Origin of the sequence: Amycolatopsis echigonensis (genome assembly GCF_002846615.1) — a bacterium.
GTDB lineage: Bacteria > Actinomycetota > Actinomycetes > Mycobacteriales > Pseudonocardiaceae > Amycolatopsis > Amycolatopsis echigonensis.
Genome location: NZ_PJMY01000003.1, coordinates 798,340 through 853,542 on the forward strand (window position 1 = coordinate 798,340; position 55,203 = coordinate 853,542).

A 55,203-nucleotide genomic window follows, 5' to 3' on the forward strand; every position below is an offset into this window, starting at 1 on the left:
GACGCGCGGCCGAGACCGTCGCGTTCTCGCTGGACGGCATCGACTACGACATCGACCTCGGCACCCGCAACGCGGCCGCGCTCCGGCGGCTGCTGGAGCGGTACGCCAAGGCCGGTCGCCGCACGGGAGGCCGGAAGCTGCGGCCGCGGCTGCTCGCCGGGGCGAAGAAGGCCGAGGCCAAGCCTGCGGCGGAGAAGCCCGCCGCGGCGGCCACGGGCGGGAAAGCCGTTGCTGGCAAGAAGACTTCCGCCGCCGGTGCCGCGAAGGCCACGGTGAAGACTGCCCGGACGAGTGGCGCGACCGGGACGGCGCGGAAGGCTCCGGCCAAGTCCGCGGCAGCCAAGCCGACGAAGGCCGCTGCGACCAAGACCACGGCCAAGTCGACGAAGGCTGCTGTGGTCAAGACACCCGCTGCCAACTCCACGAAGGCTGCTGCGGTCAAGGCACCCGCTGCCAAGACGGCGAAGACCGCGCCCGTCAAGGCAACAGCGAAGGCTGCGCCCGCAACTGCCGCACCGGCGAAGACCGCACCCGTCAAGGCGACCGCGAAAGCCACGCCCGCAACTGCCGCACCCGCGAAGGCCGCAGTCGCGAAGATCGCGGCCCCGGCGAAGACCGCCGCTCCGGCACCGGCCAAGCCGCGTCGCCGTGCTGCCAGCGCCGTGCCGCAGGTGCTGTTCTCCGCTCCCGGCAACTGATCCGTTCCGTGAAGGGCTCCTTGCGGGAAGCTGATTCCCGCAAGGAGCCCTTCACGGCATCTCGGCCAGGGTGCCCGGATGTGCCTGCCGGGCAAGGCGATTACGAGCGCTGGCGTCCTTCGGCGTGCCAGTCCGGGTACTCGTAGCGGCTCCACAGCAAGGCCCGCTGCCGCTCCAGCTCCCCCGCCGTCGGTTCGCGCGGCGGGAGCGGGCCGAGCAGTCCGGCTGCGGCCGCGCGGACGGTGTCTTCCACTTCCGTCAGCGGCAGCCGCACGCCATGGTCGAGCAGGGACGCGACCTTGCTCCGGTGCGAATCCAGCGGTTTGGGGTCCGGCGGCGGACCGGTGAGGTACGCGCCGACGCGGGCGGCGTCGGTGTCGACCAGCAGTGTCGAATGCGCCAGCAGCACGTCTTTGGTCCGGAACACCGCGAAGCCGCACAGTTTCGCGTCGCCGACGAAGATGCCGCGGTCGCCGATTCTGGCTGGGAGACCGAGTTTCTCCACCGCGGCGGACATCACCAGGCCGAGCATTTCGAGCGGACGCGGTGCGGGGCCGGGAAGCACGAGCGTCACGTTGAGATTGCCCGGGTCGTGGAACACCGTGCCGCCTCCGCTGGCTCGTCGCAGCACGGGAACGCCGTCGCGAGCGCATTCGTCCACGCGGACTTCGCGCGCGATGCGCTGACCGCGGCCGACGACGACGCACACCGGGTTCCGCCACAGCCACACCACCGGACCCGGCGGGCCCTCGCGCAGCAGTGCCTCGTCGAACGCCAGGTTTTCGGCTGGGTCGGTGAATTCGGCTCGGACTTCCGACCCGCTCGGCATAGCGTTCCTCCACGATCAGCTGGACCCCGGGATCGTAGAGCAGGCTCAGGACGCGGCCGGTCCGAGCAGGTCCCAGCGGTTGCCCGCGATGTCGCGGAACACGACGACCCGGCCGTACGGCTCGGTCCGCGGTTCGCCGAGGAACTGCACCCCGGCGTCCCGCATCCGCTGGCAACTGGCGTCGAAGTCGTCCACGCGCAGGAAGAACCCGACGCGGCCGGCGTGCTGATCGCCGACCGCACGGGACTGCCGGTCGCCGTCGGCTTGAGCCAGCAGGATGCCGGTTTCGCCGCCCGGCGGGCGGACGACCACCCACCGTTTGGGGCGGCCGTCGTTGGTGAGCGACGGCGAATCCTCGGCCAGGTCGAAGCCCAGCGCGCGAGTGAAGAAGTCGATCGCCTCGTCGTAGTCGTCGACGATGATCGCGGTCAGCTGCAGGAAGGCCATGCCGCTAAGGCTGCCAGTGCGGAACGCCGAGCAGGATCATCCGGAGCCGTTTTTCCGCCGCGACCAAGGTGCGCTCGTCGGCGGCGGTGTCGCCGGGACGGATCTCCAGCAGTTCGGCAACCGTGCCGAGCATCGCGGTGACGATGAGATCGGCCAGCACGTGCAGGTCCTCGGTGGGCCAGGTGCGCAGCGGATCGAAGCGCGCCAGGTCCAGTGCCAGGTCGCTGGAGAACATCCGCATCTCGACCGCGATCGCCCGGGACACCGCGCCGGCTCCGGCGTAGCGCTCGCGCGTGACGAACCGGAAGTGGTCCTCGTGCTCGCGGACGTGCCGGTGCAGCGTGCGCACCGAAGCCCGGATCATGCTGCCGTAACCGCTCTGCTCGGTGCGCGCGCCGCGAAGCATGCCGCGCAGCGTGCGCGTGGTCTCCTCGACCAGCGCGACGCCCAGCTCCTCCATCGACGAGAAATGCCGGTAGAACGCTGTCGGCACGATGCCCGCGCCCTTCGCGACCTCGCGCAGCGAAAGGCTGGCGAAACTCCGGTCGGCGAGCAGGTCGAGCGCCGCGTCGAGCAGCGCTTGACGGGTGCGCTGTTTGCGCTCCTGCCGGCTCACCGGGCCGGCCGGCTCCTCGGCTGCGGACACGTCGAGCAGCGTACTGGCGCTCGTCGCATGGCCCACGTCACATCACCTCGCTTCCGCGTTGACAGGCCCCCCGGTCTTGCCCCCACACTAGTCAGTGTACGACTGTGCACTCAAACTTCTGGAGGGGTGATGACCGCACTGCTCCCGCGCCGCGTGCGCGGGCTCGTCTCGCTCGCCGAGGCGCTGCTCACCCCGCACGGCGCGGACCGGTACCTCGAACTGGTCGACCCGATGCTGGTGCGGCGCGAGATCCGCGGCCGCGTCACCGCCGTGCGGCATCAGACGCCGGACACCGTGACCTTCACCGTGCGGCCGAGCCGCGCGTGGCAGGGCTTCCGCGCCGGGCAGTACGTGCGGATGCAGGTGGAGATCGACGGCGTGCGCCGGACCCGCTGCTACTCGCCGTGCGGCGCGCAGGGCAGCGGCGACCTGGAGTTCACCGTGAAGGCCGACCCGAACGGGCTGGTGTCACGGCATCTGCAGGAGACCACCGTCGGCGCGGTGGTCGGCCTTTCGCCAGCGGACGGCGAATTCACCCTGCCGTCGCCGCGCCCGGACCGGATCGTGCTGATGAGCGGCGGCAGCGGGATCACGCCCGTGCTCGCGATGGCCCGGACGCTCGTCGCCGAGGGACACCCCGGCGAGATCGTGTTCCTGCACTACTCGAACACTCCCGCGGACGCGCTCTACCGGGACGAACTGGCTGAACTCGCCGCCCGGCACCCGGCGTTCCGCGTGGTCCACGCCCACACCCACGCCCGCAGCGGCGGAGATCTGCACGGCCTGTTCTCTCTCGCGCACCTGGAGAAGGCCGCGCCGTGGTTCCGCGAGGCCGAGACGTTCCTCTGCGGCCCGGCTCCGCTGATGGCCGCGGCACGTGAACTCTTCGAGAACGAGGGGTTGAGTGCACAACTGCACACCGAAGAGTTCACGGCAGCGCCGTTGACCTTCGCCGCGGAGGCCGCCGAGGGCCGGGTGCGCTTCGCCCGCAGCGGCCGGGAGTGCGACAACTCCGGCAAGCCGCTGCTCGAACAGGCCGAGGACGCGGGCCTGACGCCGGAGCACGGGTGCCGGATGGGCATCTGCTTCTCCTGCACGCAGCTCAAAACCGCCGGACGCGTCCGCAACGCCCGCACCGGCGAGGTCTCCGGCGAGGAGAACGAAGAAATCCAGCTCTGCGTCAGCGTCCCCGTCGGGGACGTCGAAATCGACGCCTGACCATCGGAGGAAGCATCATGACCGGTCTGCAGGACCGCCTGACCCCCGCACAGGTCGAGGAATTCGGGCGGGAGCTCGACGCGCTGCGCCAGCGGATCGTCGACGACCTCGGCGAGGAAGACCTCGAGTACATCCGCAAGATCATCAAAACCCAGCGCGCGCTGGAGGTGACCGGCCGCGGCCTGCTGTTCGCCGGCTTCCTGCCGCCCGCGTGGCTGGCCGGCGTCGCGGCGCTGTCCGCGGCCAAGATCCTGGACAACATGGAGATCGGCCACAACGTGATGCACGGCCAGTACGACTGGACGCGCATCCCGGAGCTGAGCTCGCAGCGGTTCGAATGGGACACCGTCGCGCCGGCCGAGAACTGGCGGCATTCGCACAACTACATCCACCACACGTACACCAACATCGTCGACAAGGACCGCGACGTCGGCTACGGAATCCTGCGGATGGACCCGGCGCAGAAGTGGCATCCGTACTACCTGGGCAACCCGGTGTACGCGACGCTGCTCGCGCTGCTGTTCCAGTGGGGCGTCATGCTGCACGACCTCGAGGTCGAACGGGTCGTGAAGGGCGAGCGGACCTGGGCGGAGAACGTGCCGGTGCTGCGCCGGATCGTCCGCAAGGCCTCGCGCCAGATCGGCAAGGACTACGTCCTGTTCCCGCTGCTCACCGGCCCGCTGGCACCGCTGACGTTCCTGGGCAACGCGAGCGCCAACCTGGTCCGCAACCTGTGGGCGTTCTCGATCATCTTCTGCGGCCACTTCCCGGCGGACGTCGAGAGCTTCACCGAGGAAGAGACCGAGAACGAAACGCGCGGCCAGTGGTACCTGCGCCAGATCCTCGGCTCCGCGAACATCACCGGCGGCCCGCTGTTCCACATTTTGTCGGGGAACCTGTCGCACCAGATCGAGCACCACCTGTTCCCGGACCTGCCCGCGCGCCGCTACCCGCAGATCGCCGGTGAAGTGCGCGAAATCTGCGAACGCTACGGCCTGCCCTACAACACCGGCCCCCTGCGCCGCCAGCTGTGGTCGGTAGCGAAGAAGATCGTGCGGCTGGCCCTTCCCGGAAAACCGGGGCCGACCGCTACCGTGGACCCCGAACGGCAACTCCGAGCAGCCTGAGGAAGCCCATGGTCGGCCCATTCGAAAGTGGCAAGGACACCGTGCAGGAGCTGACGGAGTCCGCGGCCACCCACATCGGCAACATCGCCACCATCATCACCGGAGCAGTCCGCGACATAGCCCGCGAAACGGGCGATTGGTTCACGGACGTCATCGAAATGCGCGAAGCGGCACAGCGGGCGAAGGAAGACGAAATCCGGCTGGACCGGACCCCCGAGGCAGACTGACCTCGCTCCGTCTCCTTCAGCAGGTCCCATGAGGGGGACCCCGTCACTGAACTGGGCCCCGGAAGTTGGACTGGTTATGTAGAGGTTAGGCGGCGAGGGTCTGGGCTCGGTATTCGGCTGGGCTGAGGTCGCCGAGGGTGGTGGAGATGCGGGTGGTGTTGTACCAGTCGATGTAGTCGTGCAGTGCCGTGGTGAACGTGTCGACGGTGTCGAACGTGTTGTGGTGGAAGAGTTCTTCTTTGAGGTGGCCGAAGAAGTTCTCGGCGACGGCGTTGTCCAGGCAGGTGGCGCGGCGGGACATCGACTGGGTCAGGCCGGCGTCGGCGAGCAGGGTGCGCCAGGAGGCGTGCTGGTATTGGAAGCCCTGGTCGGAGTGCACCAGCGGGCGGGCTCCGGCGGGCAGGGTCGCGATCGCGGCGCGCAGCGAGGAGTTCGTCAGCTCCAGCGTCGGGGACGGGCCGCAGGCGTAGGCGACCACGGACCGGTCGAACAGGTCGATCACGGGCGAGAGGTAGAGCTTGCGGTCGCGGATGCGGAACTCGGTCACGTCGGTGACCCATGTGGTGTCCGGGGCGTCGGCGTTGAACTGGCGGTTGAGCAGGTTCGGCGCGGTCGTGCCGGGCCGCCCGGGCCAGGACCGGCACCGGCGCGGCCGCCGGACCTGGCAGGCCAGGCCGAGGGCGTTCATCAGCGTGCGCACGGTTTTCTTCGCCACCCGCCAGCCGTCGCGGGCCAGGACCGCGTGGATCCGCCGGTGCCCGTAGCGGCCGCGGGCGGCCTCGAACGCCTCGGCGATCGCGGCCTTGAGCCCGGCGTGCGGGTCGGGCCGGTCCAGGCGGGCCTGGTGGTAGAAGAACGTCGACCGGGCCAGGCCCGCGACCGCCAGCAGCACCGGCAGCGGATAGTCGGCCTTGAGGGCGGCGACGGCCTGGGTTTTCACCCTCGCCCCTGCTCCCTCAAGGCCCGCAATTTTTTTAGGTAGGCGTTCTCCGCCGACAGCCGCAGGTTCTCCGCCCGCAACCGCTCCAGCTCGCCGGGACCCGGCGAGTCCGCGACACCGGGCGGACGGCCTTTCGGCTTGGGCCGCAACGCGTCCTCGCCCTCGCGCCGATACGCCCGCGCCCAGTTCTCCACGAGTTTGGGCGAGGACAGGCCGTGCTCGCGCGCCAGCTCGGCCGCGGTCGCCTCGCCGCCGACATACCGGCGCACGACCTCCAGCTTGAACTCGAACCCGAACGACCGCCTGCCTGGCTTGTTCATCAGCGCTCCCGCGCTCCGCAGCCTCCAACGATCACGCAAGCGTCGCACGGCACCCGCCGACACCCCCAACCGGGACGCCACGGCCTTCGCGCCATACCCGTCCTCGAACAACGCAACAGCGGACGCCCGCTGCCACTCAGACAACGAACTGCGTGGATGCAACGAACCACTCCCCGGACAGCCGGAACTGGATTCCCAGTCCAACTCCCGGGGCGCAGTTCATCACTCAGGGTTCCCCTCACGGCCCGCCGCACGCCGTGAACAGGTCCTTCACGGAATTAGATTCCCCCAAGAGCCCCTTCACGGCCCACCCCGGCCGCACCCGCGCACCCAACGCTGCGTTGGGTGCTAAACCGGCACCCGCGAACCCCCACGCGACCACGCGCACAACCCGCGCACCCATCACCACACCGCAGCCGACGCACCCAACGCATCGAGGCACCCACACCTCCCCCCACACCCCGATACGAAGCCTCCCTGCGGTTCGGGGGTGCTTGTCAAGGCATCTTTCCCGCCTTGACAAGCACCCCCGAACCGTCAGCACAATCCAGCTTCGGGGTGCCCCACGCAACCACCCCGGCGCAATGTCGCCGCCAGGCGACGAGGTAGGGCTATCCCCCGCCCAACCCCACCAGCCACCCCCGTACCGCCCACTCCCAAACCCCGGCAAACTCACCCACGTGACCACCCACCCGCACCCCACCTCGCGGCCCCGGAACCGCCCAGGTCACCCGCTGAACCCCCGCACCCTCCGTCCCCTCTGGCCGACCACCCCCCGCCAAGCCGTCTCCGAAACCGCCTGGCTGGCAACAACCGGTCTCCTCCCCCTGATCTCCGTAGTCCTCCTCCTCACCGGCACCGCCCTCGGCATCGCCCTGACCCCGCTCCTCCTAGGCCTCCTGATCCTCGCCGCTGTCCTCCGCACCGCAAGACTCTTCGGCGGCCTCCACCGCCGCCTAGCCGGAAAACTCCTCTCCCTCCCCCTCCCGCCCCCGCCAGGAACCGACCTCAAACCCGGTCTCTGGAACTGGCTCTCCGCCCGCCTGGGCGACCGGACCGCCTGGCGCTCCGTCGCCTACCTCCTGATCCGCCTCCCCTTCGCCTTGGTAGCGATGATCGGCTCCGGTGCACTCGGCTTCTTCGGCCTCGCCTCGTTCAGCTATCCGCTCACCTGGCTCGTCGAGACCACCCCGAGCCACGGCCTGCCGGTTTTCAACATCCAGAGCGACCACTGGCTGGGCACCTTCGGCTGGTGCGCCTCGGGTGCCGTAGTCCTGACCGTCTGGCCCGCCGTCGTGCATCTGCTCGCCGAAGCCGACCGTCTCCTCCTCCGCACCCTGGTCGCCGACCCCCGTCTCCGCGAACGAGTCCGCTTCCTGGAAGAAACCCGCGCCACCGCGCTGGACGAGGCAGCGGAACAACTCCGCCGCATCGAACGCGACCTCCACGACGGCGCTCAAGCCCAGCTTGTCGCCATGGCCATGAAACTGGGCCTGGCAAAGGAAGAACTGGCCGCCGACACGGTCGACCTCGGCCAGATCCGCACCCTGGTCGACGCCGCCCACGGCAACGCCAAACAAGCCCTCACCGAACTCCGCGACCTGGCTCGCGGCATCCACCCCGCGGCGCTGGACAAAGGCCTCAGCCTGGCACTGTCCACATTGGCCAGCTCAGCCGACTTCTCCGCGACTGTCTCAGTAGAACTGAGCCGCCGTCCACCGCCGTCCTTGGAAACGATCGTCTACTTCGCCGCGGCCGAACTCATGACCAACGCGTCCAAACACGGTGCCGGACGCTGCACAGTCGTGGTCGAAGACCGCGACGACGTACTACAGCTGACCGTCATCGACCACGGCCAAGGCGGTGCCGCGATCGTCCCCGGCGGCGGACTGGCCGGAATCGCCGAACGACTCCGTCCGGCAGACGGGGAACTGTCCGTATCGAGCCCGGCCGGCGGCCCGACCGTCGTCACCGCCACGCTCCCGCTGCCCCGCTAAGCTCGGCGGAATGAGGGGGAAACCGTGCGGATCGTGATCGCGGAAGACTCGGCCATCCTGCGCCAGGGCCTTGCCGAACTGCTGGGGTTGCGCGGCCATGAGGTAGTCGCGGCCGTGAAGAACGCCGACGACCTCCGAAGCGCCGTCCGCGAGCACGGGCCAGATGTGTCCATTGTAGACATCAGGATGCCGCCGACCCACACCGACGAGGGCCTGCGCGCGGCGATAGACCTGCGCGCCGAACGGCGCGGCTGCGCGATTCTGGTCTTCTCGCAGTACGTCGAAACCACCTACGCCAAGCAACTCCTCGCCAGAGAAGCAGGCGCGGTCGGCTATCTGCTGAAGGACCGCGTCGCCGAGGTGTCGGACTTCATCACCGCGCTGGAACGCGTCGCCGCCGGAGAGACGGTGCTCGATCCGGAAGTCGTCCGCCAGTTGTTCGCGACCACCGGCCAGGCTGGTCCGCTCGCCGAGCTGACGCCGCGCGAACGCGAGATCCTCGGGCTGATGGCGCAGGGCCGGTCGAACTCGGCGATCGCGGCGGAGGCGTTCCTGTCCGCCGGCTCGGTCGAGAAGTACGTGACGAGCATTTTCGGCAAGCTGGGCCTGCCGCCGTCGGACGGGCACAACCGGCGCGTCCTCGCCGTGCTCCGCTATCTCGATTCCTGACGCCTACCCTGGCGGTATGTACTCCACCGAGATCGAGGTGCACACCGGCGACCGCGCGGTCGTGCACAACCTGACCCGGGAGGCCGAAAGGTTCCTGCGCGACGCCGACGCCACCGACGGCCTGCTGCACGTGTGGGTGCCGCACGCGACGGCCGGGCTCGCGGTGCTGGAAACCGGCGCGGGCAGCGACGACGACCTCCTCGCCGCGCTCGACGACCTGCTCCCCCGCGACAACCGCTGGCGCCACCAGCACGGCACCGGCGGGCACGGCCGCGACCACGTGCTCCCGGCGTTCCTCCCGCCGTACGCGACCGTGCCGGTGCTCGGCGGCGTCCTGCTGCTCGGCACCTGGCAGTCGGTCTGCCTGGTGGACACGAACGTCGACAACCCCGTCCGCCGGGTCCGCTTCAGCTACCTCACCGGCTGATCCCGCCGTAGCATCGCTGCCGTGACGGCCATTCGCACGCACCGGCTGGTGCTCTGGGACATCGACCACACGCTCGTCGACTACACCGGGCTGGGGATCGGCTGGTACGGCGCCGCGCTCGCCGCGGCGACCGGCGTGGAATACCGCACGCACCCGGACTTCGGCGGCCGGACCGAACGCGCCATCACCGCCGACGTGCTGACCCTGCACGGGATCGAACCGGACGAGGAAACCATCCAGCGGATGTGGCGGGAGCTGATCGCGGCCGTCGAACGCGCCCGCGCGAGCCTGCCCGAGGAAGGCCGGGCGCTCGACGGCGCGGCGGCCGCGCTCGCCGATTTCGCCGGGCGCGAGGGCGTCGTGCAGAGCCTCGTCACCGGAAACCTGCCGGAGATCTCGCGGCACAAGCTCGCCGCGCTCGGTCTCGACAAGCATCTCGATCTGGAGATCGGCGGTTACGGCTCGCTTTCCGCACGCCGCGCCGACCTCGTCCCGCATGCCGTCAAAGCCGCGGAAACGAAGCACGGCACGCAATTTCCCGCGGAATCCGTAGTAATCCTCGGGGATACTCCCCACGACATCGAAGCCGCGCTCGATTACGGCGCGGTGGCGATCGGCGTCGCCACCGGCTGGTTTTCCGCCGAACAATTGACCGACGCGGGCGCGCACCGCGTTTTGCCGGACCTTTCCGACCTGTCCGCCGTGCGTTCCGCGGTGCTCGGGCATCCCTGAGGCAGGCGACCGGCCTCACTCGTTCGGGCGGCGTTCGGCGTCAACCCCTGTTCGGGGTCGGATCCACCGGGAGACACCCGAAAGCCAGCCCGTTTACGCTGGTCAGAGCCTTGTTCTCGGTCCCGGGTCAGTCTTGGGGCCAGGGTCGGGTCCCCCTGGGGTAGCAGTCCCTTAGGGGGAGAAGTAGTCCGACGGCCGATGACCGCTTAAGATCGCCGCGCCAGACTTTCCCCATGACGATCGCACAGGGGGGAACCGGCCTCACGGCCGGAGAGGCACGCGGACGGCTAGCGGTGCTGTGGCACCGGATTCCTTTCACGACGACCGTTGTGCTCGCGATCATGATCGTGGGGGTCGCGACCGGCTCGCTCTGGCACGCCGCGGAGCACCAGCACGCATTCCACTATTACGCCTACGGCCTTCCGTCACTCGAGCACGGCCGGTGGTGGACGCTGTTCACCGGGCCGTTCTACGCCCTGCGCCCGTGGTTCTACCTGCCGATGGCGGGCAGTTTCGCGCTGATGGCCGGATTCGCCGAATGGCATCTCGGGACCCGCCGCGCGATGGCGGTGACCATCGGCGGGCAATTGGTGTCGACGATCGTCGCCGTGCAATTCCTCGAACTTTCCCGCAATTCCGGCTGGGATTGGGCCGACCGGATCGCCGGCACGCTCGACGTCGGCTTCTCCGGCGGCGCGCTCGCCGCGATCGCCGTCACCAGCGCGACCCTGCGCACGCCGTGGCGGCTGCGCCTGCGAGCCGGGCTTTGCGTGTACGCCGGGGTAGCGATCGTTTATGTCGGCACCCTCGCCGATCTCGTGCATTTCTTCGCGCTCGTTCTCGCGCTGCCGCTGGGTCGTCGGCTCGCCGGACCCGCCGCGCGCAACGCCAACAAGCCGTCGTTGCGCGAATGGCGGCTGCTCGCGTCGGCCGGATTGGTGCTGCTGGTCGTCGCCGAAGTGGTGATGTGGCTGGTCCCCGGGGACGGCCCGTTCGGCTCGTCCGACTCGATCTCGTTGTCCGGCCACGAACTTCTCCCGCTGTGCATCGTCGCGGTGCCGATCCTCAACGGACTGCGCCGCGGTTCGCGGTTCGCCTGGCGATGCGCGATCGCGCTGTGCGTGCTCGCGGCGTCGCAGATGGCGGTGCTGGCCGGGGTCGTCGCGCTCACGCAGCTCGTGCGCGAGGACTACGACTTCAGCAGTCCGCCGCTGTTCATCGTGGACAATCTCTTGTGGACAGTGGAACTGGTGCTGCTGATCTCCGCGCGGCGCGCGTTCCGCGTGCCCTCGCGGCGCAGGCGGCGCAAGCTGTTCCGCGGCGGACCGGATCCGGCCTTCGCCCGGCTTCTGCTGGGCCGCAACGGCGGCAGCACCATCTCGTGGATGACGACCTGGCCGCAGAACACCTACTTCGTCGCCTCCGACGGCACGTCGTACCTGGCGTATCAGCGGCACGCCGGCGTCGCGGTGGCACTGGGCGACCCGGTCGCGCCGGACGGGACGAGCGAGGCGACGCTGCGGGAATTCTCCGCGATGTGCGAGAACACCGGGCTCGTTCCGTGCGTGTTCTCGGCGACCGCCGGAACCGTCGCGCAGACCAGGAAACTGGGCTGGCAGCACGTGCAGGTCGCCGAGGACACGTTGGTGGACCTGGAAAATCTCGAATTCCGCGGCAAGGCCTGGCAGGACGTGCGGACCGCGCTGAACCGCGCGAAGAAGGACGGGATCGAGTTCCGGCTGGTGCGGCTGGCCGAACAGCCGTGGTCGATCCGGGACCAGGTGCGGGCGCTGTCCGAGGAGTGGATCTGTGACAAGGGCCTGCCGGAAATGGGCTTCACGCTCGGCGGCGTGGACCAGGCGATGGACCCGGCGACGCGCGTCGGTCTCGCGGTCGACGCGGACGGCACGGTGCACGGCGTGACGTCGTGGCTGCCGGTGCACACCGGCGACGGCGAGGTCGGCGGATGGACGCTCGACGTGATGCGCCGCCGCGCGGGCGGATTCCGGCCGGTGATGGAGTTCCTGATCGCCTCGACCTGCCTGGCGTTCCGCGAGGAGGGCGCGAAGTTCGTGTCGCTGTCGGGCGCGCCGCTGGTCCGCAGCAACGACAGCACGCCGCGGCAGATGGTCGACCGGATGCTGGACGCGCTGGGTTCGATGATGGAGCCGTACTACGGATTCCGTTCCCTGCACGCGTTCAAGGCAAAGTTCCAGCCGCGGCACGAGCCGTTGTACCTCGCCTATCGCGACGAAGCCGACCTGCCGCGGATCGGGATCGCACTCGGCCGCGCGTATCTGCCGAACGCCGGGCTGATGGACTTGGCGAAGCTGGCGCTGCGACGTCAGCGCGTGGTCGGCGGCGGCGTGGTCGTGGACCGGTCCGCAGCCGGAACGCCGCGGTAGCTGTGCAGGATCCGGACGAGGTCGTCCCGGGACGCGGAGCCCGGGCGGCCCTGTTCGGAGTACGCGACCAGCACGGCTGACTTGTCACCGGCTCCGAGCGCGAGCGCACCGGCCAGCACGCTCCGCGGCTTGCACGCCACGTTGCCGCTGGGCGTGACCTCGGCGACCACGAGCATGCCCTCGCGGCTTTCGTTCGCGATCTTGACTTCGGTCTTCTCCGGCGCACCGGGCGTCACCTTCGCGGCCGGAGCGCCTTCGCCGGTGTACGCGCTGATGCCCAGATCAGTGACGGCCTTGCGGGCGGCTTCGGCGGCGTCACCGGTCTTCTCCGTGGTGACACCGGCACCCCCGATCTGGCCGACCGCGTCTTCCTTGCAGCTGCCCTTGCCGAGGAACGCGCTGGCGGACAGGTTGATCCCGGGCGATCCGGCCGCCGGGTCCCAGCCGTGCAGCGTGGTCGGCGCCGGCTCCCAGGACGGCGGCACGTCGTACGCGTAGCTGCCGTCTTTGCCCGCCACCGACTGCCATCCCGCGACCACCGGCGGCACGACGACCCGAGGCTCCGGCTGGTAGGTGTACGGGGCGCGCGGAGTGTCGTCCGTGCTGGCGGAATGGTGGTTCTTGGCGGAGAAGACGTTGTAGCCGAACACCCCGATCAGGATGACGATCGGGACGGCCCGCACCAGGCGGAGATTGGCCCTGCGCGGCGAGGATCGCCGGAGCTGTGCCTGGGTGGGCCGCACGGGGGCCGCGCCTTGCTCCGGCGGCGGAGTGTGCTGCGGCTGCTGGACTGGTTCGGACGGCGCCGGGCCGGTTTTCCCGTACCCGGCGCTCGGGAACTTCGGCGCGTCGGACGGCTCGTACCCGCCGAAGCCGCTCAGCGCGGCGTTGTCCTGGTACCCGCCGTCGTTCCGGCGCTTGCGCCCGAACCAGCCCACCGGCTTCAGCCGCGGACGAGCTTCGCGAGGTGGTCGACGACCGAATCGACGGCGATTTCCTCGCGTTCGCCGGTGCGCCGGTCCTTGACCTCGACCAGCCCGTTCGCGAGGCCGCGGCCGACGACGAGGATCGTCGGGACGCCGACCAGCTCCGCGTCGGCGAACTTCACGCCCGGAGTGGCCTTGCGGTCGTCGAGGATGATCTCGAGACCGGCGGCGTCGAGTTCGGCGGCGAGCTTTTCGGTGCCCTCGCGCACCGTCTCGTCCTTGCCCGCGATGACCACGTGCACGTCGAACGGCGACACCTCGCGCGGCCACACCAGGCCCTGCTCGTCGTGGTTCTGTTCGGCGAGCACCGCGACCAGGCGGGAGACGCCGACGCCGTACGAGCCCATGGTGATCCGGACCGGCTTGGAGTCCGGGCCGAGGGCGTCGACCTCGAAAGCGTCGGTGTACTTGCGGCCGAGCTGGAAGATGTGCCCGATCTCGATGCCGCGCGCGGCGACGAGCGTGCCGTGTCCGTCCGGCGACGCGTCGCCCTCGCGGACCTCGGCGGCCTCGATCGTGCCGTCCGGGGTGAAGTCGCGGCCGACGACCAGGTCGAGCACGTGGTGGTCGCGCTGGTCGGCACCGGTCAGCCAAGCGGTGCCCTCGACCACGCGCGGGTCGACGAGGTAGCGGACCCCGTTCTCCTGCAACGCCTTCGGGCCGATGTAACCCTTGACGAGGAACGGGTGCTTCGCGAAGTCGGCTTCCTCGAGCAGCTGCACCTCGGCGGGTTCGAGAGCCGCTTCGAGGCGCTTGAAGTCCACCTCGCGGTCGCCCGGGACGCCGATGCCGAGCAACTCCCATTCCTTCGCGCCCGGCTGGCGCGTCTTGACCAGCACGTTCTTCAGCGTGTCCGCCGCGGTGAACTCGCGACCGAGCCCCGCGGCGTTGAAGAACGCGACAAGCGTCTCGATGGTCGGCGTGTTCGGGGTGTGGTGGACCTGCGCCTCGGGCAGACCTTCGATCGGCCGGGCGGCGGGCACCGGCGTGACGACGGCTTCGACGTTCGCCGCGTAGCCCGATTCGGTGCTGCGGACGAAGGTGTCCTCGCCGTTCTCCGCGACCGCGAGGAACTCCTCGGACGCCGAGCCGCCCATCGCGCCGGACGTGGCGGCCACGATCACGTACTCGAGGCCGAGGCGGTCGAACAGCTTGATGTACGCGTCGCGGTGGGCCTGGTAGGAGCGCTCGAGACCCTCGTCGTCGAGGTCGAAGGAGTAGGAGTCCTTCATGACGAACTCGCGGCCGCGCAGGATGCCCGCGCGGGGGCGCGCCTCGTCGCGGTACTTGGTCTGGATCTGGTAGAGCGTGACCGGGAAGTCCTTGTAGGAGCTGTACTCGCCCTTCACGGTGAGCGCGAACAGCTCCTCGTGGGTCGGGCCGAGGAGGTAGTCGGCCCCCTTGCGGTCCTTGAGGCGGAAGAGGTTGTCGCCGTACTCGGTCCACCGGTTGGTGGCCTCGTAGGGTTCGCGGGGCAGCAGCGCGGGGAACTGGATCTCCTGCGCGCCGATCGCGTTCATCTCTTCGCGCACGACCTGCTCGACGCGGCGCAGCACGCGCAGCCCGAGCGGCAGCCACGAGTAACCACCCGGGGCGACCCGGCGGACGTAGCCGGCGCGCACCAGCAGCCGGTGGCTGGGTACCTCGGCGTCCGCCGGGTCCTCGCGCAGCGTGCGGAGGAACAACGACGACATCCTGGTGATCACTGGGGACTCCCTGCGCTGGGCCTTTAGGCGTTTCGCACAGAGTAGTCAACCCCCTGGCCGCGACGCATGCGGGTTATCGGCGGGCACGGTTTTTGTCGGTGGTCGCGGTTAGCGTGCGGGCATGGGTTTGGAGATGGGCATGATCACCGTCGACTGCGCCGAGCCGCAGCGCCTGGCGGAGTTCTGGACGGCGGCGCTGGGCGTTGCGGTGGCGGCGGACTACCCCGAGTTCGTGATGCTGGAACGCCCGCCGTCGGGCGGCCCGAAGCTGGGGTTTCAGCGCGTGCCGGAGCCTCGGGCGGGGAAGAACCGCATCCACGTGGACTTCGGAGCGGAGGACCGGGAGGCGGAGGTCCGGCGGCTGGTCGGGCTGGGCGCGGCGGAGCTGGGGCAGCATTCGGTGCCTGGGGTCGAGTGGACGGTGCTCGAGGATCCGGAGGGGAACGTGTTTTGCGTGGCGGGGAAGGGGGCGCATTGAGGATGGCGTGAGGGAGGACCGGGTCAGGTGCCGGATGACGTGGCGCTGATGTGGGCTGGCGGCGCTGAGGAGGGACGGCAGGCCCCGCCTGGTGCGAGTAGCGCCCAGCCTCCGGCCAAGGGTGGGCGCCGCCGTCGGTCCATGGGGGCGGCCGTCGGTCCACGGGAGCGGCCGTCGATCCACGGGAGCGGCCGTCGATCCACGGGAGCGGCCGTCGATCCACGGGAGCGGCCGTCGATCCACGGGAGCGGCCGTCGATCCATGGGGGCGGAGGGCAGCACCTGTCGTCCCGGAAACGGCTTGCGAGTTCCGGAAGCGAGCTTGCTCGTCCCGGCCGCGAGATAAGCAGCCCGTGGCAGCGGCCGCCAGCTGACGTACGCAGTGGGCACGGTCACCGGCGAACGTCTCGACCGGTGGCCATGCGACCACGGGCGGCGAACGCACAGCTACCAGTGGGCCCGAAGCGCCTGACTCGGCGGTCAGCTGAGCGGCACAACGTACCCGTAATTCCGCGCGGCGGTCCGGTACCCGCACCGCTCGTAGACCGCCAGCGCACGGTGGGTGTTGTCCACGTCCACTGACAGCGACGACGTCTCGAACCCCGCCGCGCGGCCGGCTTGGAGGGTGTGGGCCAGCAGGGCAGACGCCAGGCCCCGGCCGCGGGCCTCCGCCACGGTGCCGACGTAATTGACGTGCAGGTCCCGCACGCCGGCGGCCAGTGCGTCCGCCTCGGAGAACGACGACATCACGAACGCCACCACCCGGTCGCGTTCCGGGGAAAGGAGGAGGAACGACAGATCGGGCTGGAAGTCCTTGTTGCCGCGGAACCGGTGGTGCCAGTGGTCGGCGGAGAGCCACGTACTGCCCCAGTGGCTGGCAAAGGCTGCATTGCGTGCGTCAAGCACCAGGGCGTCGTAGCGCTCTTCGCAGGCGACCAGCGGGAAGTCGTCCGGAAGCGGCGGGGCGGGCGGCAGCGAGCCCAGGTCCGCACGCATCTCCACGAAGGTGCGCTCCTGCTTGAACCCGCCGCGTTCGAGGAGCGAGAGGTACCAATGCTCGTTCTCGTGCGCGCCCGCGTGGAGTTCGAGCTTCGCGTCCGGGAAGTGCTGAGCGTGGACGCTCCGGGCCGTGCGCACGAGCCACTCCGTCAGCATCGAAGCGACCTCGTCCGTCCGGTAGCCCGGGTCGGTCAGCGACGCCACGTGCGGCTGATGCACCGGCTCCGCGGCGTCGCGCGGGATGACGAGGGCGTAGCTCACCAGGCGCGAGCCGTCCCAGGCGCCGATGCTCGCGCCGGGCAGGTCGACCGACGGGCCGGACATTTCCTGGCGCACGTCGTCCTCGCCCCAGTGCACCCCCGTGCGGTCGGTTTCCTCCGCGACCGCACAAAGCCGGGCGACCGCCTCGACGTCGGCGAGTGCGAGCGGGCGCCAGGCGAGTTCCATGCGGGCCAGGGTAAGGAGCGGCACACGGCCGCCGCACCTGGATTACCCGGCGGTTACGCTCCGGGGGTGCTGGTGCTCCTCCCTCCTTCAGAAACCAAGGCCGACGGCGGCAAAGGCGCGCCGCTGGATCTGGACGCGCTGTCGTTTCCCGAACTGAACCCCGTGCGCGCCAAACTGGCAGACGCCCTCGTGGAGCTTGCCGGCGACGTCCCGGCGAGCCTCGCCGCGCTAGGCATCTCCGCTCGCCAAGCCGACGAGGTCACCCGCAACGCCCAGCTCTGGACCTCCCCGACGATGCCCGCGCTGCGCCGCTACACCGGCGTCCTCTACGACGCACTCGACGTCAAAAGCTTCACCCGCGCCGGACTGGCCAAAGCACAACAGCGCCTGGCCGTCACGTCGTCCCTGTTCGGCGTCGTCGCAGCAACCGACCCCATCCCCGCCTACCGCCTCTCAGGCGGCAACACGGTCCCCGCACTAGGCACCGTACGAGGCCTGTGGAAGCCGGTCCTGGAACCAGTACTGCGCGACGTCGAAGGCCTGCTCGTAGACCTCCGCTCCGGCACGTACGCCGCTTTCGCGAAGCTGCGCTCCGACGCAGTCACCGTCCGCGTAGTCACCGAAGACGCCAACGGCAACCGCACCACGGTGAGCCACTTCAACAAGGCCTACAAAGGAAAACTGGCCGCAGTTCTGGCCACCTCGCGAAGCGAACCGTCCACTGTGGATCAACTAGTGCGCGTCATCAGCAAAGCAGGCCTGACGGTAGAACGCACCGGCGAACACGCCCTGGAACTCCTCACCGACTGACCGCCCCCAAGGCCCCTCAAGGACCCCTTCACAACCCACCCAACCGCCACCGACGCACCCAACCCACCAAGCACCCACACCACCCCCGCACCCCGATACGAAGCCTCCTCTGCGGTCTGGGGGTGCTTGTCAAGGCATCTTTCCCGCCTTGACAAGCACCCCCAGACCGTCAGCACACTCAGCTTCGGGGTGCCCCACGCGAGGACCGGGCGCAATGTCGCCACCAGGCGACGAGCCGACCAAGCCCCACACCCACGCTCAAGAAAACCGCCCCGGACCACACCCGCTCAACAACTCCCCGGGAACATCCGCCCCCAACACCAACTCCGCCACCAGCTTCCCCGCATAAGGCCCCAACGTAAGCCCACCCGGACCGAACCCAGTCGCCAAATACAACCCAGGCGCGACCTGCCCCAGCAACGGCAACCCATCGGGCGAAGCAGGCCGAAACCCCACCCGCGTCTCGACAAGCCCCGCGTCCCCCAACCCAGGCGCGACCGCCAACGCCTGCTCCAGCACTTCCCTCTGCCCCGCCGCGGTCACCCGATGGTCAAACCCGGCCCCGCTCTCCCGAGTAGCCCCAGCCACCACCCGGCCACCGGGAAACGCCAGCAAATAGTGACTGGTCCGAGGCAAAACGACCGGCCAACCACGCGTATCCGCACCAGGCAGAGCGAAGTGACTGATCTGCCCCCGCTGCGGCGTCACGGGCACCGGCACCCCCAACGCCTCCGCCACTTCCCCGGACCAGGCCCCAGCCGCGAGCACCACCGCGTCCCCGGACAATTCCTCCGCCCCGGCCCGGACCCGCAACCCCGGCTCCAGCGAAGCCTCAGCGGTCACGAACTCGACGCCCCGGTCGATCGCCGCGGAGATCAGCGCACGACGCAGCACCTGCCCGTCCACCCGGCCCGCTCCCGACAGATGCACCGCGGCCAACTCCGGCGCCAAGGGCGGAAAGAGCTCCCGAGCCTGCCCGGCATCGAGCCGCTTCACGACCCCGGCTTCCGGTGCCTCCGCCACCCGCGCGACGAGCCGGTCGTAAGCCTCGGTCAGCTCCTCCTCGCGAGCTGACACCACCATCCCGCCGACGACCTCATACGACGATTCGTGCCCGGCTTCGCTCAGTTCAGCGGCCAAAGTCGGGTAGTACCGACCGGCGGCGGCCGCGAGCGGATAGACCGCTTCGTCCCAAGTGGACGTCCAAGGGCTGACGATCCCGGCGCCCGCATCGGTCGCCACCCCGGCCCGATCCGCGTCCACCACGACGACTTCCGCTCCATGCAGCGCCAGATGGTAAGCCGTCGAAGCCCCGCCGATCCCGCTGCCGATCACGATCACGCGCATGTCTTCACCCTGCCTGTCCGCCGCCGAAACGTCGACCGAGCACCGCCATCGCCGCGTTGTGCCCGGGTATCCCGCTCACCCCGCCGCCGCGGGCCGCGCCGGCCCCGCACAGCAGCACCCGTTCGTGCGCGGTCTCGACGCCCCAGGTCCCCGCCGTGTCGTCGTCGCCGTACGGCCACGACAGGTCGCGGTGGAAGATGTGCCCGCGCGGCAGCCCCAGCTCCGCCTCCAAGTCCAGCGGCGTTTTGGCTTCGATGCACGGTTTCCGGTCGCCGTCCAGCAGAAGACAGTCCTCGATCGGCTCCGCGAGCACGCTGTCCAGCGACGCCACGGTGGCCCGCAGCGCCGCCGCCCGCGCCCCGTCGTTGTCCGCTTCGAACAGCCGAGCCGGCATGTGCAGGCCGAACAACGTCAACGTCTGCACGCCCGCCGCTCGCTCAGCCGGGCCGAGGATCGCCGGGTCGGTCAGCGAGTGGCAGTAGAGCTCGCACGGCGGCACCGCCGGGACCCGGCCCGCCGCCGCCTCCCGGTGAGCGGTTTCGAGCTGGGCAAACGATTCGTTGACGTGGAAGGTCCCGCCGAACGCGTCGCGCGGATCGACCGCATCGCGCAACCGGGGCAGTCGGCGCAGCACCATGTTCACCTTCAGCTGCGCACCCTCCGGCGACTCCGCGGGCTCCTCGCCGAGCAACCGGGCAAGCACGCGCGGCGCGACATTCGCCAGCACATGCCCGCCGACTACGACGCGTTCCGTATCGCCTTCGCGGTAACGGACTTCGCCGTCCGGTGTCACGGACAGCACCTCCGCGCCGGTGACCAGCACCGCTCCAGCGCGACGGGCCGCGTCGGCGAGCGCGGCGGTGACCGCACCCATTCCGCCGACCGGGACATCCCAGTCGCCGGTGCCATTGCCGATGAGGTGATAGAGCAGGCAACGGTTCTGCCGAAGCTGCACGTCGTCCGCGGAGGCGAAAGTGCCGATCAACGCATCGGTGAGCACCACCCCGCGCACGACGTCGTCCTCGAACAGCTCGCGCAGCGTTTCTCCTGCCGGGCGCTCGAAAAACGTCGCCCACGCCTCGTCGTCGCCGATCCGTTGCCGCAGCTCAGTGCGCGTCGGCAACGGCTCGGTCAGAGAATCGAAGGTCGCCTCCGCCACCCGCGCCGCCGAGGCGTAAAACCGTTGCCAGGCCGCATGGTCCTTTGTGGACCCAGTCGCCGCGCGGAACGACTCTCCGGTCCGACCGTCGTCACCCGTGTCGACAAGGAGACCTGTGTCGCCGACCGGGGTGTACGACGACATCCGCCGTCTCCGCAGCCGGACGTCCAAACCCAGCTCGGCCGCGATCCGCTTCGGCAGCAGGCTGACCAGGTACGAATAACGCGAGAGCCGGACGTCCACGCCAGGGAACGCGCGGAACGACACCGCCGCGCCGCCGATCTCCGCCCGCCGTTCCAGCACCAGCACCGACCGTCCGGCCCGGGCCAGATAGGCCGCGGCGACGAGCCCGTTGTGCCCGCCGCCCACGATCACCGCGTCGTAGTCCACCGTCGCGAGCCTAATGCTTGACCCGGAGCGCGCTCCAGGTCTTAGCGTCGCCGAAGACAAGATCCGGCGCAGAAGGAGCGATCATGACCCACATCCCGACCCGCAACCTCGGCGGACTGACCGTGTCCGCACAGGGCTTGGGCTGCATGGGAATGAGCCACGGCTACGGCGCGGCCGACGACGCGCAGTCGATCGAAACGCTGCGCTACGCCGTCGACCTCGGGGCGAATTTCCTTGACACTTCCGACTTTTACGGCTCCGGCCACAACGAGGAGCTGATCGGCCGCGCGATCGCCGGCCGCCGCGACGAGGTCGTGCTGGCCACCAAATTCGGCATCGCGAGCCGCCTCGGCGAACCGACCCAGGTCCGCGGCGACGCCGCCTACGCGCACCAGGCCTGCGACGCCTCGCTGCGGCGGCTCGGCACCGACCACATCGACCTGTACTACCTGCACCGAGTCGATCCGGACGTGCCGATCGAGGAAACCGTCGGCGCGATGGCGGACCTGGTGCAGGCCGGAAAAGTCCGTCACCTCGGGCTTTCCGAGGCGAGCGCGCAGACCATCCGGCGCGCGCACGCGGTGCACCCGATCGCGGCGCTGCAGAGCGAATGGTCGCTGTGGACCCGCGACCTGGAAGCGGAAATCGCACCGACCTGCCGTGAACTCGGCATCGGCATCGTCCCGTTCTCCCCGCTCGGCCGCGGCTTCCTGACCGGCCGCTACCGCACCACCGAAACGATGGACGACAACGACGTGCGGCGCTACCAGCCCCGGTTCGCCGAGGGCAATCTCGACCGGAACCTCGCGATCGTGGCGAAACTGGAGGAGCTGGCCGCCGCGAAGGAGGTCACGACCGGACAGCTGGCCCTCGCGTGGGTGCAGGCGCGCGGCGAGGACGTGGTGCCCATCCCGGGCACGCGGCGGAAGCAGTACCTGGAGGAAAACCTCGCGGCCCTGACCGTCGAGCTCACCGCCGACGATCTCGCCGCGATCGAGACGGTCGCCGCGCCGGAGAACTTCGCGGGCGAGCGCTACGACGCGGCGCACCTCGCGTTCGTCAACCGCTGACCGGCCTGAGGCGGCGCTGGACGCTAGCGAGCCAGCGCCGCCTTCAGCGACGGCGCTTCCCGGTAGCCCGCGATGCGCGGCTCGCCGTTGCATGCGCTCGCCTCAGCCGCTGACCAAGCGCTCCACCGCGTCGAACGCCCGCGCCACCCGCTCCCGAGCGACACCGACAGCTCAGCCGGGTCCGAGACCGTCCGCATCAGCGGCTCGATGTCGCCGCCCACACCGGGCAGCACGTGCCCCTCGTCCAGCAGCTTCAGCGCTAGCTGCCGGAGCGCGTCCACGACGCCGCCCGTCCGTTCGCGGATCGCCGACCTCACTAGTTCGGCCGCCGGCAGGCGGTCCGCCGCTCCGACCGGCTCGCGTACGTGGCCGATCCGGCCGACGAACCGAGCCTCCGCATCCGGCCGGACAGAGTGATCGTCTGGGCGAGTTCGGGGAGCGGCGACGAGTAGCTCCTCGACGCCGCGCTCGCGCGCGAAATAAATCAGTTGCGCGGGTCCGGAACGGGCGGCAAGGTGATCGGCGTCCGGCGGGATGCCGCCGGCTGCCGGAAGAAAGGGAGGTGCGTCGTGGAGATTGTCCGGGCGCTGTCCTGCCCTCTTCCGCCCGCCCGCCTCGGCTAGAGCACGCGCTCGCCCGGTGGGCACCTCATCTAGGAGAACCCACCAGTGCGCGAGCACGATTTCGACGAATTTTCCGACGCCTCCGACTACTCCGACCGCCGGATGCGCCGTCGCCCTCGCTACGACGACGGGCCCGCCCCGGCTCGCCGGGGACGGCTCACCGAAGCCGAGCGGATCCGCCTCGCCCAGCTTCGCGAAGACGCCTACACCGAAACCGAACTGCCCGACGGCGCCGACCGGTGGACCACCTGGGACGACGCCGACCAAGGCCCGCATCCGCGGCCGGATTGGGTCGTCACCGAGCTCGCCGCGGTCGACACTGATCTCGGCGTGCTCAAGACCGGGAAGGAAGCGGACGTGCACCTGCTGCGCCGCAACCTTCCCGGAGACGACGGAGTTCTGCTGGCAGCCAAGCGATACCGCTCAGACGAGCACAAGCTGTTCCACCGCGACGCGGGCTATCTCGAGGGCAGGCGGATGCGCCGGTCCCGCGAGATGCGCGCGATGGCCGGGCGCACCTCGTTCGGCCGCAACCTGATCGCCGAACAGTGGGCGGTGGCGGAGTTCGCCGTCCTCAGTCGCTTGTGGACGATCGGCGCGCCGGTGCCGTATCCGGTGCAGCGGCACGGCACCGAGATCCTGCTGGAGTTCCTCGGCGAACCCGACGGCACCGCCGCGCCCCGGCTGGCGCAGCTGCGCCCCGGGCCGGACGAGCTGGCCGACCTGTGGGAGCAGGCCGTGTCGGCACTGGAACTCCTGGCGGGACAAGGACTCGCGCACGGCGACCTGTCCGCGTACAACCTCCTGGTGCACGAAGGCCAGCTGATGGTGATCGACCTGCCCCAGGCGGTCGACGTGATCGCGAACCCGCGCGGCCGGGAATTCCTGGCGCGCGACGTCGCGAATCTCGCCGGCTGGTTCCACAGCCGCGGACTGTCCGAACAGGTCGCCGACACCGCTGACCTGGTGCGGGAACTGGAAAACGCGGCCGGTCTCGGCTGAACGCGGGGGCGGGGTCGCAGGTGTGCGTCAGGCCACACCTGCGACCCCGCCCACAACCGCGCACCTGGGTGCGGGGCAATCACGCTCTCTCAGGTACAGTGTGTCAAGACCGCAACGGCGGCGTGGATGAGTTGGTGTCCGTCGCCTCCACAGTCCGCAGAAGGACTCGCGGCCATCCGAAGCAATTCCCGTCGGTGTGCCACGCCATGGCTAGGCGCACCGGGTCCGTCCCTGTGAACGCCCATCGCCACACCATCTTGCCCTGCCTGCGCGCGGGCAGCCCGGGCCTCCTTGCGACGTGCCACGTCCGAGAGGCATTTGTGACCATCACGTACGACTCCGGCCAGACCGCCCGCTCCCGAGCGGGCCGCCCCGAGCGCAAGCCGCGGCACCGGCCGGCCGGTGGAGACGTTCTCCACGACGACACGGTGGAGACCCCCGCCGTCAAGACCTTCGCCCAGCTGGGCCTGCCCGAGCCGCTGCTGCGGGCGCTCGCCGAGGCGGGCATCGACGCTCCGTTCCCGATCCAGTCCGCGACCATCCCGGACGCGCTGGCCGGCCGCGACGTGCTGGGCCGCGCCCAGACCGGGTCCGGCAAGACGCTGGCCTTCGGCCTGGCCATCCTGGCCCGGCTCGACGGCGGCAAGGCCCGCCCGAAGCGCCCCCGCGCGCTCGTGCTGGTGCCGACCCGCGAACTGGCCATGCAGGTGGCCGACTCGCTGACCCCGCTCGCCAAGTCCCTCGGCCTGTGGTGCCGCACCGCGGTCGGCGGCATGTCCTTCGGCCGCCAGGCGGAATCGCTCGCCCGCGGCGTCGACCTGCTGATCGCCACCCCGGGACGGCTGTCGGACCACGTCCGCCAGGGCACCGCCTCGCTCGGCGACTGCAACTTCATCGCGCTCGACGAGGCCGACCAGATGGCCGACATGGGCTTCATGCCGCAGGTCCGCGAGATCATGGACCTGACCCCGCCCGGCGGGCAGCGGCTGCTGTTCTCCGCGACGCTCGACGGCGACGTCGACAGGCTGGTCCGGCAGTACCTGGCCGACCCGGTCACGCACTCGGTCGCGCCGTCGACCGCGAGCGTCACCACCATGGACCACCACCTGTTCCAGGTGTCGCACTCGGACAAGCAGGACATCATCACCCGGATCGGCGCCCGCGAGGGCCGCACGATCATGTTCGTGCGCACCAAGCACCACGTGGACCGGCTGACCGAGCGCCTGCGCGAGAGCGGCGTGCACGCGGTGGCGCTGCACGGCGGCAAGACCCAGGGCCAGCGCAACCGCGTCCTCGCCGACTTCAAGGAAGGCCACGCGGCGGTCCTGGTGGCCACCGACGTCGCCGCGCGCGGCATCCACGTCGACAACATCTCGCTGGTGCTGCACGTCGACCCGGCCGCGGACCACAAGGACTACCTGCACCGCGCGGGCCGCACCGCTCGCGCGGGCGCGTCCGGCATCGTCGTCACCCTGGTGACGCACGACCAGCGGCGCACCGTCCGCCGGATGACCGATCGGGCCGGCGTCCGCGCCGAGACCACGATGATCCGCACCGGCGACGAGGAACTGTCCCGCATCACCGGCGCCCGCGAGCCGAGCGGCGAGCCGGTCGTGGAGCGTCGCCGGGAGTCCCCGCGCCGTTCCGGCGGCCGCGGCTTCGGCGGCGACCGCGGCGGCTTCCGCGGCCCGCGTGAAGGCGGCGGCTACCGCGGTTCCCGCGAAGGCGGTCGCGGCGGTTACGGCTCGCGTGACGACCGCGGTGGTTCCCGCGAAGGCGGTTACAACCGTGGCTCGTCCGAGGGCTCGCGCGAAGGCGGTTACGCACGCGAGGGTGGCTACTCGCGCGAAGGTGGTCGCGAAGGCGGCTACGCGCGTGAGGGTGGCTACGGCGCCCGTGACAGCCGGGGCGGCGGCGGTTTCAGCCGCAGCCGGCAGCAGTCGCGCTTCGGCGGCGGTGCCGGTCGCCCGCAGCGTCCGAGCCGCGGCCCGCGTCGCGGCTACGACGCCTGATTGATTCCTGAAGAACGGCCCCGCTCCGGCGGGGCCGTTCTTCGTTCCCGGGCAAGTTTCTCCTGCTGAGCCGGGTCGAGCGCCGCACGCACCCCGAAAGTCGCGCCCCGGCGCGCAGCGATCTCGCCCGCGGACCACGCTCCGCAAGCCCCGCTCCGGAGCCGCCGCACCAGCCGGTTTCCGTTGCCGCGCCACACTTCCCGCCTTTCCTTCGGCGGGGCGGCCAACGCGGTGATCGGCCGGATGCGACACTGCCAGGGTGACTGACACTCCGCCGCTGCCGCCTGAGAACGTCTTCGACTGGCTTGAAGCCGAAGGCCAGCGGCGCGCGGAAGCCGGTCTCTCCCGCCGGATGAATCCGCGTCCCGCGCAGCACGCCGTCCTCGATCTCGCGGGCAACGACTACCTCGGCCTTGCCCGCGACAAGCGCGTCGCCGGAGCAGCCGCCGCGGCCGCGTTGCGCTGGGGTGCCGGGGCCACCGGATCGCGCCTGCTCACCGGGTCCACCGAACTCCATTCGGAACTCGAACACGAACTGGCCCGGTTCTGCGGAACCCAGGCGGCGCTGGTGTTCTCCTCCGGCTTCACCGCCAACCTCGGCGCGGTGACGGCCCTGTCCGGGTCCGAATCGGCGATCGTCACCGACAAGTACGTCCACGCGTCGCTGGTCGAAGGCTGCCGGTTGTCGCGCGCGGACATCGCGGCCGTCGAGCACGCGAGCCCTGCGGCAATCAAGCACGCGCTGGCCACCCGCCGCAAACCGCGCGCGATCGTGGTGATCGACTCGGTGTTCTCCGCCGACGGCGAACTCGCGCCGCTGGGCGAACTCGCCGAAATCTGCCGTGCGCACAGCGCCGCGCTCGTCGTCAACGACGCGCACGGCTTCGGTGTCCTGGGCGAAGGCGGCCGGGGCGCGGTGCACGCCGCCGGTTTGTCGTCCGCGCCAGATGTCGTCACCACACTGACGCTCTCCAACGCTCTCGGTGCACAAGGCGGCGCTGTCGTCGGTCCGCGCCGCGTGATCCGGCATCTCGTCGACACCGCGCGCAGCTTCCTCTTCGACACCGCGCTCGCCCCGGCCAGCGCCGCCGCCGCGCTGACCGCGTTGCAGGTGCTCAAGTCCGAGCCGGAACTGCCGGCGAAAGTCATCGAGAACGCCGGAAACCTCGCGATGGGCCTGAAGAACGCCGGTCTGCCGGTCGATCTCCCGGAAGCGGGCGTCGTCGCCTTGCGGACCCCGTCGCCGCAAGCCGCCACCGCGTGGGCGGAAGCCTGTGCGGAGCAAGGAATCCAGGTCGGCTGCTTCCGCCCGCCCGCCGTACCGGACGGCGTCTCCCGGCTGCGCCTCACCGCCCGTGCAGACCTGTCGGAAGCAGATGTCGACCGCGCGGTGAAGGTGATCGCCGCGACCGCACCCCGCGGCTAAGCCGGGCGGCGCATGGTGATGTGCGGGATCCCGTCCTCCAGGAACTCCTCGCCCTCCGACACGAACCCGAACCGCGCGTAAAGCTGCTGCGCGTATGTCTGCGCGTCCAGCACGAACTCGCCGGTCGCACCTTCCAGCGCCGCCGCCATCAGCTGCGCCGCCAAACCCTGGCCACGCGCCGACTTCGCCGTCACCACGCGGCCGATCCGCCGACCGCCGCCCGGCTCAGCCAGTACCCGCAGGCACGCCAAGACCTCCGTGCCGGAAGCCAGCCACAGATGCTCCGTCTCCGGAAGCAGGTCGAGCCCGTCGATGTCGGCGTACACGCAGTCTTGTTCCACCACGAACACGTCCGACCGCAGCCGGAGGATCTCGTACAGGTCGGCGGCGGCGAGGTCAGGCCCGAAAGCGCGGTGCAGAGTCGTCACACCGCCTTGCTTAACACAGCTCAGCCGAACAGCCGCGCCTGGGACTGCGCCGCGATGTCGTCGGAGAACTGCGAAACCCGCGTGTACACCCCGGGCTTGCCCGGTTTTCCGCAGCCGTCGCCGAAGGACACGATGCCGACCAGCGTGTCGCCCTCGACGAGCGGGCCGCCGGAATCTCCCTGGCAGGCGTCCTGGCCGCCCTGCGGGTAGCCGGCGCACACCATGCTCGACGGGTCGTAGGTGTCGTAGGCCGTCTTGCAGGTGGAGTCGCTGACCAGCGGCACCTGGGCGCTGCGCAGCACGTCCGACCGCTGCCCGCCTTCGGAAAGCCGTCCCCAGCCGAGCACGGTCGCCTGCGTGCCTTCCGCGTACAGCGACTGGTCGTTCTTGTCCGCGAGCTTCGCCGCGCGATAGGGCAGCCGTCCGCGCACGGTGAGGACCGCGATGTCGTCGCCCTTCGTCGGGTCGCTGTAGTCCGGGTTCACCCAGACCCGCGAAACGCCGAGCTCCACGCCGTCGTCGCCGCGCTTGTCCTGCCGTCCGGCGACCACGTGGACCGACGACTTCGGCAGAGCTTTCGCGCAGTGCGCGGCCGTCGCCACCGCGGACGGGCTCACGATCACCGCTCCGCAGAACTGCGAACCGCTCTGGTCGGTGAGGTACACCGCGTACGGGTGGTCGGCCAGGGATGCTTCGCTGCCGCCCACGATGCGGGGCTGCGCGTGCGCACCCGGGTCGGACGGCGTCGAGGCCCAGGCCGAACCGACCGGGACCGCGATCGCGGCGGCGAGCAGCGACCCGGCCGCGAGCAGGACCGGACGACGGAGCTTCGCGGGCATGGGCTTTCCCTTCATCGGCACTACGACAGCACAGCCTGGACGCGCACGGGAATCAGCCGACTCCGGCGCGTGCACACATGGCCGCGATTACCCTAAACGGGCCAAGCCCAAAACGGTGTCACTGGAACGGGTGGAGTCTCTATACACCGAGCGCATTCGCTTAGCTGGAGGCATGCGACGGAAAACAGCCGCGACGGCCGGCGCGCTGATCGTCTTCTCGCTGGCCGGATGTGCCACCGGCACCCCCGCGGCACCCCCGCCGAGCCCGTTGAGCGCGCCGCCGGCTCCGTCCGGTCCGACAGTTCCGGCAACTCGGACAGCGACGAGCGCACCCGCCGTCACCTGGCAGGTGGGTGCTCATCCCCTGCCGTTGCGCCCGGACGGGTTCGGCGAGATCCAGCCGACTCCACCCGAACTGGTGAACCGCTCGCTGCCGACCCGGGATTTCCTCCCGCCGCCGACGAGCACCACGTACACCGCGAAGATCGCCGGCGTTCCCGACGCCGTGCTCAAGCGCAGCACCTGGCAGGCCGCCTGCCCCGTGTCGTCGGCCGACCTTCGCTACGTGACGCTTTCCTTCTGGGGCTTCGACCATCGCACCCACACCGGCGAGCTGCTGGTGCACAAGGACGCCGCGCCAGCCGTCGTCAAGGCGTTCAGCGAGCTGTACGCACAGCAGTTCCCGATCGAGGAAATGCGCATCACCTCCCCTGCCGAACTCAACGCGCCGCCGACCGGCGACGGGAACAACACGAGCGCGTTCGTCTGCCGTCCGATGCGCGGGCAGAAAAGCTGGTCCGCGCACGCGTACGGGCTCGCAGTGGACGTCAATCCGTTTTGCAACCCGTACACCAAGGGCGATCTCGTCGTCCCCGAGCTGGCGTCCGCCTACGTCGACCGCGCAAGGGTCCGGCCAGGGATGGTCACCGCGGGCGGCCCGGTCGTGCGCGCGTTCGCCGGGGTGGGCTGGCAGTGGGGCGGGGCGTGGACCTCGCCGGTCGACCGGATGCATTTCACAGCCAACGGCGAGTGATCCGGGAACACGCGGGCAGGCGCCGGAGGTTGACTAGGCTGGCAGCAGACCGCTTTCGGGAAGGACCGCCGTGCCGCACTACGACCTGGTGATCATCGGGACCGGATCGGGCAACTCGATCCTCGGACCGGAGTTCGCCGACCTCCGGACGGCCATCGTTGAGAAGGGCGTGTTCGGCGGGACCTGCCTGAACGTCGGCTGCATCCCCACGAAGATGTTCGTCTACGCCGCCGACGTCGCCGCGACGCCCGCGGGCAGCTCCCGCCTCGGCGTCGACGAGGAGCTGACCGCGGTGCGCTGGCCGGACATCCGGGACCGGATCTTCGGCCGGATCGACCCGATCGCCGAGGGCGGCGCGGAGTACCGCGAGAACCACGAGGACAACCGCAACGTCGACGTCTACCGCGGCGAAGGCCGGTTCACCGGCATGAAGGAACTGCGCGTCAGCTTCGCCGACGGACGTCCGGACGAGGTCGTCACCGCCGACCGGTTCGTGCTCGCCGCGGGCGGGCGGCCGGTGATCCCGGACGTGCCGGGGCTGGCCGAAACCGGCTACTACACTTCCGACACGGTCATGCGGCTCGATGCCCTGCCGAAGCGGATCGTCGTGCTCGGCGGCGGATACATCGCGGCGGAGTTCGCGCACGTTTTCGCGTCGTTCGGCGTGGCGGTCACCGTGGTGAACCGTTCCGGCGCGCTGCTGCGGCAGGAGGACGCGGACGTCAGCGCCCGGTTCACCGAACTGGCTTCGCAGCGTTTCGACGTCCGGCTGGACCGCAAGACGGTTCGCGCGCGCCGCACGGACAACGGGGTCGCGCTCGATCTCGAAGGACCGCAAGGCGCGGAGACGGTCGAGGCCGACCTGATCCTGGTCGCCACCGGCCGCAAGCCGAACTCGGATCTGCTCGACGTGGGCGCCACCGGCGTCGCCACCACCAAACGCGGGCACGTGGTGGTGGACGACTACCAGCAGACGTCCGTCGAAGGCGTCTACGCGCTCGGGGACATCTCGTCGCCGCTGGAGCTGAAACACGTCGCGAACCACGAAGCCCGTGTGGTGCGACACAATCTGCTGCACCCGGACGACCGGATCAAGGCCGACCACCGCTTCGTGCCGCACGCGGTGTTCACCTCGCCGCAGGTGGCGTCGGTCGGACTGACCGAGGCGCAGGCGACCGAGCGCGGACTGTCCTTTGTGGTCTCGAAGGAGGACTACGCGGGAATCGCCTACGGCTGGGCGATGGAGGACACGACCGGTTTCGCGAAGCTGCTGGCCGACCCGGCGACCGGACAGCTGCTGGGCGCGCACATCATCGGCCCGCAAGCGTCGACGGTGATCCAGCCGCTGATCCAGGCGATGAGCTTCGGCCTCGACGCGCGGTCGATGGCGCGCGGACAGTACTGGATCCACCCGGCGATGCCGGAACTGGTGGAGAACGCGCTGCTGAATCTGCCGCTGCACTGACCCGGGTTCTACTCAGAGTGGGTCGCGAGCGGTCGCGATTCCCGAATCGGGTAACAAGGATGTCGCGTTGTTACCGTTCCCGCGGAGGTGCGGGGACTGACATGACCGACATGATCGCCGGAGAAACCGTTGCGGCGGCGGAAGATTTGGCCACTCGCTGGAGCGAGGTCACAGATCTCGAGCTGGTGTTCGCCGTGCGGCGGGCCGAGGCCGGGACGACGGCCGCGACGCTGGCGTTGCTGGAAGAGCTTCGGGCGAAGCCGTCCGAGTGGGCCGCGCAGTGCCTTGCCGTCGCGGTGGCCGCGCTCGACGATGTTCGGCGCAACGGCCAGCTTCCCGGGCCGGCACGGGAAGAGGCGGTGCTGGCGAGCAGCTGACGCGATCCGGCGGGAGTGTCCACAGTGGGCAGACCCGCCGGAGCCGCCGCGGGCCGGATCAGGCGGTGGTCCGGGTGACGAAGTCGGCGATGGCGTCTTCCATCTGCCGGAGACCAGGGTCTTCGAGCGGATAATGCCCGGCGTTGTCGAGCATGACGGTGTCGACCGGGACCTTGCTGATGCGGGAGAGCACGGGCCCGCTGAGGTGGTGCGGCGTCCAGCGGTCCTCGGCGGGCTGAGTGAGGAGCACCGGGCACGCGTCGAAGTCGGACGGTTCGGCCGCGGGCGTGTAGTTGGCGTAGCTGTCGAGGAAGCGGACGCTGACCCAGTTGGCGGCTGAGGTGCGGTCCTTCATCAGGACCTTCATCGCGTCCGGGTCGTTCGCGAGCGCGGACATCTTGGACGCGAGGCTCATCGGGTACTTCGCGGACGCGAGCGGCGTCTTCGCCAGCAGGCCCATCAGCGGGACGCCCGCTCGAGCCGTGAGCTTGTCGTGGGACGTTTCGTCGCGGACCCGCCGGTCGCGCTGGTCGAGGAAGGTCATGCCGACGATGCCGCGCAGAGTTCCGCGCGGGGCCTTGGCTGCGACATGGTAGGTGAGCATTCCGCCGGCGCTCAGTCCATAAAGGACAATGGGACGGTCGTCGCGGGACTGCTCGTAGGCGAGGAAGTCGACGACGAGGTCGACCCAGTCGTCGTAGGACGGCGTGGTCCCGGGCTTCACCTGGGTGAGGCCGTAGCCGAGGTTGTCCAGGGCCACAGTCTCGAAGCCGCGCCGGGCGAGCGGGGCGCCGAGGATGAGCGACATCTGGCGGCCGTTGGTGCCGACGCCGTGGTGGAGGACGACTTTGGCCTTCGTGTCGGGGTTGCGGTAGCGGTCGAGATGGACGCGGTGGCCGCGCCAGTCCCAGAAGTCTTCCTCGGGCGCGGTGGCGTCGGTCAGGCGCAGCCGCTCGGGAAGGAACTGCTGGAGATCGCGCCATGCCTGCTGGTCGCGGTAATAGGCGGGAGCAGTGGTCATGAGAGGTCCTTTCGGGAAGGCCCGGGCCCGCTCGGGTCAGGCCGGAGAAGACGCGGAGCCGGTGAGTGCTCCGCGGGTGATCATCTGGACGCCGGCCGCGAGTTCCGCTCGGACGGCGTCGACGTCGCGCAGGTCGTCCTCCAGGCCGCGGGTGAAGGTGAGCAGAACGGCGGCGGCCTGCCGCGCGGTGTCCGGGACCACCTCCGCCAGGGCCGAGGCCAGGAGTTCGGCCAGGCCGTCGGTGTAGGACGTGACCAGGCCGGGTGCCTGAGCGGTCGCGGCCGACAGCAGCTCCTGGGCGTGCGACGGACTGTCCTGCCACAGCCGGATGGCGACCTCGAGCTTCACCGTGAGCACGGCGACGACCTTCTCCCCCGGTGTGCTCGCGGCCTCGGCCGCCGTCCGCGCCGCCACCGCGGCCTGCTCTAGCAGGGACTCGACGACCTTGACGATCGCGTCTTCCTTGCTCCCGACGTACTTGTAGACCGTCGGGCGCGACATCTGCGCCTCTTCGACGATGTCGGAAATCGTGGTGCGGCGATAGCCGTTGCGGCAGAAGCACCGGTAGGCGGCGTCGAGGACGAGCTGTGCGGAGGAGACCTTCGGCATGGCTACATTTTTAACACTAATACGCAAAAGTGTAAGCTCGCGGTGCCTCAGACCACACACCCTGAAACGACAAGTGGGCGGCCGGTAGAACACCGGCCGCCCACTTTTCTCAGGTCAGACGAAGCGACGCCGCCCGGCCAGCGCGCCGAAGATCATCTGCGTCACCATCACCGCGAGCAGCACGATCAACGAAACCGTCCAACCGCCCGTCGCGTCGTGCAGCAGGCCGAACACGAACGGCCCCACCGCCGCCAGCAGGTACCCGATGCCCTGCGCCATCCCCGACAGCCGCGCCGTTTCAGCGCCGGTCCGGGCTCGCAGGGCGATCACCGTCAGGGCCAGCGAGAACACGCTCATCCCGATTCCCAGCAAGAGGCTCCACAGCAGCGGCGAGAACCCGGGCGCGATGACGAGACCGAGCATCCCGGCCGCGCCGAAGACGCCCATGCCGACGATCCACGGGCTCTGGCTCTTCTGGCGCGCCGCGATCGGCGGGATCACCAGGCTGATCGGCACCGCGATCACCGAGATCAGGCCGAGCAGCAGACCGGCGTCGCCCTTGCTGACGCCCGCGTCGATGAAGACCTGCGGCAGCCAGCCCATCACGACGTAGGCGATGAACGACTGCAGGCCGAAGAAGATCGTGACGATCCACGCCAGCGGGCTGCGCATCAGCGACCGGGCGGGCGCGGAACCCGCGGCCGGACGCGGCGGACGGCCCGCACCGCGCGAAGCGATCAGCCACGCGACCAACGCGATCGCCGACAGCACGCCCCACGAGCCGAGCGCGGCACGCCAGCCGCCGAGAGCCGATTCCAGCGGCGGGCTGAGCGCGGAACCCGCCGCGCCGCCGCCCTGCAGCGCTGCGGTGTAGACGCCGGTCATGAGCCCGACGCGAGCCGGGAAGGAATCCTTGATCACCACCGGGATCAGCACGTTGACCAGCGCGATCCCGGCAGTCGCGACGAGCGTGCCGCCGAGCACGACGTACGGTCCGTCGAGCACCCGCACCACCAGGCCCGCGGTCAGCACCGTCAGCGCGAGGCCGATCGCCGGGCCGATGCCGAGGCGGCGCGACAGCACGGGAGCAGCGAGACCGGCTCCTGCGAAGCAAAGGCCGGGCAGGGTCGTGAGGATGCTCGCCCACACCGCGGACGCGCCGAGGCTGCCCCGCATTTCCGCGAGCAGCGGGCCGACGCTCGTGATCGCCGGCCGCAGGTTCATCGCCGTCAGCACCACCGCGATCGCCAGCAGCACGCCGCCGGCCACCACGCCCGGCCGCCGACCGGCGGGCGCCTCCTCGAGGCTGCCTTCCAGCTCGAGCTCGAGCCGGTCGGAATAGGTGGCGGTGGACACGGCTGCGGCGTCTCGGGACTCGGCGGACATGTGCGCTACTATTCCATACGTAGGATGATTGGATGAAGGGATCAGGCTGTGCCGTTGGCCACCACCCGCCGCGCCGGACTCGTCGACCAGGTCATCGACCAGCTGCGCGAGGCGGTCACCGCAGGAGAATGGCCGATCGGGCACCGCATCCCGACAGAGCCGGAGCTGTCCGCGCAGCTGGGCGTCGGACGCAACACGGTCCGCGAGGCCGTGCGCGCGCTGGCGCACACCGGGATCTTGGAAGTCCGCCAGGGTGACGGCACGTACGTGCGCGCGACGAGCGAGGTGTCCGGCGCGATCCGCCGCCTCTGCGGGACGGAACTGCGCGAGGTGCTGCACGTACGACGGCTGCTGGAGGTCGAGGGCGCCCGGCTGGCCGCGACCGCGCGCACTGACGAAGACCTCGCCGAACTGCGCGTCCTGCTCAACCGGCGCGACACCGACTGGGACGAAGGCCGCCTCGACGATTTCGCCCGCAGCGACGCGGAATTCCACCAGGTCGTGGTCCGGTGCGGGCACAACGGGCTGCTGCTGGAGCTCTACCGCGGGCTGATGGAGGCGATCACCGCGAGCGTGGCGTCCACTTCGGACAATCCGGAGCACGCGGAGATGATCCGGCACCGGGAACTGGTGGACGCGATCGAAGCCCGCGACGCCGAACGGTCCGCCGCCGAAGCGGCGGGATTCCTGGACGAGCTGATCGCGCGCGCCGAAGGCTTGTGATCAGTCGACCGGGGCGAGCGCGTCAGCCAAGCGTTCCGCACCGCGGCGCGTCGCTTCGGCAGCGTTCTTTTTCAGCGCCTCGCACTCCCGCAACGCCGCGTCCGGTTCGTCGGTGCACAGCACGAACACGTCGTCCACCGCGGTATAGATCCAGTCAGCGTGGTCCGGGTCGGCGTCGGCAAAGGCGGTCGCGACCACCTCGAGCCCGGCCGAATCGTCGCGGCCGAGCAATGCCTCCGCTGGTGACGAACGTGTCCGCCGCACCCAGCACGAGCCGCAGCAGTGGCCCCGGGGAGAAGCCTTACGGCAGCGTCAGGATCTCCGCGCCGTCCGCAGTCACCACGAGCGTGTGCTCGAACTGGGCGGTCCACTTCTTGTCCTTCGTGGTGACCGTCCAGTCGTCGTCCCACAGGTCGTACTCGATGGTGCCGAGCGTGATCATCGGCTCGATCGTGAAGGTCATGCCCTCTTCGATCAGCGTCTGCACCGAGGGCTCCTCGTAGTGCAGCACCGTCGGCGCGGTGTGGAACGCCGGGCCGACGCCGTGGCCGGTGAAGTCGCGGACCACGCCGTAGCCGAACCGCTTCGCGTACGCCTCGATCACGCGGCCGATCACGTTGAGCTGACGGCCGGGCCGGACCGCCTTGATCGCGCGCGCGGTCGCCTCGCGGGTGCGCTCGACCAGCAGCCGCACCTCTTCCGAGACGTCGCCGGCAAGGAACGTCGCGTTCGTGTCGCCGTGCACGCCGCCGATGTAGGCCGTCACGTCGATGTTGCAGATGTCGCCGTCCTCGATCACGGTCGAGTCCGGGATGCCGTGGCAGATCACCTCGTTCAGCGAGGTGCAGCACGACTTCGGGTAGCCGCGGTAGCCGAGCGTCGACGGGTACGCGTGGTGGTCGAGCAGGAACTCGTGCACGACCTTGTCGATGTCGTCGGTGGTCGCGCCCGGCTTGACCGCCTTGCCGCCCTCCTCGAGCGCCTGCGCGGCGATCTTCGACGCGACCCGCATCGCCTCGATGACCTCGGGCGTGCGCACTCCGTTGCCGGTGTCCCGTTTCGGCGCCGGACGGTCCACGTACTCGGGACGGGCGATGTCGGCGGGGACGGCACGGCGCGGCGTCTGGACGCCGGGCTTCAACGGGGCGCGAACGGACATGTCCCCCAGCCTACGACCTCGTCCGGCCGCGGCGCAGCCAGCTCAGAACAGCACCGTCGCGTACTGCCCGACCTGTTGGAACCCGATCCGCCGGTACGCCGCGAGCGCGGGCGCGTTGAACCCGTTCACGTACAGGCTCGCGGTCCGGCCCAGGCCGTGGACCAGGCGATTCACCACCGCCGCGGTGCCCGCGGTGCCGAGCCCGCTGCCGCGCCGGTCCGGATGCACCCAGACGCCCTGGATCTGGCCGACCCGCGCCGACATCGCGCCGATCTCGGCCTTGAACACGACCTCGCCGTCCTCGAATCGCGCGAACGCGCGGCCGGTGGAGATCAGCTCGCTGACCCGGGCCCGGTAGCTGGCCCCGCCGTCGCCCGCGCGCGGGTCGACGCCGACCTCCTCGATGAACATCGCCACCGCCGCGGGCAGATAGCGGTCCAGTTCGTGCGGGCGGACGGTGCGGACCTGCGGATCAGCGGGCACCAGCGGGTCGCCTTCGAGCGCCATCAGCGGCTGGTCGCCGCGTACCTCGCGGGCCGGTCCCCATTCCGGCGACAGCTCGTCCCAGAGCCCGAGCACCTGCGGCGCCGGTCCGACGAGCGAAGAGCAGGTGCGCTGGCGGCGCAGCGCCCGGTCAGCGAACGACCGCAGCGCCGAAGCGTTGCCGCGCAACGGGATCAGGTTGGGGCCGGCGAAGCACAAACCGGTGAGCCGTCCGGCGCGCACCGGACGGGAATCGGCCGCCCACAGCTCGCCACCGAGCCGCCACGGGTCGAGACCGGCCGCCTCGACCCGGGCGCTGACCATGCAGCTGCCCACCGGGTCGGCGGCGAGTGCAGCGCGCACCGCCGGATAGTCCCGATCGTCGAGCAGCCGTGCACCTGCAAGCCGCAACACAGGGTCCAGAGTGCCAGATGAACCGGGTGAACGGAACGCGAGCCGGCCGACACGCTGAGATGAACGGCCCTCGCACCCGAACGGCGGAGCCTCTTGCCCAGCGGTCCGTGAAGGGCTCCTTGAGGGAATCAGATTCCCTCAAGGAGCCCTTCACGGAGCTTCAGTCGTCGGCTCAGTGCTGCCGCGGGACCAGGTGCAGCAGCCGCGAAGCGTGCGGGGCCAGTGTCGCGGTGAAGCTGTCCCGGCTCACGCCCAGGTTCCGGTGCGTCCACAGATCCCGCACCGCCGCCGGGCCACGCAGCCCTAGGTCCTGCCACGACGCCGTGACCGGGGCTTCCGTCGAACCGAGGTTGAACAGCGCGACCGTCACCCCGCCCCGGCCGTCGGGGCTGAACCACACCTGCTGCTGCGTTTCCTGCGAGACCGGACGCGCTGGTCGGCCCGCCTGGTCAACGGCCAGCACTTCGCGGTTGGTCAGCAGCTTCAGGTCGTCCGGGTCCAGCTTGGTCAGGTCGGTGCCGAGCAGCAGCGGCGAGGCTTCGATCGCCCACAGCGTCATCACGCTCTGCCGCTCGTCCGGGGTGATGCCGTTCGCATCACCGTTGCCGACCTCGATGGAGTCCAGGTCGTTCCAGTGGCCGGGGCCGGCGTATTGCGTCCACTGGGGAGCGTCGGCGAAGCGGAGCTTGACCCGCACGTCCCAGTTCGTGAGGCCGACGCAGTGCGAGTAGCACTCGATGTCGCCCTCGATCCGCCAGCCGTTGCTGTAGCGCTGCCAGGTCGCGGCCTCGGCGATGCTGAGCGAGTTCGACAGTTCCAAGTGGATCGGCCGGCCGGTGGCCTGGATCGCCGCGTGCCACTGCCGGATGTCCTCCCGGTTGTCCGCGGGGATCTTTCCGCCGCCGGGGCCGACGAAGTCCATCTTGACGTAGTCGACGCCCCACGAGGCCAGCTGCCGCGCCTGCGAGCGGACGTACGCGGCCGCGCCGGGCTTGCTGAAGTCGAGTTTCGCGGATTTGTCGTCCGCGGTGTTGCCCGCGCCGGGCATGACGATGTCGTGCACCCGGTACGGCGTGCCCTCGACCGGCGAATCGGCCGCGACCGCTTGCGCCGGGACGCCGGGCACCAGGTAGATGCCGAATTTCAGGCCGCGCTGGTGCAGGTACCGAGCCAGCGAGGCGATGCCGCTGGGGAATTTCGCCGGATCCGGCGCGACCCGGCCGAACTCGTCGACGTGGTCGGTCCAGCCCGCGTCGATGTTGAGGTACCGGTACCCGTAGGCGGCGAGCCGGTCGTGCAGGACGTCGGCCTGGGCCTTGAGCGTGTCCTCGGTGAACTTCCGGCGCAGCGAGCTCCAGCTGCTCCAGCCCATCGGCGGCGTTCTCGCCACCGGCGTCCAGGACTCGATCGACTGATCGTCCGCCGCCGCGGTACCGGCGAGCGCTCCGAAGAGCACCGCTACCGCCGAGGCCAGCACACCGATCCGACTTCGCTTCATCGCGACCACCTCTCCCGGGGATCGCTTCGTTGTACGCGCGCCAGAGCTCCGACAGCAATGATTCATCGGATCAATGACCGCTAGCCGGGACGGAAGCCGCCGACCGGATCAACCCTGTTCACCACCGTGAATGCGGAGAATTCTCGCCAGCGGCCTCTCGACACGACGGCGAATAGATCCTATCTTTCTCTCGGCGCGGACTCGCGTCGTTCACTGGCGAACACGGAGGTCCCGGATGAAGCTCAGACCAGCGCGCTCCCTCGGGTTGGCCGCGGCGGTGGTGGCCGCGACCGCGCTGCTGCCCGCCGGTGCGGCCGCGGCGTCGCCGGGCAGCCAGGACGTCTACGTCTCGCCGTGGGGCAACGATTCCGGGTCCGGCGCCGTCTGGTCGCCGGTGCGCACGCTGCCCCGCGCCCAGCAGCTCGTCCGGCAGCGCGCCGCGCACCTGAACTCCGACCTGACCGTGCACGTCGCGTCCGGTACCTACCGGCTCGACAAACCGCTCGAACTCGATGCGGCCGATTCCGGCACGAACGGCCACCGGGTGGTCTGGCAGGGCTCGCCGGGCACCGTGGTCAGCGGCGGCAAGCAGGTCACCGGCTGGCGTCCCGTCACCGGACGTCCTGGTCTCTACTCCGCGCCCGCGCCCGCCGGGGTGGACAACACTCGCCAGCTGTACGTCGACGGCGTCCGCGCGCAGCGAACGTCCGGACGGCTTCCGGTGAACGTGCAGGCGACCGCCACCGGGTACACCGCGTCCGCGGACACCATGGCGCACTGGCGGAACCCGAGCGACCTCGAACTCGTGTACACCGGCGGCGAGGCGTTGTGGAACGTCGAACGCAACGGCCTCGGCCAGTGGACCGAGCCGCGCTGCCCGGTCGCCTCGGCGCAGGGCACGACAATCACCATGGCGCAGCCGTGCTGGGACAACTCGACCCGCCGCGTGATGTTCGCCGACATCCCCGGCCGTTCCGTCAACATGGTCGGCCCCGGCGATCTCACCAACGGACGCCAACCGTCCTATGTGGAGAATGCCTTCGAGCTGCTGGACACCCCCGGCGAGTGGTATCTCGACCGTTCCGCGCACACCGTGTACTACCTGCCGCGCAAGGGCGAGAACCTGCACTGGGCCGACGTCGAGATGCCCGCGCTGGAGAAGCTCGTGGACGGCCGCGGCACCGCCGAAGCGCCGATCCACGACATCTCCTTCCGCGGCATCCAGTTCTCCTACGCGACCTGGCTCGAACCGTCGTCGCCGGAAGGCTTCTCGGAAATCCAGGCCGGCTACCGGATCACCGGCGACCGCGGCTGGGCCACGCAGGGCCTGTGCCAGTTCACTCCCGGCGGCACCTGCCCGTACGCGGACTGGACGAAGGAACCCGGCAACGTCTCGATGTCGCACGGGCAGCGGATCGAGTTCCAGGACACCGTCTTCGCGCACCTCGGCGCCGCCGGACTCGACCTCGGCGAAGGAGCGCAGGACAGCAGCGTGTCCGACAGCGTGTTCACCGACATCTCCGGCAACGGCGTCGAGATCGGCGGGGTCAGCAAGCCCACCGCGTCTGGCGCCGACGTGACCGCGCGGGTCAAGGTGACCGACAACCACCTGTACGGCATGCCGCGCGAATTCACCGGCGGGGTCCCGATCGTCAACGGGTACTCGCAGGACAACGTCGTGTCGCACAACCAGATCGACCACGTCGCGTACTCCGGCATCTCGATGGGCTGGGGCGGCTGGCCGGACAAGATCAAGCAGGCCGCGACGCCGAACGTCTCGCGCAACAACGTGGTGTCGGACAACCTGATCCACGACTACATGCTTTCGCTGGACGACGGCGGCGGCGTCTACACCCAGGGCATCACCGGTCCGTCGCAGGCCGAGGGCGAGAAGGTGACCGGGAACGTCATCTACGACCAGTGGGGCCTCGGCAAGTCCGTCTACACCGACAACGGCTGCACCTACGAAACCGTTTCCGGCAACGTGCTCTACCACGCGGCGTACGCCAACGTCGCGTCCACGCACGTGGACTACCGCGACTCGCTCGGCAACAATGACCCGACCGTCATCTCCGACAACTACTGGGAGCAGGGCGATCCGGACGGCAACAAGAGGGGCGTCCTCACCTCGGGAAACCACCTGCTGAACAACCCTGCCGCCGCGCCTAAGTCCATTGTGGACAACGCGGGCATCGAACCGGGCCACCGTTCGGTGCTGAACCGCCGGGTCGACGGTGACTCCGCTCCTCAGGCTCCGACGCGGATCGGCACCTTCCCGGTGTCCGGCCAGCTCTACGCGACCTGGAACCCGACGGTCGCGGAGAACGGCGCGCCGGTGCAGGACTACGTGCTGACGGCTTCGGACGGCAAGAACAGCGTGACGAGTTCGGTGTCCGCCAACGACTTCGCGCGCACTGGGTATGCCGTGATCCCGAAGTTGACGGACGGCCAGACGTACACGGTCACGGTCGCCGCGCGCAACCGGTTCGGCACCGGTCTGCCGTCGCTGCCGTCGGCGCCGGTCACCGTCGGACAGCCGGGCACCCAGTTGGCTGCCGCTCCGACCGGGGCGAAGGCGCTGCCGAGCGCGGACGCGGCGAGCATCCACTGGACGCCGCCGAAGGAAACCGGGTCCACCCCGGTGATCGGCTACCGGATCACCGTGTCCGACGGCCGCACCATCGAGGTCACCGGACGCGACACGATCGTCAGCCAGCCCACGCAGAAGGGCATGACCCGCGTCGTGGACGGGCTGAAGTCCGGCACCGCGTACACGTTCACCATCGCCGCCGTCACCGGAACCGGCGTCGGCCCCGCGGTGACGGTGCAAGCCACCACCGCGTAACCCGGTGATCGGCGCGTACCGGACCTCCCTGCCGGTGCGCGCCGATCATCCCAGGCGGAACGCCCTCCGGTACGCCCCCGGAGTCGTCCCCACCTGCGCCCGGAACCGGCGGCGCAAGTTCACCGCGGACGCCAAGCCGACTCGCACCGCGATCGCGTCCACCGGCAGGTCCGTCTCCTCCAGCAATCGCCGCGCCTCGGCCACTCGCCGCGACAAGAGCCACGCACCCGGACTCGTCCCGAGCTGACCGGCGAACCGGCGGGCCAGCGTCCGCGGGGAAATCCTCAAGCGGGCAGCCAAATCCTCGACCGACAGCGGCGTGCCCAGACGTTCTCCCGCCCACTCGAGCAGCCCGTCCAAGGACGCGTCCGCGGACACCGGCCGCGGCACGTACTGCACCTGGCCGCCCTCGCGGTGGGTCGGCATCACCATGTGCCGCGAGATGAGCGCCGCGTGCGCCGCGCCGTGATCGCGCCGGACCAGGTGCAGGCACAGGTCGATGCCCGCTCCCGCACCCGCGCTCGTCGCGACGTCGCCGTGGTCCACGTAGAGCACATCCGGTTCGACCCGCACTTCCGGGAAATCCCGGCGCAACTGGTCGATCCGCGCCCAGTGCGTCGTCGCGGTTCTGCCGTTCAGCAGCCCGGTCTGGGCCAGCGCGAATACGCCCGAGCAGATCGTGACCAGCCGCGCGCCTCGTTCGTGCGCGCGCAGCAATGCCCGGCGCACCTTCGGCGAAAGCGGCGTTTCGACGGGCGTCCAGCCGGGGATCAGCACCGTGTCGGCCTTCGAGAGCGCGGAAAGCCCGCTGGACACGTGGATCTCATATCCGGCCGTGGTCGGCACCGGACCGGGGTTTTCCGTGCACACCTCGAATTCGTAGTGCTGCGGCACGCCGTCCCTGACCGTGCCGAACACCTCCATGCCGCAGCCGAGTTCGAACGTCGACTGCGCCGGCCGGACGAGAGCCACCACGCGATGCATGGCAAGAAAGTACTCTATGACGTCTTTCCTGACACTGTCCCGCGTTCGCCGGGGAAGCCAAGCTGGGGCCCATGCACTCCGAAATCCTTGCCCAGCCGGGCTACACCTCGGTCCCGGTCGGCGAAGCACCGGTGAAGCACCTGTTCCCCGGCATCCGCCTCCGTCCGCTGTGGAAGGGCGAAAACGGCGCGCACGCCAACGTGGTCGAGTTCGATCCCGGCAGCACCTGGCCCGAACGCGACGTGCACGAGCCCGGTCCCGAAGAGGTCTTCGTCGTCTCCGGCACCTTCAACGACGGCGCCCGCGACTACCCGGCCGGCACGTTCATCCACGCCCCGGCCGGTTCGTGGCACGTCCCGGCGACGGAGACCGGCTGCACGTTGTTCGTCTTCTACCCCGAGGGCTAAGCGCCGCGGTAACTCCCGACCGTCCAGGCGTTCCCCTCAGGGTCGCGGACGGTGAACGTGTGCGAGCCGTAGCCGGTGTCGTGCAGCTCCAGGCTGATTTCGGCACCGGCTTCGCGCACGCGGGCGTAGATCTCGTCCACGCGATCGGAGACCACGTACGCCGCGCTGGCACCGGGTTTCATCTCGTCGTGGACGCCGTCCGCGGGGCCGCCGCAACTGCCCAACATCACGGCCCCGCCTTCCGGCCACCGGAGTTCAGCGTGCGCGACGCCGTTTTCGCCGGGTACCACGAGGGTCTCTTCGAAGCCGAGAACGTCCGTGAGGAAACGGATCGCGCCGCGCGCGTCGTTGTAACGGAAGGCGGGCCATACCGTCGGTTGTGGTGTCATGCCCCAGATTCTGCGGCGGCGGACTTCGTCTCGTCTTGGAGAAACGGGAGCTCCTCCGCCATCCACGTCCGCGGCGAGCAACCCGCCAGCGCGCGCCACTCGTTCGAGAAGTGCGCCTGGTCGTAATACCCAGCGGCGTAAGCGATTCCGGCCAGATCACGGTGCCCGGCACGCAGCAAGCGGACCGCGCGCTCGAACCGCAGCACGCGCGCTGCCTGCTTCGGGGCCAGCCCCAGCTCGGCGCGGAACCGCTCCCCCAGATGCCGTCGGCTCCAGCCGACCTCGTCCGCCAGCTCGCCGACGCGCAACTGCCCGCCGCTGCGGCGCAGCTCGTGCCACGCGCGGTCCAGCTCCGGCGGCGTATCAGCGGGTTCGACCGCCCGCGCGGCCAGCACCTGGTCGACGATCGCGAACCGGGCGCGCCAGTCCTCGGCCTCGGCCAGCCGGTCCGGCAGACGAGCGAGGTCGCCGCCGAAGTCGGCGAGGTCGGTCACCCGGCCGGTCAGCTCGGCGGCCGTGACACCCAGCAGCGTCCGCGCTCCGAGCGGATCCAGCTCCAGCTGCACGCCGCGCTGCACACGGTCCTGCGTGATCAGCGCGGGTTCGGTGTGCAGGCCGCCGACCACGCTCTGCAGCTCTCCGGGCCCGGCGAGCCCCGCGTACCGGATGGGCTTCTCGAGGCTGATCACGAGCGTGAGATGCCGCGACGGCAGCCCGCGGTGCACTTCGAGGGTGACGTTCTCCTGTGCGTAGCCGACGTAGCGCGTGACCAGCCCCCGCAACACCGGATGCGGCGGACGGGCGGCCCAGCTGTGACTCACGCGACCAGGCTAGCCCGGACCGGCCGGGATTCTGCTACCACGGGAGAGCGGTCCCCACGATGAGGAGAAGCCCGATGACGATCCAGGAACAGGCGCAGCAGCTCGAACTGCTGGCCGACCAGGTGCCGACCGGAATCGCCCTCGCCACCAAAGGCGAGCTGGAAGATCTGCAGGCTCAGGTCGTCGGCCTGCTCGGCGAAACCGGCAGCGCGACGGCGATCCAGGGCTCGGTGCAGATCGCGATCCGGCAGATCGACGAGGTCGCGGCCTCGCTGGAAAACGTGCGGATCCAGATCCGCGAAGCCGCGCAACATCATTTGCGCGGCTGAGTCGGTGTCCGGCGGCGACTGGCTGTTCCCGTCCGGCAACGCCTCCCGAGGCTCCGCCCGCCGATTCTCGCGCACCACGTCGGGGCCCAGTTGTCGCACCGCAATCTCACGGCGAATCCGCGGACCGTCGCCACGGCGGCGCGGAACAGATCGCGCGGGGCCTCGAAATCGGCCGAGCCCGAGGCCGCTTCCGGACGCCAGATCCCCGTCGTCCTGCTGGAACGCCGCTCAACCAGCGAAGGGCTCCCCGGCCAAAACCGAGGAGCCCTTCCGCACCCCAAAACTCAGCCGACGGTGACGCTCGGCGAACCCTCGCCGATCGACTCGCCGGATTCCTCGGCGATGCGCATGGCCTCTTCGATCAGGGTCTCCACGATCGCGTGCTCCGGCACGGTCTTGATGACCTCGCCCTTCACGAAGATCTGGCCCTTGCCGTTGCCGGAGGCGACGCCGAGGTCGGCCTCGCGGGCCTCGCCGGGGCCGTTCACGACGCAGCCCATCACCGCGACGCGCAGCGGGATTTCCATCCCCTCCAGTCCGGCGGTGACCTGGTCGGCGAGCGTGTACACGTCCACCTGCGCGCGCCCGCACGACGGGCACGACACGATCTCCAGCTTCCGCGGCCGCAGGTTCAGCGACTGCAGGATCTGCGTGCCGACCTTGACCTCCTCCACCGGCGGCGCGGACAGCGACACCCGGATGGTGTCGCCGATGCCCTGGCGCAGCAGCGCGCCGAACGCGACGGCGGACTTGATCGTGCCCTGGAACGCGGGCCCGGCCTCGGTCACGCCCAGGTGCAGCGGGTAATCGCACTGCTCGGCGAGGATCTCGTAGGCACGCACCATCACGACCGGGTCGTTGTGCTTCACCGAGATCTTGATGTCGTGGAAATCGTGCTCGGCGAACAGCGAGGCCTCCCACATCGCCGATTCGGCGAGCGCTTCCGGGGTGGCCTTGCCGTGCTTCTCGAGCAGCCGCTTGTCCAGCGACCCGGCGTTGACGCCGATCCGGATCGGCGTGCCGTGGTCCTTCGCGGCCTGCGCGATTTCCTTGACCTGGTCGTCGAACTTGCGGATGTTGCCCGGGTTCACCCGCACCGCGGCACAGCCTGCCTCGATGGCGGCGAACACGTACTTGGGCTGGAAGTGGATGTCGGCGATCACCGGGATCTGCGACTTCTTCGCGATCGCGGGCAGCGCCTCGGCGTCGTCGGCCGACGGGCACGCGACGCGCACGATGTCGCAGCCGGCCGCGGTCAGCTCGGCGATCTGCTGCAGGGTGGCGTTGACGTCGGAGGTCAGCGTCGTGGTCATCGACTGCACCGAGATCGGGTGGTCGCTGCCGACTCCCACCGATCCCACCATCAGCTGGCGGGTCTTGCGGCGCTCGGCGAGAACGGGCGGGGGCAGAGCGGGCATACCTAGCGCGACGGTCACGCTTCCAGCGTACCCACCTCGCCCGGGTCCGGTTCAACGAAGTCAGCCGACGCGGTGAGCAGCGTTACCCCCGGTCGGGCGGCCGGGCACGGACGCGTGACCCGGCCGATGCGCGCGGTTACTGCAGGCGGATCGGGTTGACGATGTCCGCGGTCACCGTGAGCAGCGTGACACCGCCGCCGATCACGACCAGCACCATCGTGATCGCGGACAGTTTCGTGTAGTCGACCGGGCCGCCCGCGGGTTTGCCGCGCAGGCTGCGCAGCCAGTCGCGGACCCTCTCGTACCAGACGATCGCGATGTGCCCGCCGTCCATCGGCAGCAGCGGGAGCAGGTTGAACACGCCGATGAAGAAGTTCAGGCTGGCCAGCAGCAGCAGGAAGACCTGCCAGAGCCCGGCCTCGACCGCTTCGCCGCCGAGCCTGCTCGCGCCGACCACGCTGACCGGGGTGTTCGGGTCGCGCTCGGCACCGAAGATCGAGTTGAAGACCGCCGGGATGCGCTTCGGGAAGGCCATCAGCCCGTCCCACGTGCGGGCGAACATGTCGCCGGTGAACGAGGTCGCGCCGCCGAACGCGCCGAGCACGCTGTAGTGGATGGTCTTGGCTACCCCGACGCCGACCGCGCCGACCGATTCGGTGCCGCCGTTCGCGGCGGGGCGGGTCACCTTCGGCACGTCCACGACGAACGTCTGCTGCTTCCCGCCGCGCTCGACGACCACCGGGACCGGTCCGGAGACCGCCTTGACCTGGGTCACCATCTCGTTCCAGGTGGGGGTGGGCTTGCCCGCCACCGAGACCACGACGTCGCCGGGCAGCAGGCCCGCCTTCTTCGCCGGGGCCGGGTCGCCGGGCTGGCAGACCGGGTTGTTGACCTGGTCGACCGTGGTGCCGCCGCGCACGCAGTCGGAGATGGTCGAGACGATCGGCTTCTGGTCCACGTTCGGCAGGCCCATGGTCGCGGCCATGGCGAACAGCACGATGAAGCCGAGCAGGAAGTGCGTGATGGAACCGGCCGACATCACGACGGTCCGCTTCCACGCCTTGAACCGCCACATCGCGCGCGGCGCCTCTTCCGCGGTGACCTCGTCGAGCGCGGTCATGCCCGCGATGTCGCAGAAGCCGCCGAGCGGGATCGCCTTGAGGCCGTATTCGGTCTCGCCGCGCCGGAAGGAGAACACCGTCGGCCCGAAGCCGACGAAGTACCGGCGGACCCGCATCCCGAACATCCGGGCGGTGACCATGTGGCCCGCTTCGTGCAACGCGACCGAAACACAGATCGCGAGCGCGAAAAGCACCACGCCGATCACATAGGCAAGCACGGGCCTTGCACCTCACCCCTCAGCCGCGGCCCGCGATGCGGTGGCGGCAGGTTCGTCGTCTTCCACGGCTTCAGGCGGTGAGACCACCCGGGAAGTTCCGGGTTCGAGTATCCGCCGCCAGCGTGAAACCAGTGTTGCATCGACCGGCGCGGCTCCGCGCACCGGTCGCGCTCATCCCAGCAGCTCGGCGGCCCGCGTGCGAGCCCACTGCTCCGCGGCCAGCACGTCCGCGACGTCGCGGGGTTCGCGCCGCCATTCGTCCGCGTCGGACACCACCCGCGACACGGTGTCCACAATCGACAGGAAACCGGCCTTGCCCGCCAGGAACGCGGCCACCGATTCCTCGTTCGCCGCGTTGAAAACGGCGGGAAGGCAACCGCCCGCGGTACCCGCTTCGCGAGCCAGCTCCACGGCCGGGAACGCCTCGTTGTCGACCGGCTCGAACGTCCAGCTCGCCGCCTTGTCCCAGGAGCACGCGGCGGCCGCGCCGGGCACGCGGTGCGGCCAGTTCAGCGCCAGCGCGATGGGCAGCCGCATGTCCGGCGGACTCGCCTGGGCGATCGTGGAACCGTCGGCGAAGGTGACCATCGAGTGCACGATGGACTGCGGGTGCACCGTCACGTCGATCTTCGCCGGTTCGATGCCGAACAGCAGCGACGCCTCGATCAGCTCCAGGCCCTTGTTCACCAGCGTCGCCGAGTTGATGGTGACCAGCGGGCCCATCGACCACGTCGGATGCGCCATCGCCTGCTCGACGGTGACCTCGCCGAGGTCCGCGCGCTGCTTTCCGCGGAACGGCCCCCCGGACGCGGTGAGAACGAGCCGGGCGACCTCGTTGTCCTCCCCGGAACGCAGCGCCTGCGCCATCGCCGAATGCTCGGAGTCGACCGGCACCAGCTGTCCCGGCTTGGCCGCGGCGAGCACCAGCGGGCCGCCCGCGATGAGGGATTCCTTGTTGGCCAGCGCGAGCGTCGCGCCGGTGGCGAGCGCGCGCAGCGTCGGGTCGAGGCCCTGGGAACCGGGCACCGCGTTGAGCACGACGTCGACCGGCACCGATTCGATCAGCTCGGCCACGGCGTCGGCGCCGGCGAGGATGCGCGGGAGGCGGAATTCGCCCTTCGCGTACCCCCTGCGCTGGGCCTCGGCGTACAGCGCGAGCTGCACGTCTTCGACCGCCGTGGGCTTCGTCACGGCGATGGCCGCTACTTCGTGCGCGATCGCCTGCTCGGCGAGCGTCGCCGGGTCGGATCCGCCGGCGGCGAGGCCGGCGATCGTGAACAAATGCGGGTTACGTGCGGCGACGTCGAGCGCCTGGGTCCCGATCGACCCGGTGGAACCCAGCACGAGGACGCTTCGCGAAGTAGTCATCAGCAAGCATTATGGCCCGGGTCCTGTCCGCGCGGCGGCCAGCGGTGTGGGATCATGCGGGAGCACAATGTCAGGCGGTTTAAAGGAGTGGTCGTGGCAGGCAAGGCGGTCGAGAAGCGCCCCGAGGTCGACCCGCGCGACGAGCCGTCGGCGGAGTGGGGCTGGCACGGCTCGTTCCCGAAGGCCACCCGCATCGCGGGCTGGGTCTCCGCGGTCATCCTGCTGCTGATGCTCAAGGGCAACCACGAGAACAACACCGAGAACGTGTGGCTCGTCGGGCTGGCCGCGTTCATCGTCCTGCTCCTGCTGCTCGACCTGCGCAAGAGCCGCACCGCCTGGCGCAAGTAAGCACTGGTGCCCGGACCGCGCTTTCGCTAGTTTCCGGGCCCATGAAGCCACGCTGGGCCGCGCTCGCGGCCGCCGTCATCGCCGGTTTTTCCCTGTGCGCCGCGGCCCCGGCCAGCGCTGCCCCCTCGGCGAAGCCGCCAGTGGTGAGCTGCACCTTCACGCCGACCCCGGACAACCCGGCGGCGCGCCCAGTGCTGCGCCCGCTGCCGTTCGCGCTCACCCGCGGGACGGTCGACGTCACCTTCCACTACAACTACGGCCCGGTCACCGTACGGCTCAACCGCGCCGGGGCGGCGCCGTGCGCCGTCGCGAACATGACCAGCCTGGTGCTGCAGCACTTCTACGACCGCTCGCAATGCTGGCGGCTGACGAACTCGGCACGCCTCGGCGTCCTGCAGTGCGGCGACATCTACGAGGTCGAAAAAGGCGGTCCGGGCTACAAATTCCCGGACGAGGTGACCGGCGCGGAGACCTACGGGCGCGGCACCGTCGCGATGGGCAACCAGGGTCCGGGCACCAACGGGTCCGAGTTCTTCATCGTGCACTCCTTCGCGCACATTCCGGCGAAGTACTCGGTGCTCGGCAAGGTGGTGCGCGGCATGGACGTCCTCGACCGGATGGTCGCCGACGGCATCATCCCGACCGACCCGAACGGCCCGCTCGACGGCGCGCCCAGGCACCCGGTGAAGATCCGCTCGGTCAGCTTCGGCTGGTGACTCACGGCCCCGTAAGCGTGGACTCGCCGGAGCAACGGAAGTCCGTGGCGATCTTCGTAGCCGCGACGGCGGCAGCCCTGAAATCATGACCGGCATGAGCACACCCCCGGACGGGCTGCCCTCCTACCGAGTCCTCACCGGTCCCGACGACGCCGCCTTCTGCCGCCGGGTCAGCGAAGCCCTCGCGCTCGGCTACCGCCTGCACGAGGGCCCTGCGCTGACCTTCAACGGCGAGAACGTAATCGTCGCCCAGGCGCTGCTGTGGCCGGAAGCGACTAGCGGTCACTCCGCGGAGAAACCAGCTCGCTAGGGCCGCCACCCGATTCCCCGGCCACCGCGGCCAGTTCCTCGCCCACTGACTCCGACGACTTCTTCTTGTCCTTCGTCAGCAGCGACGCCACCGCGCCGATCAGGCACACCACGATCGCGAAGCCGAACGCCACCGCGAGGCCGTCCTGGAACGGGCCCGAGATCAGGTTCGGGAAGAAGCTCCGGCCGGTCAGGAAGTTCGCCTGGTCCGCGGGCAGGTGCGCGAGCTGGCCGCCCAGCAGCTGCTGGATCGGGTTGTAGCCGAGGAACGCCGCGAACAGCACCGCGACCGCCGGCAGGTGGGCGACCTGTTGCGCGGCCGCGGCGGGGACGCCGTGTTCGGTCAGGCCCTGCGACATCGCGACCGGCAGGTGGTCCGACAGACCGGCGATGATCAGGCTGAAGAAGAAGCCGATCGACAGCACCATCGCCGCGTTCTGGAAGGTCGTCATCATGCCCGCGCCGGACCCTCGCGCGTCGGCGGGCAGGCTGTTCATCACCTCGGCCCGGTTCGGCGAGGAGAACATGCCCATGCCGATGCCGTTCAGCAGCAGGATCCCGGCGAACGCCCAGTAGTCGAAGTTCACCGGCAGCAGCGTCAGCAGCAGGAAGGTCGCCGCGGTGATGACCAGGCCGCCGGAGGCGAGCGCGCGGCTGCCGATCCGGTCGGACAGGACGCCGGACGTCGGCGCGGCCACCAGGAAGCCGATGGTCAGCGGCAGCATGTAGATCCCGGCCCACAGCGGCGTCTGCTCGAAGGTGAAACCGTGCTGCGGCAACCAGATTCCCTGCAGCCAGATGATCAGCACGAACTGCAGCCCGCCGCGGCCGAGCGACGCCGTCAGGTTCGCCAGGTTGCCCCAGCTGAACGAGCGGATCCGGAACAGCGACAGCCGGAACAGCGGGTTCGGCACCTTCGTCTCGATCACGACGAACGCGATCAGCACCGCGGCCCCGCCGATCAGGCAGGACAGCACCATCGGGCTGCCCCAGCCGGTCTGCGAAGTGCCGTACGGCTGGATTCCGTAGGTGATGCCCACCAGCACCGCGATCAGGCCCGCGGCGAAGGTGATGTTGCCCCACCAGTCCATTTTCGCGTGCTGGCGGACGCCGGTGTCGTGCAGTTTGACGTACGCCCACACCGTGCCGATGAGGCCGAACGGCACCGAGACGAGGAAAATCAGGTTCCAGTTCACCGGTGCGAGCACGCCGCCGACCACGAGGCCGAGGAACGAGCCCGCGATGGCCGCGACGCCGTTCATGCCGAGCGCGAGCCCGCGCTGGTTGGCCGGGAACGCGTCGGTGAGGATGGCCGACGAGTTCGCCATCAGGAACGCGCCGCCCACACCCTGCACGATCCGCCAGCCGATCAGCCACAGCGCGGCCGCGTCTCCGCCGAACCAGGTGATCGCCAGCATGATCGAGGAGACGGTGAACACGGCGAAGCCGAGGTTGTACATCCTGGCCCGGCCGTACATGTCGCCGAGCCTGCCGAACGCCACCACCAGCACCGCGGTGACCACGAGGAAGCCCATGATCATCCACAGCAGGTAGCTGGTGTTCGACGGTTCCAGCGGGTTGATGCCGATGCCCTTGAAGATGTCGGGCAGCGCGATCAGCACGATGGACGAGTTGATCGTCGCGATCAGCATCCCGAGCGTCGTGTTGGACAGCGCGATCCACTTGTACCGCGGACCGAGTTCCGCGATCGAATACGTCCTGCGCTCCGCCACTGTCGAAAACCCCTCTCCCAGCTGTTCCCTTAGCTAGGCTAAGCAAGTTGCTTGCGGTAGGCAACCAACAAATGAAAACGACTGGGAGACAAGGGTCACAAACGGATGACTATCCTTTGTGGACTGTTTACTTTCACTCGGTCGAGTTACCGCTGGACGGGACCGCCGACGACCTTTCCGGGATTGAGGATCCCGTGCGGGTCGAGGGCGTTCTTGACCGCGCGGTGCAGGTCGAGCACCGCCGGTCCCAGCTCTTTCTCCAGCCCGGGCCGCTTCAGCAGGCCGACGCCGTGCTCGCCGGTCACCGTCCCGCCGAGTTCGAGCGCGTCGGCGACGATGTCGTCGAACGCGGCCTGCGCGCGGCGCTGCGCGTCGTCGTCCCCGCTCGGCGTAATCAGCAGCGGATGCAGATTCCCGTCGCCGATATGCGCGATATTGGCGATTTGCGTATTGTGCCGCTGCGCCGCGAGATCGATCCGGGCGAGCATTTCCGGCACCAGATGCGTCGGCACGCAGACGTCCTCGGTGAGCACCGGGCCGAGCCGTTCGAGCGCCGGGTACGCCAACCGCCGGGCGGCGAAGAGCGCGTCCGCTTCGGCCTCGTCGGTCGACTGCGCGGCCCAGGTCGCGCCCGCTTTTTCGAAGCACTCCACCATCACCGCGGCCTCCTGCCCGCCCGGCACGTCGCTGCGGCCGAGCAGCACCACGTTCGCGTCGGCGGACAAGCCCATGTTCTTCCAGGCGTCCACTGCGGCCAGGCAATGCCGGTCCACCAGCTCCAGCGCCGAGGGCACGATCCCGGCCGCCCGGATCGCCGCGGCCGCCTCCCCCGCCGCGACCGTCGAGTCGAAGTACCCGGCAACGGTCGCCTCCGGTGCGCGTTTCGCCCGCAGCCGCACGGTGATTTCGGTGATGACGCCGAGCGTGCCCTCCGATCCGACCATCAGCCCGGCGAGGTCGTACCCGGCCACACCCTTGGCCGTGCGGCGGCCGAGCCGGACGAGTTCGCCGGTGCCGGTGACGATCTGCAGCCCGAGCACGTAGTCGCGGGTCACGCCGTACTTCACGCAGCACACGCCGCCCGCGTTGGTCGCGACGTTGCCGCCGATGGTCGACCACGGCGAGCTGGCCGGGTCCGGCGGGTACCACAGCCCGTGTTCCGCGCAGGCCGCGCGCAGATCGTCGTTGACCACGCCCGGTTCGACGACGGCGAGCCGTTCCACCGGGTCGATCTCCTTGACCGCGGTCATCCGGTCAGTCGCCAGCACGACGCACCCGCCCAGCGCATTCGCGCCGCCGGACAGTCCGGTCCCTGCGCCGCGCGGCACCACCGGCGTGCCGTGTTTGAGGCACTGCCGCACGATCGCCTGCACCTCGTCCGCGGTGCGCGGGCGGACCAGGACCGCCGGTTCGCCGTACGGGGCCCACTCTGCCTCGTCGTGCGCGTAGCTGCGCAGCACGTCGGGATCCCGCACGATCCGGTCGTCCGGCAGGACGGTGTGCAGGTCGTCGATCAGCATGAGGGCTCCCGCGTTGTTCCGGTGTGCTTTTCCCCGTCAGGTTAGGTCGAAATCCGGGCTGCTCGTTCGACGTATCAGTGAGAGCGAGCTTCGAGGAGGCAGCCATGGACAGCACCGTCACCACCGTCACCCGCCGCGGGATCTCGATGCTGCGTGCCGTCGCCGCCGGGCGCGGACGGCTGACCTGCAGCTGCGAGCCGGATCTGTTCGTGGACGGCCTGCCGTGCAGCGACCAGTTCACCGCGCACGCGCTGGCGCACGCCGGTCTGCTGCGCGCGAAGGAACCGGGGCCGTTCGGGCAGCCGGTGCCCGCCGTGCTGACGCCGGCCGGGGAAGCGCTGCTCGCCGCTGCCTGACCCGGCTACGCTGACCAGCGAGAAACGGGAGGGCGGAGCAGATGGCGTCCGGAGCATCCGGAACGGAGTCGGCGCGGCGCAGGCGGCGCACCACAGTGGCCCTCAAGGAGTCGCTGCGGGAACTGCGCAATCAGCTGTCGCTGCTGAACCATCAGGTCGGCGGACGGCTGAACCTCAAGGACGTCGACCTCGACTGCCTCGAACTGATCTCGACCGGCGGACCGCTGAGCCCGAGCGCGCTCGCCCGCCGCGCGGGCCTGCACCCGGCGACCGTGACCGGCATCCTCGACCGCCTGCAGCGCGGCGGATGGGTGGTGCGGGAACGGGATCCCGACGCGGCCGACCGGCGCGCGGTGACCGTGCGGGCGGTGCCGGGACGCACGCAGGAACTGTTCCGCGTGTACGGCGGGATGAACTCGGCGATGGATGAATTGTGCGCCGGCTACACCGAAGACGAACTCGTGCTGATCGCCGGGTTCCTGCGTCGCACCGCCGAAGCGGGCCGGGCCGCGACCGACGAACTCTCCGGGGAATGACGGAAGGGCCCCGCCGCTTCGCCCGAGCGCGAAACGACGAGGCCCCGGTACCAGTCGCTCAGCTGTCGAGCGTGCCGTACACGATGATGTTGTCGAGATAGCTCTTCTTTTCGGCGTCGAACGCGCCGCCGCAGGTGATCAGGCGGATCTCCGAGTCGGCGGTGTTGCCGTAGACGGCCTCGGTGGGGAACGTCTTCTTCGCGATCTGGTCCACCTTGGTCACCGTGAACGACGCCTTCGACCCGTCCTTGCGCCCGATCAGGACCTTGTCGCCCTTCTTCATCTCGTGCAGCCGCCAGAAAATGCCCTTCTGGTGGTTGCCGTCGATGTGCCCGAGGACGACCGCCGGTCCGACCTGGCCCGGTTTGGGGCCGAAGTGGTACCAGCCCGCCTGCAGCGGCTGGTCCACCGGCGGCACCTGGACGGTCTTGTCGTCGTTGAGGCCGAGCGGCACCAGCGACGAATGCGCGTCGATGCTGGGAACGTCGAGCGAGACCGGGTCCGCGACGTCCTGCACGGCCGCCGCGGAACTCGCCGGGGCCGCGGCGGGCGGGGTATCCGCCGAACCGCAGCCCAGCAGGGCGAAGTTCGCGACGAAAGCCAGCAGGAGCGCGAAAAGCCCGAACCGGGAACGCGTCACCGGGCGGTCACCGCGGCCAGCGTGCCGTCGCCGGTCTCCGGCGCGCCGACCGGCACGACCTTGACCTGGCCGGGGCCCTGCGCGGGCGGGGTGCCCGGCTTGCTCGGTTCGGTGGGCTGGGTGGTCGGCGGCGCGGTGGTCGGGTTGCCCGCGACCTTGGCGCAGGTGGCCGAGGCGAGGACGATGTCGCCCTTGCCGAGCGCGCCGGTGACGTCGCCGCCGAGGAGCTTGATGTGCAGCGCGTTCACGGTGAGGCTGCCGTCGGAGTGCTTGACCTGCTCGTTGACGATCACCTGCACCACGCCGTCGATGCCGAGCTTCTGGTTCGGGTTGGCCGAGACCGGGAGCTTGAGCTTGCCGATCTTGCCGAGGTCGAGGCCGGCCAGCTCGGACGAGGCGGTGATGCCGTCCGGGGTGGACTTGCACTCGGAGCTGATCACGCGGGCCGTGGGGGTGGAACCGGCGAGCGGGGCGAGCACCGGGAGCGCGGCGTCGACGATCGATGCCTTCGCGTCGACCGGGCCATTGCTGCCGTCCTGCTTCGAGGAGCTGCTGATCGCCGTCGCCGTGACGA

General features: G+C 70.0%; 57 protein-coding genes and 1 pseudogene (2 of these 58 cut by a window edge). 27 read left to right on the forward strand and 31 right to left on the reverse strand.

Annotated features, from left to right (window positions below; translation table 11 throughout):
• On the forward strand, positions 1-698 hold the 3' portion of the coding sequence (locus ATK30_RS08185) for an Lsr2 dimerization domain-containing protein (RefSeq protein WP_101435053.1). The gene continues 46 nt to the left of window position 1, outside the view; only the last 698 of its 744 coding nucleotides appear in the window; the start codon falls outside the window, past its left edge; the stop codon is at positions 696-698.
• Positions 699-798: 100 nt separating this feature from the next.
• Here ATK30_RS08185 and ATK30_RS08190 read toward each other — a convergent pair whose 3' ends face one another.
• Genes ATK30_RS08190 through ATK30_RS08200 form a run of 3 tightly spaced genes read right to left on the reverse strand, consistent with a single transcriptional unit; the run spans position 799 to position 2,656 of the window.
• Positions 799-1,527 (reverse strand): lipoate--protein ligase family protein, encoded by a 729-nt coding sequence (locus ATK30_RS08190; RefSeq protein WP_101435054.1) that lies wholly within the window; start codon positions 1,525-1,527, stop codon positions 799-801.
• A 45-nt stretch (positions 1,528-1,572) separates the two neighbouring features.
• On the reverse strand, positions 1,573-1,974 hold the full coding sequence (locus tag ATK30_RS08195) for a VOC family protein (protein WP_101435055.1): 402 nt from the start codon (positions 1,972-1,974) through the stop codon (positions 1,573-1,575).
• Between the two features lie 4 nt (positions 1,975-1,978).
• Positions 1,979-2,656 carry a TetR family transcriptional regulator gene (locus ATK30_RS08200; protein ID WP_101435056.1) on the reverse strand — a complete coding sequence of 226 codons (678 nt, stop codon included), beginning with the start codon at positions 2,654-2,656 and terminating at the stop codon, positions 1,979-1,981.
• Between the two features lie 93 nt (positions 2,657-2,749).
• On the opposite strand from ATK30_RS08200, the gene ATK30_RS08205 reads away from it, so the two are divergent.
• Genes ATK30_RS08205 through ATK30_RS08215 form a run of 3 tightly spaced genes read left to right on the forward strand, consistent with a single transcriptional unit; the run spans position 2,750 to position 5,192 of the window.
• On the forward strand, positions 2,750-3,838 hold the full coding sequence (locus ATK30_RS08205) for a ferredoxin reductase (RefSeq protein WP_101435057.1): 1,089 nt from the start codon (positions 2,750-2,752) through the stop codon (positions 3,836-3,838).
• A 17-nt stretch (positions 3,839-3,855) separates the two neighbouring features.
• Positions 3,856-4,965 (forward strand): fatty acid desaturase family protein, encoded by a 1,110-nt coding sequence (locus ATK30_RS08210; protein WP_101435058.1) that lies wholly within the window; start codon positions 3,856-3,858, stop codon positions 4,963-4,965.
• Positions 4,966-4,973: 8 nt separating this feature from the next.
• Positions 4,974-5,192: a hypothetical protein gene (locus ATK30_RS08215; protein ID WP_101435059.1), complete on the forward strand. Its 219-nt coding sequence runs from the start codon at positions 4,974-4,976 to the stop codon at positions 5,190-5,192.
• Positions 5,193-5,277: 85 nt separating this feature from the next.
• Here ATK30_RS08215 and ATK30_RS08220 read toward each other — a convergent pair whose 3' ends face one another.
• From ATK30_RS08220 to ATK30_RS47245, 3 genes and pseudogenes are all read right to left on the reverse strand, one after another.
• The gene (locus tag ATK30_RS08220; RefSeq protein WP_244194528.1) at positions 5,278-6,132 is read right to left on the reverse strand and encodes an IS3 family transposase; all 855 of its coding nucleotides are present in this window, start codon (positions 6,130-6,132) and stop codon (positions 5,278-5,280) included.
• Positions 6,129-6,452, reverse strand: coding sequence for a helix-turn-helix domain-containing protein (locus tag ATK30_RS46070; RefSeq protein WP_101438641.1), 324 nt, complete (start codon positions 6,450-6,452; stop codon positions 6,129-6,131). Before ATK30_RS46070 ends, ATK30_RS08220 begins: the two co-directional genes overlap by 4 nt.
• 33 nt (positions 6,453-6,485) lie before the next feature.
• Positions 6,486-6,656 (reverse strand): annotated as a pseudogene (locus tag ATK30_RS47245) (helix-turn-helix domain-containing protein); the annotation flags it as partial.
• Positions 6,657-7,132: 476 nt separating this feature from the next.
• On the opposite strand from ATK30_RS47245, the gene ATK30_RS08225 reads away from it, so the two are divergent.
• From ATK30_RS08225 to ATK30_RS08245, 5 genes are all read left to right on the forward strand, one after another.
• Entirely contained in the window at positions 7,133-8,449 is a 1,317-nt protein-coding gene (locus ATK30_RS08225) for a sensor histidine kinase (RefSeq protein WP_244194554.1), read from the forward strand.
• A gap of 24 nt (positions 8,450-8,473) precedes the next feature.
• Positions 8,474-9,118: a response regulator transcription factor gene (locus ATK30_RS08230; RefSeq protein WP_101435060.1), complete on the forward strand. Its 645-nt coding sequence runs from the start codon at positions 8,474-8,476 to the stop codon at positions 9,116-9,118.
• A 16-nt stretch (positions 9,119-9,134) separates the two neighbouring features.
• Complete coding sequence (locus ATK30_RS08235; RefSeq protein ID WP_101435061.1) at positions 9,135-9,545, forward strand: YjbQ family protein; 411 nt, start codon at positions 9,135-9,137, stop codon at positions 9,543-9,545.
• Between the two features lie 30 nt (positions 9,546-9,575).
• Positions 9,576-10,277, forward strand: coding sequence for a haloacid dehalogenase-like hydrolase (locus ATK30_RS08240; RefSeq protein WP_167442138.1), 702 nt, complete (start codon positions 9,576-9,578; stop codon positions 10,275-10,277).
• 233 nt (positions 10,278-10,510) lie between these two features.
• Positions 10,511-12,682: a bifunctional lysylphosphatidylglycerol flippase/synthetase MprF gene (locus ATK30_RS08245; RefSeq protein ID WP_101435063.1), complete on the forward strand. Its 2,172-nt coding sequence runs from the start codon at positions 10,511-10,513 to the stop codon at positions 12,680-12,682.
• Here ATK30_RS08245 and ATK30_RS08250 read toward each other — a convergent pair.
• Together ATK30_RS08250 and ATK30_RS08255 are read right to left on the reverse strand one after the other, a co-directional pair.
• Positions 12,622-13,620 carry a hypothetical protein gene (locus ATK30_RS08250; RefSeq protein WP_101435064.1) on the reverse strand — a complete coding sequence of 333 codons (999 nt, stop codon included), beginning with the start codon at positions 13,618-13,620 and terminating at the stop codon, positions 12,622-12,624. The two genes, ATK30_RS08245 and ATK30_RS08250, sit on opposite strands and share 61 nt — an antisense overlap.
• A 5-nt stretch (positions 13,621-13,625) precedes the next feature.
• Positions 13,626-15,374, reverse strand: a complete 1,749-nt coding sequence (locus tag ATK30_RS08255; protein WP_101435065.1) for a proline--tRNA ligase — start codon at positions 15,372-15,374, stop codon at positions 13,626-13,628.
• Positions 15,375-15,495: 121 nt separating this feature from the next.
• Between ATK30_RS08255 and ATK30_RS08260 the strand changes: the two genes are divergently transcribed.
• Positions 15,496-15,852 (forward strand): VOC family protein, encoded by a 357-nt coding sequence (locus ATK30_RS08260; RefSeq protein ID WP_101435066.1) that lies wholly within the window; start codon positions 15,496-15,498, stop codon positions 15,850-15,852.
• 479 nt (positions 15,853-16,331) lie between these two features.
• On the opposite strand, the gene ATK30_RS08265 is transcribed toward ATK30_RS08260, so the two are convergent.
• Complete coding sequence (locus ATK30_RS08265) at positions 16,332-17,297, reverse strand: GNAT family N-acetyltransferase (protein WP_167441858.1); 966 nt, start codon at positions 17,295-17,297, stop codon at positions 16,332-16,334.
• A 66-nt stretch (positions 17,298-17,363) separates the two neighbouring features.
• Here ATK30_RS08265 and yaaA point away from each other — a divergent pair, with 66 nt between their 5' ends.
• A complete protein-coding gene (yaaA, locus tag ATK30_RS08270) occupies positions 17,364-18,107 on the forward strand; it encodes a peroxide stress protein YaaA (RefSeq protein WP_101435068.1) in 744 nt (247 codons plus the stop codon).
• A gap of 258 nt (positions 18,108-18,365) precedes the next feature.
• On the opposite strand, the gene ATK30_RS08275 is transcribed toward yaaA, so the two are convergent.
• Positions 18,366-19,454 carry an NAD(P)/FAD-dependent oxidoreductase gene (locus ATK30_RS08275; RefSeq protein ID WP_101435069.1) on the reverse strand — a complete coding sequence of 363 codons (1,089 nt, stop codon included), beginning with the start codon at positions 19,452-19,454 and terminating at the stop codon, positions 18,366-18,368.
• 4 nt (positions 19,455-19,458) lie between these two features.
• The gene (locus tag ATK30_RS08280; protein WP_101435070.1) at positions 19,459-21,003 is read right to left on the reverse strand and encodes a phytoene desaturase family protein; all 1,545 of its coding nucleotides are present in this window, start codon (positions 21,001-21,003) and stop codon (positions 19,459-19,461) included.
• Between the two features lie 83 nt (positions 21,004-21,086).
• Here ATK30_RS08280 and ATK30_RS08285 point away from each other — a divergent pair, with 83 nt between their 5' ends.
• Positions 21,087-22,073 (forward strand): aldo/keto reductase, encoded by a 987-nt coding sequence (locus ATK30_RS08285; protein WP_101435071.1) that lies wholly within the window; start codon positions 21,087-21,089, stop codon positions 22,071-22,073.
• 23 nt (positions 22,074-22,096) lie between these two features.
• On the opposite strand, the gene ATK30_RS44640 is transcribed toward ATK30_RS08285, so the two are convergent.
• On the reverse strand, positions 22,097-22,720 hold the full coding sequence (locus ATK30_RS44640; RefSeq protein ID WP_143271358.1) for a hypothetical protein: 624 nt from the start codon (positions 22,718-22,720) through the stop codon (positions 22,097-22,099).
• Between the two features lie 21 nt (positions 22,721-22,741).
• Between ATK30_RS44640 and ATK30_RS08295 the strand changes: the two genes are divergently transcribed.
• The 3 genes from ATK30_RS08295 to ATK30_RS08305 all read left to right on the forward strand — a co-directional run bounded on the left by ATK30_RS08295 (position 22,742) and on the right by ATK30_RS08305 (position 27,136).
• A complete protein-coding gene (locus ATK30_RS08295; RefSeq protein WP_101435073.1) occupies positions 22,742-23,698 on the forward strand; it encodes a serine protein kinase RIO in 957 nt (318 codons plus the stop codon).
• A 320-nt stretch (positions 23,699-24,018) separates the two neighbouring features.
• On the forward strand, positions 24,019-25,710 hold the full coding sequence (locus ATK30_RS08300; RefSeq protein WP_101435074.1) for a DEAD/DEAH box helicase: 1,692 nt from the start codon (positions 24,019-24,021) through the stop codon (positions 25,708-25,710).
• 259 nt (positions 25,711-25,969) lie between these two features.
• A complete protein-coding gene (locus ATK30_RS08305; protein ID WP_101435075.1) occupies positions 25,970-27,136 on the forward strand; it encodes an 8-amino-7-oxononanoate synthase in 1,167 nt (388 codons plus the stop codon).
• On the opposite strand, the gene ATK30_RS08310 is transcribed toward ATK30_RS08305, so the two are convergent.
• Together ATK30_RS08310 and ATK30_RS08315 are read right to left on the reverse strand one after the other, a co-directional pair.
• Positions 27,133-27,564, reverse strand: coding sequence for a GNAT family N-acetyltransferase (locus ATK30_RS08310; RefSeq protein ID WP_101435076.1), 432 nt, complete (start codon positions 27,562-27,564; stop codon positions 27,133-27,135). The genes ATK30_RS08305 and ATK30_RS08310 overlap by 4 nt on opposite strands.
• A gap of 20 nt (positions 27,565-27,584) precedes the next feature.
• Positions 27,585-28,403 carry a S1 family peptidase gene (locus tag ATK30_RS08315; protein ID WP_101435077.1) on the reverse strand — a complete coding sequence of 273 codons (819 nt, stop codon included), beginning with the start codon at positions 28,401-28,403 and terminating at the stop codon, positions 27,585-27,587.
• 172 nt (positions 28,404-28,575) lie between these two features.
• On the opposite strand from ATK30_RS08315, the gene ATK30_RS08320 reads away from it, so the two are divergent.
• The 3 genes from ATK30_RS08320 to ATK30_RS08330 all read left to right on the forward strand — a co-directional run bounded on the left by ATK30_RS08320 (position 28,576) and on the right by ATK30_RS08330 (position 31,278).
• Positions 28,576-29,436, forward strand: coding sequence for a M15 family metallopeptidase (locus tag ATK30_RS08320; RefSeq protein WP_208637299.1), 861 nt, complete (start codon positions 28,576-28,578; stop codon positions 29,434-29,436).
• A 70-nt stretch (positions 29,437-29,506) separates the two neighbouring features.
• On the forward strand, positions 29,507-30,901 hold the full coding sequence (locus tag ATK30_RS08325; protein WP_101435079.1) for a mycothione reductase: 1,395 nt from the start codon (positions 29,507-29,509) through the stop codon (positions 30,899-30,901).
• A gap of 101 nt (positions 30,902-31,002) precedes the next feature.
• Complete coding sequence (locus ATK30_RS08330) at positions 31,003-31,278, forward strand: hypothetical protein (RefSeq protein ID WP_101435080.1); 276 nt, start codon at positions 31,003-31,005, stop codon at positions 31,276-31,278.
• A gap of 58 nt (positions 31,279-31,336) precedes the next feature.
• Here the strand turns inward: ATK30_RS08330 and ATK30_RS08335 are convergent, their stop codons facing one another.
• The 3 genes from ATK30_RS08335 to ATK30_RS08345 all read right to left on the reverse strand — a co-directional run bounded on the left by ATK30_RS08335 (position 31,337) and on the right by ATK30_RS08345 (position 34,294).
• Positions 31,337-32,299 (reverse strand): alpha/beta hydrolase, encoded by a 963-nt coding sequence (locus ATK30_RS08335; RefSeq protein ID WP_101435081.1) that lies wholly within the window; start codon positions 32,297-32,299, stop codon positions 31,337-31,339.
• Positions 32,300-32,335: 36 nt separating this feature from the next.
• Complete coding sequence (locus ATK30_RS08340; RefSeq protein ID WP_101435082.1) at positions 32,336-32,908, reverse strand: TetR/AcrR family transcriptional regulator; 573 nt, start codon at positions 32,906-32,908, stop codon at positions 32,336-32,338.
• A gap of 114 nt (positions 32,909-33,022) precedes the next feature.
• Positions 33,023-34,294 (reverse strand): CynX/NimT family MFS transporter, encoded by a 1,272-nt coding sequence (locus tag ATK30_RS08345; RefSeq protein WP_244194555.1) that lies wholly within the window; start codon positions 34,292-34,294, stop codon positions 33,023-33,025.
• A gap of 48 nt (positions 34,295-34,342) precedes the next feature.
• Between ATK30_RS08345 and ATK30_RS08350 the strand changes: the two genes are divergently transcribed.
• The gene (locus ATK30_RS08350; protein ID WP_167441859.1) at positions 34,343-35,017 is read left to right on the forward strand and encodes a FadR/GntR family transcriptional regulator; all 675 of its coding nucleotides are present in this window, start codon (positions 34,343-34,345) and stop codon (positions 35,015-35,017) included.
• On the opposite strand, the gene ATK30_RS08355 is transcribed toward ATK30_RS08350, so the two are convergent.
• From ATK30_RS08355 to ATK30_RS08370, 4 genes are all read right to left on the reverse strand, one after another.
• Positions 35,018-35,281: a hypothetical protein gene (locus tag ATK30_RS08355; RefSeq protein WP_143271359.1), complete on the reverse strand. Its 264-nt coding sequence runs from the start codon at positions 35,279-35,281 to the stop codon at positions 35,018-35,020. It lies immediately after the preceding gene.
• A gap of 37 nt (positions 35,282-35,318) precedes the next feature.
• Positions 35,319-36,176 carry a type I methionyl aminopeptidase gene (gene map / locus ATK30_RS08360; protein ID WP_037366779.1) on the reverse strand — a complete coding sequence of 286 codons (858 nt, stop codon included), beginning with the start codon at positions 36,174-36,176 and terminating at the stop codon, positions 35,319-35,321.
• A 42-nt stretch (positions 36,177-36,218) separates the two neighbouring features.
• Positions 36,219-37,073, reverse strand: a complete 855-nt coding sequence (locus ATK30_RS08365; protein WP_037366776.1) for a GNAT family N-acetyltransferase — start codon at positions 37,071-37,073, stop codon at positions 36,219-36,221.
• A gap of 172 nt (positions 37,074-37,245) precedes the next feature.
• Complete coding sequence (locus ATK30_RS08370) at positions 37,246-38,571, reverse strand: glycoside hydrolase family 27 protein (protein ID WP_244194556.1); 1,326 nt, start codon at positions 38,569-38,571, stop codon at positions 37,246-37,248.
• A gap of 235 nt (positions 38,572-38,806) precedes the next feature.
• Here ATK30_RS08370 and ATK30_RS08375 point away from each other — a divergent pair, with 235 nt between their 5' ends.
• Positions 38,807-41,416 (forward strand): fibronectin type III domain-containing protein, encoded by a 2,610-nt coding sequence (locus tag ATK30_RS08375; RefSeq protein ID WP_101435085.1) that lies wholly within the window; start codon positions 38,807-38,809, stop codon positions 41,414-41,416.
• Between the two features lie 45 nt (positions 41,417-41,461).
• On the opposite strand, the gene ATK30_RS08380 is transcribed toward ATK30_RS08375, so the two are convergent.
• Positions 41,462-42,400 carry a GlxA family transcriptional regulator gene (locus ATK30_RS08380; protein ID WP_101435086.1) on the reverse strand — a complete coding sequence of 313 codons (939 nt, stop codon included), beginning with the start codon at positions 42,398-42,400 and terminating at the stop codon, positions 41,462-41,464.
• Positions 42,401-42,471: 71 nt separating this feature from the next.
• Between ATK30_RS08380 and ATK30_RS08385 the strand changes: the two genes are divergently transcribed.
• Positions 42,472-42,807, forward strand: coding sequence for a cupin domain-containing protein (locus ATK30_RS08385; protein WP_101435087.1), 336 nt, complete (start codon positions 42,472-42,474; stop codon positions 42,805-42,807).
• Here the strand turns inward: ATK30_RS08385 and ATK30_RS08390 are convergent.
• Complete coding sequence (locus ATK30_RS08390) at positions 42,804-43,196, reverse strand: VOC family protein (protein ID WP_101435088.1); 393 nt, start codon at positions 43,194-43,196, stop codon at positions 42,804-42,806. The genes ATK30_RS08385 and ATK30_RS08390 overlap by 4 nt on opposite strands.
• On the reverse strand, positions 43,193-44,017 hold the full coding sequence (locus ATK30_RS08395; RefSeq protein WP_101435089.1) for a helix-turn-helix domain-containing protein: 825 nt from the start codon (positions 44,015-44,017) through the stop codon (positions 43,193-43,195). The genes ATK30_RS08390 and ATK30_RS08395 overlap by 4 nt, the downstream gene beginning before the upstream one ends.
• A gap of 74 nt (positions 44,018-44,091) precedes the next feature.
• On the opposite strand from ATK30_RS08395, the gene ATK30_RS08400 reads away from it, so the two are divergent.
• On the forward strand, positions 44,092-44,346 hold the full coding sequence (locus ATK30_RS08400) for a hypothetical protein (protein ID WP_101435090.1): 255 nt from the start codon (positions 44,092-44,094) through the stop codon (positions 44,344-44,346).
• 284 nt (positions 44,347-44,630) lie between these two features.
• Here the strand turns inward: ATK30_RS08400 and ispG are convergent, their stop codons facing one another.
• The 3 genes from ispG to dxr form a co-directional block, all read right to left on the reverse strand.
• Entirely contained in the window at positions 44,631-45,782 is a 1,152-nt protein-coding gene (ispG, locus tag ATK30_RS08405; protein WP_167441860.1) for a flavodoxin-dependent (E)-4-hydroxy-3-methylbut-2-enyl-diphosphate synthase, read from the reverse strand.
• Positions 45,783-45,900: 118 nt separating this feature from the next.
• A complete protein-coding gene (locus tag ATK30_RS08410; RefSeq protein ID WP_101435092.1) occupies positions 45,901-47,103 on the reverse strand; it encodes a M50 family metallopeptidase in 1,203 nt (400 codons plus the stop codon).
• A gap of 171 nt (positions 47,104-47,274) precedes the next feature.
• Complete coding sequence (dxr, locus tag ATK30_RS08415) at positions 47,275-48,471, reverse strand: 1-deoxy-D-xylulose-5-phosphate reductoisomerase (protein WP_101435093.1); 1,197 nt, start codon at positions 48,469-48,471, stop codon at positions 47,275-47,277.
• A 93-nt stretch (positions 48,472-48,564) separates the two neighbouring features.
• Between dxr and ATK30_RS08420 the strand changes: the two genes are divergently transcribed.
• The 3 genes from ATK30_RS08420 (at position 48,565) to ATK30_RS08430 (ending at position 49,845) form a co-directional block, all read left to right on the forward strand.
• Positions 48,565-48,819, forward strand: coding sequence for a DUF2631 domain-containing protein (locus ATK30_RS08420; RefSeq protein WP_037366742.1), 255 nt, complete (start codon positions 48,565-48,567; stop codon positions 48,817-48,819).
• Between the two features lie 41 nt (positions 48,820-48,860).
• Positions 48,861-49,535, forward strand: a complete 675-nt coding sequence (locus ATK30_RS08425) for a peptidylprolyl isomerase (protein ID WP_101435094.1) — start codon at positions 48,861-48,863, stop codon at positions 49,533-49,535.
• 94 nt (positions 49,536-49,629) lie between these two features.
• Positions 49,630-49,845, forward strand: coding sequence for a DUF1737 domain-containing protein (locus ATK30_RS08430; RefSeq protein ID WP_101440700.1), 216 nt, complete (start codon positions 49,630-49,632; stop codon positions 49,843-49,845).
• Here ATK30_RS08430 and ATK30_RS08435 read toward each other — a convergent pair.
• Both ATK30_RS08435 and ATK30_RS08440 read right to left on the reverse strand, forming a co-directional pair.
• Positions 49,811-51,577: an MFS transporter gene (locus tag ATK30_RS08435; protein WP_101435095.1), complete on the reverse strand. Its 1,767-nt coding sequence runs from the start codon at positions 51,575-51,577 to the stop codon at positions 49,811-49,813. The two genes, ATK30_RS08430 and ATK30_RS08435, sit on opposite strands and share 35 nt — an antisense overlap.
• Positions 51,578-51,723: 146 nt before the next feature.
• Entirely contained in the window at positions 51,724-53,097 is a 1,374-nt protein-coding gene (locus ATK30_RS08440) for an FAD-binding oxidoreductase (RefSeq protein ID WP_101435096.1), read from the reverse strand.
• 104 nt (positions 53,098-53,201) lie between these two features.
• Here ATK30_RS08440 and ATK30_RS08445 point away from each other — a divergent pair, with 104 nt between their 5' ends.
• Both ATK30_RS08445 and ATK30_RS08450 read left to right on the forward strand, forming a co-directional pair.
• Positions 53,202-53,453 carry a hypothetical protein gene (locus ATK30_RS08445; protein WP_101435097.1) on the forward strand — a complete coding sequence of 84 codons (252 nt, stop codon included), beginning with the start codon at positions 53,202-53,204 and terminating at the stop codon, positions 53,451-53,453.
• A gap of 41 nt (positions 53,454-53,494) precedes the next feature.
• Positions 53,495-53,989 carry a MarR family transcriptional regulator gene (locus ATK30_RS08450; RefSeq protein ID WP_101435098.1) on the forward strand — a complete coding sequence of 165 codons (495 nt, stop codon included), beginning with the start codon at positions 53,495-53,497 and terminating at the stop codon, positions 53,987-53,989.
• Between the two features lie 58 nt (positions 53,990-54,047).
• On the opposite strand, the gene ATK30_RS08455 is transcribed toward ATK30_RS08450, so the two are convergent.
• Positions 54,048-54,629 (reverse strand): class F sortase, encoded by a 582-nt coding sequence (locus ATK30_RS08455; RefSeq protein WP_101435099.1) that lies wholly within the window; start codon positions 54,627-54,629, stop codon positions 54,048-54,050.
• A protein-coding gene (locus ATK30_RS08460; protein ID WP_101435100.1) for a choice-of-anchor P family protein crosses the window boundary here: on the reverse strand, positions 54,626-55,203 show its 3' portion. 256 nt of this gene lie beyond the right edge of the window; only the last 578 of its 834 coding nucleotides appear in the window; the start codon falls outside the window, past its right edge; it ends in the stop codon at positions 54,626-54,628. Before ATK30_RS08460 ends, ATK30_RS08455 begins: the two co-directional genes overlap by 4 nt.

What these genes read in the sequence shown, in the direction of transcription:
- ATK30_RS08235 (WP_101435061.1), top strand. Translation starts at nt 9,135, where the DNA reads ATGTACTCCACCGAGATCGAGGTGCACACCGGCGACCGCGCGGTCGTG.
- ATK30_RS08335 (WP_101435081.1), bottom strand. Translation starts at nt 32,299, where the DNA reads ATGACCACTGCTCCCGCCTATTACCGCGACCAGCAGGCATGGCGCGAT.
- ATK30_RS08315 (WP_101435077.1), bottom strand. Translation starts at nt 28,403, where the DNA reads ATGCCCGCGAAGCTCCGTCGTCCGGTCCTGCTCGCGGCCGGGTCGCTG.
- ATK30_RS08385 (WP_101435087.1), top strand. Translation starts at nt 42,472, where the DNA reads ATGCACTCCGAAATCCTTGCCCAGCCGGGCTACACCTCGGTCCCGGTC.
- ATK30_RS08390 (WP_101435088.1), bottom strand. Translation starts at nt 43,196, where the DNA reads ATGACACCACAACCGACGGTATGGCCCGCCTTCCGTTACAACGACGCG.
- ATK30_RS08340 (WP_101435082.1), bottom strand. Translation starts at nt 32,908, where the DNA reads ATGCCGAAGGTCTCCTCCGCACAGCTCGTCCTCGACGCCGCCTACCGG.
- ATK30_RS08275 (WP_101435069.1), bottom strand. Translation starts at nt 19,454, where the DNA reads ATGCGCGTGATCGTGATCGGCAGCGGGATCGGCGGGGCTTCGACGGCT.
- map (WP_037366779.1), bottom strand. Translation starts at nt 36,176, where the DNA reads ATGTCCGTTCGCGCCCCGTTGAAGCCCGGCGTCCAGACGCCGCGCCGT.
- ATK30_RS08330 (WP_101435080.1), top strand. Translation starts at nt 31,003, where the DNA reads ATGACCGACATGATCGCCGGAGAAACCGTTGCGGCGGCGGAAGATTTG.
- ATK30_RS08345 (WP_244194555.1), bottom strand. Translation starts at nt 34,294, where the DNA reads ATGTCCGCCGAGTCCCGAGACGCCGCAGCCGTGTCCACCGCCACCTAT.
- ATK30_RS08195 (WP_101435055.1), bottom strand. Translation starts at nt 1,974, where the DNA reads ATGGCCTTCCTGCAGCTGACCGCGATCATCGTCGACGACTACGACGAG.
- ATK30_RS08445 (WP_101435097.1), top strand. Translation starts at nt 53,202, where the DNA reads ATGGACAGCACCGTCACCACCGTCACCCGCCGCGGGATCTCGATGCTG.
- ATK30_RS08285 (WP_101435071.1), top strand. Translation starts at nt 21,087, where the DNA reads ATGACCCACATCCCGACCCGCAACCTCGGCGGACTGACCGTGTCCGCA.
- ATK30_RS08370 (WP_244194556.1), bottom strand. Translation starts at nt 38,571, where the DNA reads ATGAAGCGAAGTCGGATCGGTGTGCTGGCCTCGGCGGTAGCGGTGCTC.
- ATK30_RS08215 (WP_101435059.1), top strand. Translation starts at nt 4,974, where the DNA reads ATGGTCGGCCCATTCGAAAGTGGCAAGGACACCGTGCAGGAGCTGACG.
- ATK30_RS08245 (WP_101435063.1), top strand. Translation starts at nt 10,511, where the DNA reads ATGACGATCGCACAGGGGGGAACCGGCCTCACGGCCGGAGAGGCACGC.
- ATK30_RS46070 (WP_101438641.1), bottom strand. Translation starts at nt 6,452, where the DNA reads ATGAACAAGCCAGGCAGGCGGTCGTTCGGGTTCGAGTTCAAGCTGGAG.
- ATK30_RS08205 (WP_101435057.1), top strand. Translation starts at nt 2,750, where the DNA reads ATGACCGCACTGCTCCCGCGCCGCGTGCGCGGGCTCGTCTCGCTCGCC.
- ATK30_RS08380 (WP_101435086.1), bottom strand. Translation starts at nt 42,400, where the DNA reads ATGCATCGCGTGGTGGCTCTCGTCCGGCCGGCGCAGTCGACGTTCGAA.
- ATK30_RS08450 (WP_101435098.1), top strand. Translation starts at nt 53,495, where the DNA reads ATGGCGTCCGGAGCATCCGGAACGGAGTCGGCGCGGCGCAGGCGGCGC.
- ATK30_RS08210 (WP_101435058.1), top strand. Translation starts at nt 3,856, where the DNA reads ATGACCGGTCTGCAGGACCGCCTGACCCCCGCACAGGTCGAGGAATTC.
- ATK30_RS08400 (WP_101435090.1), top strand. Translation starts at nt 44,092, where the DNA reads ATGACGATCCAGGAACAGGCGCAGCAGCTCGAACTGCTGGCCGACCAG.
- ATK30_RS08425 (WP_101435094.1), top strand. Translation starts at nt 48,861, where the DNA reads ATGAAGCCACGCTGGGCCGCGCTCGCGGCCGCCGTCATCGCCGGTTTT.
- dxr (WP_101435093.1), bottom strand. Translation starts at nt 48,471, where the DNA reads ATGACTACTTCGCGAAGCGTCCTCGTGCTGGGTTCCACCGGGTCGATC.
- ATK30_RS08440 (WP_101435096.1), bottom strand. Translation starts at nt 53,097, where the DNA reads ATGCTGATCGACGACCTGCACACCGTCCTGCCGGACGACCGGATCGTG.
- ATK30_RS08260 (WP_101435066.1), top strand. Translation starts at nt 15,496, where the DNA reads ATGGGTTTGGAGATGGGCATGATCACCGTCGACTGCGCCGAGCCGCAG.
- ATK30_RS08265 (WP_167441858.1), bottom strand. Translation starts at nt 17,297, where the DNA reads ATGGAACTCGCCTGGCGCCCGCTCGCACTCGCCGACGTCGAGGCGGTC.
- ATK30_RS08190 (WP_101435054.1), bottom strand. Translation starts at nt 1,527, where the DNA reads ATGCCGAGCGGGTCGGAAGTCCGAGCCGAATTCACCGACCCAGCCGAA.
- ATK30_RS08375 (WP_101435085.1), top strand. Translation starts at nt 38,807, where the DNA reads ATGAAGCTCAGACCAGCGCGCTCCCTCGGGTTGGCCGCGGCGGTGGTG.
- ATK30_RS08430 (WP_101440700.1), top strand. Translation starts at nt 49,630, where the DNA reads ATGAGCACACCCCCGGACGGGCTGCCCTCCTACCGAGTCCTCACCGGT.
- ATK30_RS08320 (WP_208637299.1), top strand. Translation starts at nt 28,576, where the DNA reads ATGCGACGGAAAACAGCCGCGACGGCCGGCGCGCTGATCGTCTTCTCG.